Here is a 57,671-nt window from a genome sequence, read left to right on the forward strand (position 1 = left end):
CTAAGCTCTTCAGCGCCGATGGTACTGCACTCGAAGGGGTGTGGGAGAGTAGGACGCCGCCGGAATTATCTTGAGTAACAAGGGGTCCCACCCGTGGTGGGGCCCCTTGTTTCATTTCCGGACTGTTTTCTTCATTGCGTGTGCGGAATTCCGGCGGCGTCGGTTCGGTGGCCTGGTGCGTCCGGTGCCCTGCGGTGCGGGACAATGGGTGTCAGCCGCGGTGCCGGCCTGCCTGTTCGATCATCTCTAGGAGTCGATCCCATGTCCTATCCCTCTGAGGGGCGACCGCATCGCCGTTCCGGTGGTTCGCAGAGCTCGGGGGGCGCCGGTAGGCGCGGACCTGGTGGCGGCGGGCGCGCTTCCGGCGGTGGTTCCGGGGGCGGCTCCGGCAGCGGTGAGCGTCGGCCGTATCCGGCCCGCGACAACCAGCGCGACCAGCGCGGGGACAGGTCGGAGCGTCCTCCGTTCAACCGGGACCGCGGCGACGAGCGCGGCGGCCGTGAGGAGCGCCGCCCGTCGTACGGCAATTCCGATCGTCCGCGGCAGGGCGGTGGCGGCGAGCGTCGGCCGTTCCAGCGGGATGACCGGCGGCCGTCCTATGGCGACCGCGACCGGCAGGGCGGTGGCGGTGAGCGTCGTCCGTTCAACCGGGACCGGGATCGGGATGACCGGCGTCCGGCGTATGGGGATCGGGAGCGCCAGGGTGACCGTCGGCCGTCGTACGGTTCGCGGGACGAGCGCGGGGGTGAGCGCCGCCCGTTCAACCGGGACCGGGACGACCGCCGCCAAGGACCCCCCGGAGACCGGGACCGCGATCGCTCCCGTCAAAGCGGTGGCGAGCGTCGGCCCTTTGACCGTGACCGGGGCCGCGATGAGCGTCGCCCGTCTCATGGAGCCCGGGACGACCGGGGCGGAGCAGGGCGTTCGTCGCAGCAGCGCGACCGTGACGACCGGCGGCCTTCATACGGGGACCGCGAGCGTCGCCCGTTCCAGCGGGATGACCGGGGCGGTCGGGACGAGCGCCGGCCCGCGCAGGGCGGCGGTGAGCGTCGTCCGTTCAACCGGGACCGGGATCGGGATGACCGGCGTCCGGCATACGGGGATCGGGAGCGGCAGGGTGGCGGTGACCGTCGGCCGTCGTACGGTTCGCGGGACGAGCGCGGGGGTGAGCGCCGCCCGTTCAACCGGGACCGGGATCGGGATGACCGGCGTCCGGCGTACGGGGATCGGGAGCGGCAGGGTGGCGGTGACCGTCGGCCGTCGTACGGTTCGCGGGACGAGCGCGGGGGTGAGCGCCGCCCGTTCAACCGGGACCGGGACGACCGCCGCCAAGGACCCCCCGGAGACCGGGAGCAAACGCGCGAGCGGCGTCCGTACACCGGCAGGGACCGTGACGAGCGCGGCGGCGGTCGCGATGAGCGGCGTCCGGCGTACGGCGAGCGCGGACCACGGCGTGAGACGGGCGACCGCCCGGCGCACGCGCGATTCGACCGCGACCGCGATCGTGATCGGCCCGCTTACGGACGCGGCCGTGACGGCGACCGAGGAGACCGCGGCGAGCGGCGTGCGGCGCCTCGCGGCCGGGACGACCGTCGTCCGGCGTACGGCGATCGGGACCGGGCCCGGGGAGAACGCGGCGACCGCGGAGATCGGGGAGAACGCGGAGACCGGGGCAACCGGCGTCCGTTCTCGCACGACGAGCGGGAGCGGCGGAATCCTCCGGCCGACCGCCTGCCGATCCCGGAGGACGTGACCGGCGAGGAGCTGGACGCCGGTGCGCGCCGCGAGCTGATGAGTCTGCCGAAGACGCTCGCGGACGAGGTTGCCAAGAACCTGGTGATGACCGGGCGCCTGATCGACGAGGACCCCGAACTGGCGTACCGGTACTCGCGGGTGGCGCTGCGGCTGGCCTCGCGGGTTGCGGCGGTGCGCGAGGCGGCGGGCATCGCGGCGTACATGACGAGTCGCTACACCGAGGCGCTTTCGGAACTGCGTGCGGCGCGGCGGATGACCGGTTCCGCGGAGCACTGGGCGGTCATGGCCGACTGCGAGCGCGGGCTGGGCCGTCCGGAGCGCGCGCTGCAGATGGCCGGCGCGCCCGAGGTGAAGGAGCTGGACAAGGCCGCGCAGATCGAGCTGCGTATCGTCGCGGCCGGTGCGCGCCGCGACATGGGGCAGTTGGACGCCGCCGTGGTCACCCTCCAGGTACCCGAGTTGAACGCACAGGGCGGCAAGGAGTGGACGGCGCGGCTGCGCTACGCGTACGCCGACGCGCTGTTCGCGGTCGGGCGTGAGGACGAGGCGCGCGATTGGTTCGCCCGGGCCGCCGATGCGGACGCGGACGGTTCGACGGGTGCCGCCGAGCGGTTGGCGGAGCTGGACGGCCTGGAGTTCGTCGACGCGTACGACCCCGAGTTGGACGACGAGGAGGAGCCGGCCGAGGCCGTGCGTCGTCGGTCCGGCCGAGACGAGACGGCGGACGAGGCAGCTTCGGTCGTGATCGAGGCGGAGGACGACGAGGGCGACGACGATGCGAGTGCGTCGTTCGAGGCCGCGGCGGACGCCGGCGAGGCCGATATCGACGTGTTCGCCGACGACGACCTCGACGATGACGACGATCTGCCGCCGAGCATCACCATTCGGGACGGCGACTGAGTCTCGGCTGCCGGGGCCGTCCGAAGCACACCGATCAGGTCAGCTTCAGGGGACGAAGGGCGCCATCCGATGGCGCTTTTCGTCCCCTCGCCTTTTTGTTGTGACTGAATGTGTCCGAAATGCGACGTAAAATGATCTTGATAACAAGCCTGGGCTGGCACGCTGTCATTCCAGGGCGAGGCTGCGCAACACCAGTCCGGTCGCCGGCTTGGGGCCGAAAGACGTCGATTTGCGGGGCATGCGCACCGACTGCCGAGCCAATTCGCGGACGGTGCTCTCGTTCGTCGGTCGCATCAGGATCGCGCTGCCCCCGCTGGTTTGGGCCTCGTGGATGGCCGCCACGGCATCGTGGTGGTACGTGATGTGCTCGGGGTCGTCCGGCACCCCCCAGACAAGGTCCAGCAGAGCCGTGTGCAGGATCGTCGCGTCGAGTTCCCGCCACATCTGTGGGCGGTCGCGCGGCACCGCGGTGGCGAGGAGCTCGGGATCCGGGTCGGTGAGCAGATGGAACGCGCCGTCGCCGGCGAGGAGGAAGGCCGGGCCCTCGGCGCGCTCCAGGGTCCACAGCACGGACGGCCACGGGTCCTCGACGCGGCGGGCCAGGAAGGCGCCCGAGCCGGCGGGGCCGTGGCTGACCAGGCCCGCGAGGATCGCCGGAACGGACATGCCGGGCAGCACGCGGTGGATCGCACCGACCTGGAGCGGATAGCGCGCGGAGTCGACGAGAAGCACGAGGCCGCGGTCCCACGCTCCGGCTCCGTGTCCTGCCTGGTGCGCGTCGTCACGGAGGCGGTGGTACCCCGCCCATCGGTGATGTCCGTCCGCGATCAGTGCCTGACGGGTCGCCAGGTCCCCCGTGATGCGCTGGAGTTCCTCGGGGTCGGTGATGGCCCACAGGCGGTGTTCGGTGTTGTCCGGCGTGGAGGTCTCCAGCAGCGGTGGGCCGGAGAGAACAGCGCGATCGACGGCGTCGGAGGCCGGGCCGTTGCCGTTGTAGGCGAGCAGGATGGGCTCCGGGTTGGCCTGTGTTGCCCGCATCAGTTCCGTGCGGTCGGTCACCGGCCCCGGCATGACGTCCTCGTGCGGCAGCACGGCCGGGTTGCCGGTTGCCGGGCCGAGTGCGAGGGCGCCGATGAGGCCGCGCTGGTGGGCGGTGGTGGTGATCTGGTCGTACACGTACAGCGCGGGTGTCGGGTCGGGGCGCAGGACGCCGTCGGCGAGCCAGGCGCGCAGGGTCGCGCCGGCGTGCGCGTGGGGGCCGCCGAGTTCCGAGCGGGGGGTGCGGGGGAGTACGACGCGGACGATGTTGTGCGGTTCGGAGTCCTCGAACAGCCCGATGGCTTCCGGCTCGATCACGTCGTACGGGGGCGACATCACCAGGGCCAGATCGCCGACTTTCGCCGGGTCGTAGCGCAGGCCCCTGAATGGCGCGAGATCGAGCCCGTTCGTGTCGGCATGGTCCATGACGGGCATGCTACGTCCATGATCGCGTGGTAGCTGCGGGTTCGGTCACCGCGACGCCGCCACGGGATCGCCGCGGCGGCGTCGGTGCGACGGACGGGAGCGGACTATGGCGGGTGGGCCGCACGGCCGGGATGACGGCGGGGCAGGAGAGTCGGCCGGGGGGTCGGCCGGGGGGTCGGGGCCGGAGGCGAACGGCGGCGGGGGGTCGGGCTCCGGGTCGCCGAACGGTGACGTGTACGACTGGTATCGGCGGGGCCTGCGATTGCTGGATTCCGGGCATCCGGCCGCCGCTGCGCAGTTGCTGGCGCGGGCGTCCGGTGTGGCGCCGCAGGCGCGGAGCGTACGGGAGGCGCTGGCCCGGGCGCTCTTCGACGCCGGGCGGCACGGGGAGGCGCTGGAGGAGTTCCGGGTGGTGGCGGAGTCCGATCCGGCGGATGACTACGCGCAGTTCGGCTGGGGGCTCTCCGCTGCGCGGGTGGGTGACTTCGAGACCGCGGTCGAGCATTTGGCGTTGGCGGTGGCGATGAGTCCGGGGACGAAGCACTACCGCACCGCGTTGACCCAGGCGCGGGCGACGTTGCGCGCTCGGGCCGGGGGCGCCGGGAGATGACAGGGCCGCCGGGGCCGGTTGCCGGGCATGCGGCCAGGTTGGCATGATCGTCGCGCCCTGGAGCGCGGCTCAAGGGCGGGACGGACGTGAAAGGGCGACACGCGTGACCGGTGGCGACGGCGGCTCAGGGACGGACGCGCGCGTGCCGCGGGGGGACGACGTGGGCGGGCTGTCGGAGCCGGTCGTCCCGGCCGAGGCGTACGACGTCGCCCTCCTCGACCTGGACGGCGTCGTCTACACCGGGCAGCGTGCGGTGCCCCATGCGCCCGAGGCGCTGGAGCGGGCTCGCGCGGCCGGGATGACGCTCGCGTTCGTGACCAACAACGCCTCGCGCACGCCCGAGGCGGTCGCCGCGCATCTGACCGAGATCGGAGTGCCGGCGGGGCCGACCGATGTGGTGACGTCGGCACAGGCCGCCGCGCGCCTGGTCGCCGAGCGTTTTCCGGCGGGTTCGCCGGTGCTGGCGGTGGGCGGCGAGGGCTTGGTCGAGGCGCTGCGTGAGCGCGGTCTCGTGCCGGTGGTGTCGGCGGCGGACGAACCGGTGGCGGTGGTCCAGGGGTTCGCGCCGGGGGTGGGCTGGGCGTTGTTGGCCGAGGCGTCGTACGCGGTCGGTGCGGGGGCACCGTGGATCGCGTCGAATCTGGACCTGACGATTCCGACCGAGCGCGGGATCGCGCCGGGCAACGGCGCGCTGGTCGGGGTGGTCCGTGCGGCGACGGGTGCGGAGCCGGTCGTCGCGGGCAAGCCGGAACTGCCGTTGCACCGCGAGTCGATGCTGCGGACGGGCGCGAAGCGGCCGTTGGTGGTGGGTGATCGGCTGGACACCGACATCGAGGGAGCGGTCGCGGGCGGTGTGGACAGCCTGCTGGTGATGACCGGTGTGACCGATGTGCGGGCGCTGCTGGCCGCGCCGGCGCAGAGCCGGCCGACGTACGTGGCCGCTGATCTGCGGGCGCTGCTCGGCCCGTTGCCGCGTGCGGTGCCCGGCGCCGGGGGCGGGTGGGTGTGCGGTGGTTGGTGCGCGCGGGTCGACGGCGACGGGCCGGAGCTGTCGGGCGGCGGTGACGCGTACGACGGTCTTCGCGCGGTGTGTGCGGCCGTGTGGGACGCCGGGGGCGCGGCGGCGGTCGATGTGGACCGCGCGGTGAAGACCGTTGCCGGGCTGGGTGTTTCCGTGGGCGGGTGACCCGCCTAGACCAGCTTTCTCAGGGTCAGCAGGTCTTTGAACGACGCTTCGAGTTTCACGCGGCCGCGGGCCCACGAGGAGGCGAAGTTGAGGTCGCCGTCGACGAGGGCGACCAGGTCGTCGCTGGTGGCCTGGAGGCGGATCTGGGCCTTCACGGGCGCGGGTTCGGTGGTGATGTCGTGCAGGGTGCCGTCGCGGAGTTGCCCGGAGAAGGTGATGTCGAGGTCGGGCAGTCGGCAGCTCAGGCTGCGGTCGAGGCGTGTGGCGCGGCCGAGTTCGCCTTCGGCGGCGCCGAGTTTGGCGGACAGCCGTTCCAGTGCGCTGCGGCATTCCTCGACGGTTGCCATAGGGAGATGGTCCTTTCCGGCCTTTCCGGTCCTGGCTCGCTGCCCGACGGTACCCCACGTCCCCGATCCGCCCGTTGCGCGAGGACGAGGGCACGCCGACGCGATAGCGTCGAGTTCGTGGCAATTGCGGCCCGCGCGGACGGTGTGCGGGCCGGCACACAACAGGCCCGCGGAACCCCAGGAGGCGCCGGACCATGCGTGACGCACTGCGGAGTTACTTGCAGATCGCGACTGGCTTGACCGAGATGACCGTCCATCGGGTGACCGAGACGGCGCGGCAACTGGTCGAGAAGAGCGGCGTGGACCTCGACCATGTGCCCGCGCAGGTGGCGCAGCAGGCGCAGGCTGTGCCGCAGTATGTGCAGCAGGTCGCCGATGAGCTGTTCGCCACCGGCAAGGCGAACCGCGATCTGCTGGTGGGGGTGGTGCGCAGTGAGGTCGACAAGGCGATGGGCCGGTTGCGCCCGTGGCTGGACGACGTCAAGGCCGTCGAGGACGACTTGGAGCGTGTCGAGCGGCGTGTGACGGATTTGGAGCACCGGCTCGCTGTCGCGTCGGTCGCCTCGAAGCCGTCGCGTGGGCGTCGGGCGCCGGCGGGGCCGCCCATGGACGAGGAGCCGGTGCCGGTGCGCGGCGCGGGCACGGTCGCCGAGCCTGTCGCGAAGGCCGCGGTGGAGGCGGAGGCGGATACGCCGGTGGCCAAGCGTGCGATCACCCCGGCGCGCGCGGCGAAGAAGGCGGCGGCGAAGAAGGCCCCGGCGAAGAAGACGGCCGCGAAGAAGACGGCCGCGTCCAAGACGGCGGAGAAGAAGACGACGCCGGGGAGCGGGGCGACGAAGCGGACGCCCGCGGGCGAGTCGGTGGCGAAGAAGTCCGCGAGGAAGGCCGGCGAGGGCCCGGACACCCCGCCGTCCGGCCCGTCGCCCGCCGAGCCGGGGGAGTGAACGTGGACGTGCCGCACGGCGTTGTGGAGGAGCCTGTCTCGGTCGGGGGCCCGGCGGAGGCCGGTCCGGCGTCCGGCGTCGGTGTGGAGGCCGGACCCGGGGTCGCTCCTCTCGGTCTCGCGCCGCCGGAGCCGTCCGGTGACCCGGAGGTCGACCGGGCGGTGGCGCGCCTGACGCAGGTGGATGTGCTGCCGACCGATCGGCACGGCGAGGTGTACGAGGACGTCCACCGGGAGCTGCGCGAGGTTCTGGCGGGCTTGGACCGCTGAGGACCGCGTGTCGGATCGGGGCACGGACGGTTCGCCCCTGCGGGCAGTTGTGGGCGACGCTTGGTCGTGCCGGTGCTCGTGGGCCGAGCCGTCCCGCCGCCGGGTGCGGTGTGGGTGCTTGGCCCGGGAGGGCTTCCCCCGCTGACCGTCGGTCTCGCGGGGGTGCTTGACTACACCGGTTTCCGGCACCGTCACAACACACCAGGCAAGGGGCGACCGTGGCACGACGCAGGCTCGATGCGGAGCTGGTGCGCAGAGGATTGGCGCGCTCTCGCGAGCATGCGGGGGAGTTGATCGCGGCGGGGCGGGTGTCGGTCGGCGGGGCGACGGCGACGAAGGCGGCCACGCAGGTCGAGACGAGTGCGGCGGTGGTGGTCGCCCGCAACGGCGCGGAGCCCGATTTCGTGTCGCGCGGTGGCCACAAGCTTGCCGGGGCGCTGGCGGCGTTCGTGCCGCGGGGGCTGGTCGTCGAGGGTCGCCGGTGCGTCGACGCGGGCGCGTCGACGGGCGGGTTCACCGACGTCCTGCTGCGGGCGGGGGCCGGGCATGTGGTCGCGGTCGATGTCGGCTACGGGCAGTTGGCGTGGTCGTTGCGCAGCGACGAGCGGGTGACGGTACGTGATCGCACGAACGTACGAGAGCTGTCGCTGGATCAGGTCGGTGGTGAGCCCGCCGGGCTGGTGGTGGGCGACCTGTCGTTCATTTCGCTGGGCCTGGTGCTGCCCGCGCTGGCGAGGTGTTCGGCCTCGGACGCGGATCTCGTGCTGATGGTCAAGCCGCAGTTCGAGGTGGGCCGGGAACGGCTGGGCTCGGGCGGTGTCGTGCGGGAGCCGGGGTTGCGTGCGGAGGCGGTGCGTACGGTCGCCGGGCAGGCCGCGGCGCTGGGCTTCGGGGTACTGGGGGTGGTGGCGAGTCCGCTGCCGGGTCCGTCGGGCAACGTGGAGTACTTCCTGTGGCTGCGCCGGGGGGCGCCGGAGCTGGATCCGGCGGAGGTGGATCGCGCGGTCGCCGAGGGCCCGCGGTGATCCGGCTCGTCCGGTCGGGGCGTGATGACGGGGGTACGCGGTACCGTCGGCCGATGCGGATGTTCAGGGCAACCGCTCCCACGGCGTGCCTGGCGGCGGTCGCGGGGGCACCTTCGGTCGGACGGGCGGGCGATGGCATGACAAGGCGCGGGACGTGACCCGGCGTACGGTCCTGGTGCTCACGCACACAGGGCGTCCCGCCGCGCTGCGCAGTGCGCGCCTGGTCGTGGACGGCCTGGTGGCGGCGGGGATCGTGGTCCGGGTGCTGGAGTCGGAGGCCGAGGAGCTGACGCTGCCGGGAGTCGAGGTGGTGTCGGCCGAGCCGGACGCCGCGAAGGGCTGCGAGCTGGCGATCGTGCTGGGCGGCGACGGGACCCTGCTGCGCGGGGCCGAGCTGGTTCGCGACGCGCGGGTGCCGATGCTCGGGGTGAACCTGGGCCGGGTGGGTTTCCTGGCCGAGGCCGAGCGCGAGGATCTCGGCGAGGTGGTCGAGCGCGTGGTGCGTTTCGACTACGAGGTCGAGGAGCGGATGACGCTCGATGTGGTGGTGCGGACCAACGGCGACGTGGTGCACACCAACTGGGCGTTGAACGAGGCGGCGATCGAGAAGGCGTCGCGGGAGCGGATGCTGGAGTTGGTGACCGAGGTCGACGGGCGTCCGCTGTCGCGGTGGGGTGGCGACGGGGTGGTGTACGCGACGCCGACGGGGTCGACGGCGTACGCGTTCTCCGCGGGCGGCCCGGTGGTGTGGCCGGAGGTCGAGGCGTTGTTGATGGTGCCGATCAGCGCGCACGCGTTGTTCGCCAAGCCGCTGGTGGTGTCGCCGCGGTCGGTGCTGGCGGTCGAGGTGCAGCCGGAGACGCCGAAGGGCGTGCTGTGGTGCGACGGTCGGCGTACGGCGGATCTGCCGCCGGGGGCGCGGGTGGAGGTGCGGCGCGGAGCCGTGCCGATCCGGTTGGCGCGGTTGCACGAGGCCCCGTTCACGAACCGGCTTGTGGCGAAGTTCGCGTTGCCGGTGCGGGGGTGGCGGGGTGGGCCGCACGACGCACACGATGCCCAGGATGTCCGGGATGCCGCCGATGCGGCTGAGGCGTCCGACGGTTCCGCTGTTTCCCGGCATGGTGGCGTGCCGGGCCCGAAGAACCCGTAGGGTCGTCGCCGTGCTGGAAGAGATGCGCATACAAGGCCTGGGCGTGATCGAGGACGCCGTGGTCGAGCTGGCGTCCGGTTTCACGGTGGTCACCGGTGAGACGGGCGCGGGCAAGACGATGGTGGTGACGGGCCTGGGGTTGTTGTTCGGAGGCCGCGCGGACGCCGGTCTGGTGCGGACGGGCCGGGGCCGTGCGGTGGTCGAGGGCCGTGTGCGGCTGTCGGCGGACGCCCCGGCCGCGGTGCGGGCGGCGGAGGCGGGCGCCGAGTTGGACGAGGACGCCCTGTTGCTGAGCCGCACGGTCTCGGCCGAGGGCCGCAGCCGCGCGCACGTGGGCGGCCGGTCGGCGCCGGTCGGCCTGCTGTCGGACCTGGCGGACGAGCTGATCGCGGTGCACGGGCAGACGGACCAGCAGCGGTTGCTGCGTCCGGCGCGGCAGCGCGCGTCATTGGACCGGTACGCGGGGGAGTCGGTGGCGAAGCCGCTGGCCTCGTACGCGCGGGTCTACAAGCGGCTGCGCGCGGTCACCGCGGAGTTGGAGACGATCACCACGCGGGCGCGGGAGCGCGCGCAGGAGGCCGATCTCCTGCGGTTCGGCCTCGGGGAGATCGAGCAGTTGGCGCCGCAGGCCGGTGAGGATGCCGAGCTGGCCGCGGAGACCGAGCGCCTCGGGCACGCCGACGCGCTGCGTTCGGCGGCGACAACCGCGCACCAGGCGCTGCTCGGTGACCCGGAGTCGGGGGTCGAGGGCGCCGACGCGGTGACGTTGATCGGCGAGGCGCGCCGGGCGGTCGAGGCTGTGGCGTCGCACGACCCGGCGCTGGCCGCGCTGGCCGAGCGGCTGAACGAGCTTGGCTATCTCGCCTCCGATGTGGCGACGGAGCTGGCGTCGTACGCGGCGGGCGTCGACGCGGACCCGGTGCGGCTCGCGGTCGCCGAGGAGCGCCGGGCGGCGCTGACGGCGCTGACGCGCAAGTACGGCGCGGACATCGGCGAGGTGTTGGCGTGGGCGCAGCGGTCGGCGGCGCGGCTGGCGGAGCTGGACGGCGACGACGACCGGGTCGGTGAACTGACCGAGGAGCGCGACGCGTTGCGCAGCGAGCTCGCGGAGCTGGCCGCCGAGGTGTCGGCGGCGCGCGCGGCGGCGGCGGACCGGTTCGCGGAGGCGGTCACGGTCGAGCTGGGCGCGCTGGCGATGCCGCATGCCCGGGTGACGGTCGCGATCACCGGGGTCGAGGATCCGGACGGGCTGGAGGTCGGCGGCCGGGTTCTCGCGTACGGCCCGTCCGGCGTCGACGAGGTGGAGCTGCTGCTCGCGCCGCATCCCGGAGCGCCGCCGAGGCAGCTGGGCAAGGGCGCGTCGGGTGGTGAGCTGAGCCGGGTGATGCTCGCGGTCGAGGTGGTCTTCGCGGGCGCGGACCCGGTGCCGACGTTCGTGTTCGACGAGGTCGACGCGGGTGTGGGCGGCAAGGCGGCGGTCGAGGTGGGTCGGCGCCTGGCGATGCTCGCGCGGTCGGCGCAGGTGATCGTGGTGACGCACCTGCCGCAGGTGGCGGCGTTCGCGGACCGGCATCTGGTGGTGGAGAAGTCGAACGACGGGACGGTGACGCGGTCCGGCGTGGTCGCTCTCGACGACGCGGCGCGCGTGCGGGAGTTGTCGCGGATGCTGGCCGGTCTGGAGGACTCCGAGCTGGGCCGGGCGCACGCGGAGGAGCTGCTGGAGGCGGCGGCGAAAGTCAAGCGCGCCTGACGCCGCGGCCGGTCGGTTCCCGGAACCGGATCACAAGGCCGTAACGGCTTGGGCACGGCCGTGCACCGGGCGGCGTACGGCGTGTGAAGGCCGCCATAGGGGCGGGCGGTACCCGCCTGACCAGGGCTGTTCGCATGGCAGGATGACCGCGATGAGGATTCCCGTGCTCCGCCGACGCCGTGTGCCCGAGTTCGAGGGCATCGCCGGCGTCGTCCGGCTGGACCGGCGTACGAAGAACCTCACCAAGCGGCTGCGCCCCGGTGACATCGCGGTCATCGACCACGTCGACCTCGACCGCGTCGCCGCCGAGGCGCTGGTCGCCTGCCGGCCGGCCGCGGTCGTCAACGCGTCGGCGTCGATCAGCGGCCGCTACCCCAACCTCGGGCCGGAGATCATCGTCGCGGCCGGCGTCCCGCTGCTGGACGCCGTCGGGCAGGGCGTCATAGGCCGGCTGCCCGAGGGCGAGTGGGTGCACATCGAGGACGACATCCTCTACCGCGGCGAACGGCCGATCGCGGTCGGCACGATGCTCGACAAGGAGTCGGTGCGCGCCGCGATGGAGGAGGCCCGTGCGGGGCTGTCCGAGCAGATCGAGGCGTTCGCGCAGAACACCCTCGAATACATCCGCGAGGAACGCGACCTCCTCCTCGACGGGGTCGGGGTGCCGACGATCAGGACCAACCTGGACGGCCGGCAGGTTCTCATCGTCGTGCGCGGCTACCACTACCGCGAGGACATCGCCGCGCTGCGGCCCTACATCCGCGAGTACCGCCCGGTGATGATCGGCGTCGACGGCGGCGCGGACGCGCTGCTGGAGGCCGGCTACCGGCCGCACATCATCATCGGCGACCTGGACTCGGTGTCGGACGAGGCGCTGCGCTCGGGCGCGGAGATCGTCGTCCACGCGTACCGCGACGGCCGCGCGCCGGGAATGCAGCGGCTGGACGAACTCGGGCTGACCGGCGTGCCGTTCCCGGCCACCGGTACCAGCGAGGACATCGCGATGCTGCTCGCCGACGACAAGGGCGCCAACCTGATCGTCGCGGTCGGCACGCACGCCACGCTGGTCGAGTTCCTCGACAAGGGCCGCGCGGGGATGGCGAGCACCTTCCTGACCCGCCTGCGTGTCGGCGGCAAGCTCGTGGACGCCAAGGGTGTCAGCCGCCTGTACCGCAGCCGTATCTCCACGACCTCGCTGCTGGTGATGTGCCTGGCCGCACTGATCACCATCGCGGTGACGATCCGGGTGAGTCCCATCGGCCAGGCGTACTACCACGTGTTCCAGGCGCAGTGGAACTCGTTCGTCTTCTGGCTGCAAGGAATCTTCGGTTGATCGACTTCCGCTACCACGTCGTGTCCATCATCGCGGTGTTCCTCGCGTTGTCGGTCGGCCTCGTGCTGGGCAGCTCCTTCCTCGCCGACATCGTCAAGGAGGACCTGGACGGCCGCATCCAGGAGCAGACCCGGGCCGCCGAGGCGGCGCGGCGCGACCTGCGGGCCGAGGAAGGCGAGAACCGGGCGCTCAACAACTTCATCAACGGCAGCAAGCCGGAACTGGTCGCGGGCAAGCTCACGGGCAAGTCCGTCGTGCTCGTCACGCTGCCGGACGCCAACTCCGCCGTCACCGACGCGACCGTCAAGACGCTGGAGGAATCCGGGGCGACGATCACCGGGACCGTCGCGGTCAAGGAGGCGTGGACCGACCCGGCCAAGGAGCCCGCGCTGATCTTCGCCGCCGGCGGCACCTCGGCCGGGCAGTCCGGGTACGACCGGGCCGCGGCCGCGCTGGCCGCCGCGATCGTGCACAAGAGCAGCACCAAACCGACCACGCCGCCCACATCGACCGGCACACCGGCGACGCCGGGGGCGGCCACCGGCGCACCGCAGGCCACGCCGCTGCCGGGCCAGGTCACGCCCGAGACCAGCCCGCCCGCGAACCCGGCGACGACGGCGCCCGTCGACCCCGCGGCCAACCCGCCCGCCACCCCGCCGGTCACCGGCACCTCCCCGACCGGGACTCCCAGCCCTTCCACGAGCGGCAAGGGCGGCGAAGGCTCCACCGGCGGCACGTCCACCGAGACCGCGGCGGCTCTGCTCGACCGCTTCGAGGACGCCGGGTTCGTCGACATCGAAGGCAACCCGGAGAAGGGCGCGACCCTCGCGGTCGTCGTCGCGCCGTCCGGCCCTGTCGAGGGCGCCGACCCGGCGCGGCCGAACAACATCTATCTGGGGCTGTCGCGCGCCATCGACAGCACCGGCGACGGTACGGTCGTGGCCGGGGACACGGCCTCCGTACAAGGCGGCGGCACCGTCGCGGCGCTGCGCGGCGACGAACGCACCGCCAAGGCCGTGTCGTCCGTGGACGCGGCCGAGACGACCCAGGGCCAGGTCTCGGTGGGCTGGGCGCTGGTCGTCGAGTCCGTCGAAGGCAAGTCGGGGCAGTACGGTGCGACCGGACAGAACGGCTGGCTGCCCCAATTGCCGGCGGACAAGACGGAGCACACGGAGACGGAGAAAACGTCGTGAGTTCGGTTCGACGCTCGCTGCGCACGGCCGCGGTCGCGGGCACCGCGGCACGGTTCGCGTACACCATGCTGCGCCGCTTCACGCCCGGCCAGGCCGCGGCGTGGGAGCGCCGCAACCACCGCGGCGAGGCGGTCACGCTCGTCGAGGGCCCGGCCGCGGCAGTCGGCTCCGCGCTCGCCGCCGCCACCGCGCCCGGTGTCCCGGCCGCGCACCGTGCCGCGGCCGCGCTGGCGACGCTGGGCGCGGCGGGGTTCGGCACGTACGACGACATGCTCGGGGCGACTGACAAACGCGGCTTCAAGGGCCATGTCGGCGCGCTCGCGCACGGCGAGGTGACCAGCGGCATGGTCAAGGTCCTCGGCATCGGCGCGAGCGGGCTCGCCGCGGGCGCGCTCATGCGGGACAAGCCCGTCGACAAGTTGCTGGCCGGCGTCGTGATCGCGGGCAGCGCCAATGTGGTCAACCTGTTCGACCTGCGCCCGGGCCGCGCCGCCAAGGTCGCGGTCCTCGCCGGGGCACCGTCGGTGCTGCGCGGCTCGCGCCTGGCGGCGGCCCCGGTCGGCGCCGCCGCGGCGCTGATGCCGGAGGACCTGGGCGAGAAGGCGATGCTCGGCGACGCCGGGGCGAACGCGCTCGGTGCCGCGCTCGGCGTGGCGGCGGTCGCGGGGGCGTCCCGGCGCGGGCTGGTGGTTCGGGCCGCGGTGCTGGCCGCGCTCACCCTTGCGAGTGAAAAGGTGAGCTTCACCAAGGTCATCGCCGAGACCCCGGCGCTGCACAAGATCGACATGCTCGGCCGCCGCCCGGTCGTGCCGCAGCGCCCGGCTCCCGAGGCGGAGAGCACATCCGGGCAGCCGGTGGCGTCGTAGGCCGATGCCCCATGGCGTGACGCGAGAAGTCCGATGATCGACCCGGCCCTGTGGACGCCGGCCGCCGCAGCGATCCGCTCATCCGGTAAACCCCCGCAGTGGGGGCTGCGGGGCCGGTCGGAAGATCGCACCAACGTTCTCGTCGTTCGGGGCGCCGCGTGACCGTCGGCACCCCCCCGACCCCGCCCGCGTCGCCGCGGCGTCGACGCCTCACGCGCGGGCTCGCCGGCGCGGCCCTCGTCATCGCCGTCCTCACAGTCCTCGCACGCGTGGCCGGGTTCGGCCGGCAGATCGTCTTCAACGCGGCCGTCGGCCAGAACAACGTCGGCGACGCCTACACCACCGCCAACTACGTCCCCAACATCGTCTTCGACATCGTCGCCGGCGGGGCGCTCGCGAGCCTGGTCGTGCCGCTGCTCGCCGGCCCGCTCGCGCGCGGTTCGACCGACGAGGTCCGCCGCACGGCGTCCGCGCTGCTCACCTGGACCGTGGCGGTCCTGGTGCCGGTCACCGTCGCGGGCGTGCTGCTCGCGGACCCGCTGATGGACGCGCTGCTGCGCGACAAGACCGATGTGCCCGGCATGTCCGGGCTCGCCGCCGCATTCCTGACCGCGTTCCTGCCGCAAATCCCGCTGTACGGCCTCGCGGTCGTGTCCGCCGGCATCCTCCAGGCCCACCGCCGGTTCACCGCAGCGGCGGTCGCGCCGCTGGTCTCCAGCCTCGTCGTCGCCGGCGCCTACCTTCTCTTCGCCGCCGGCTACGACGGCAGCGGAGACGACCCGGACGCGGTCCCGCGAGGCGGCGAACTCGTGCTCGGACTCGGCACCACCGCGGGCGTGCTGGCACTCGCCCTGTGCACCCTTGTCCCCCTGCGCGGCACCGGCATCCGGCTGCGTCCCACCTTCCGCTTTCCCGACGGTGTCGCCCGACGTGCCCGGATGCTCGCCCTCGCGGGAGTCGCCACGCTCGTCGCGCAGCAACTGGCCACGGTCACCGTCCTGATCCTGGTCAACGCGCACGGCCCGGCGGGCGGCGCGGTGACGTACCAGAACGCGTGGATGGTGTACGTCCTGCCGTACGCGGTGCTCGCCGTGCCGATCGCCACCAGTGCCTTCCCGCGCCTGAGCGCAGCCGCGCACGAGGGCGACCACCCCGGGTTCGCCGCCACCGCGGCGGCCACCACGCGCGCGGTGCTGCTGGTGTCGTTCGCGGGAGCGGCGGTGCTGGCGGCCACGGCGTATCCGGTCGGTGCGTTCTTCGCGAACCTCGCGGGCGGCGACGGCGGAGTCGACCCGGCCGTCCTTGCCCGCGCGCTCGTCGCCTTCGCACCCGGCCTGGCGGGATATGGCCTGATCGCGCACCTGGGCCGGGCGTTGTACGCGCGCGGCCACGGGCGCGCGTCGGCGGGTGCGGTGGTCCTGGGCTGGGCCGCGGTCATCGCCACCGACCTGGCCCTGGTGCCCGCGGTCGACCCCGAGTGGAGCGTCGCCGCGCTGGGGCTGGGCAACACCGTCGGCATGACCGTGGCCGGAGCCCTTCTGGTGGCCGCCACCGTGCGGGCGTCGGGCCGCGAGGCCCTGCGCGGCGCCGGGCGCGTGAGCCTGGCCGGGGCGGCCGCAGCGGGTGCGGGGGGAGCGGCCGGGGCCGGGCTCGCCCACGTGTGGGGAACGGGCGGCACGGTCCACTCGTTGCTCGCGGGAACGACAGCCGCGATCATCGGCGCGGCGGTGTTCGCGGGTGTGGCCTACGCGCTCGCCGGCCCGGAGGTGCGGGTGCTGCTCGCGCGGCGGCGCTGAACCCGGCACGGGACGCCGGCCGACGCGCGGACCAGGCTCGGAGAGGGCATGACGGGACGGCACGAGAACCGGGCGCCGAAGCCGGCGCGGAATCACACATGCCGCGCCCGGCTGACCCCCGGGAGCGGGCGGCGTGCCCGCACGCGCGGCAGGGCCCGCGAGCGAGTCGGAGGTCGACGTGGGGCCTGCTGCGGGAGGCATCGGATCACCGGAACCTTCGGCAGCGATCAGTGCCGGGGCGACGTCTTTCGATCGGCAACGCGAGACTTCGGTGAAAAGGGACCAGAGGCGGTCCCGAGAGAACGCGGGGCCCCTGCGCCCGTGCGAACATGTGCAGGCGTCGGGTCGTGAAGGAGAGTCGTGGCTGACGGGACGTCACAAGAGCGCGCCGGAAAGCCCGCGCGGCTGCGCGCGGTGCTGGTGCTGGGCACGGCCACCGGCGGAGTCGGGGTGCATGTCCGTTCCCTGGCACGGGGATTGGTGGCACGCGGGGTGGCTGTGACGGTCGCCGGACCGTCCGCGGCCGAGGAGCATTTCGAGTTCGCCCGGACCGGCGCGCGGTTCGTGCCCGTCGAGGTCTCCGCCGGGTCGCGCCCCACCGGCCGCGCCGCCCTTCGGGCACTGCGCGAAGCCTGCGCGGACGCGCACGTGGTGCACGCGCACGGCCTGCGGGCCGGGCTCGCCGCGGCCTCGGTGATCGGGCGCCGCCCCGGCCGCACACCACTGGTCCTCACCCTGCACAACGCGGTGCTCGCGACCGGGCCGAAAGCAGTGCTCGCACGCATGATGGAGGCTCGCGCGGTGCGCGCCGCCGACGTCGTGCTCGGCGCCTCCTCCGACCTCGTCGACCGGGCCCGCGGACTCGGAGCCGCCGACGCCCGGCTCGGCCCGGTCGGCGCGCCCGCGCCCGCCGCGCGCCGTGACCGGTCCGCCGTGCGCGCGGAACTGACCGTCGGGGCAAGGCCCGTCGTGCTGGCGGTCGGCCGCCTCGCGCCGCAGAAGGCGTACCCGGTCCTGCTGGACGCCGCCGCGAAGTGGAAGGCACTCGCGGAGGCGCCGATCGTGCTCATCGCCGGCGACGGGCCTTTGCGTGACGAGTTGCAGGCCCGCATCGACGCCGAGGATCTGCCGGTGCGGTTGCTGGGCCACCGCGGCGATGTCGCCGATTTGTTCGCCGCCGCCGACATCGCCGTGCTCCCCAGCCACTGGGAGGCGCGGTGCCTGGTGGCGCAGGAGGCGCTGTCGATGGGCGTGCCGCTGGTGTCCACCGCGGTCGGCGGCATTCCCGAACTGGTCGGGGACGCGGCGGAGTTGGTGCCGTACGGCGACGCCGACGCGTTGGCGGAAGCCGTCGCGGCGCTGCTCGCCGACCCCGGTCGCCGCGCCGCACTCGCCGAGGCCGGCCGCGCCCAGGCCCTGACCTGGCCGGACGAGAACGACACCGTTGCCCAGGTGCTCAGCGTCTACGAGGAACTCGGCCCGCGTTAGTCGCTGCGCTCGGGGGCGGACCTCACCGGGCCCGTGGTGTTCTCACGGCCCGGTGCGGGGGCCCGAGTCGCACACCCCGCGGTGACGAAATCGGCCCCGCCCGCACGTCGATGCGTGCCGGCGGGGCCGTCCTCGGTCTTTTTCGCTCAGCCGCCGGACTCCGCCGCGTGTGCGCGTTCCGCGGTGCCCGGTTCCGCGGCACCGCCCGCTTCGGCGGCCTCCGCGGCCTCGGTCGCGGTCTCCCGGCGTTCGGCCTTGACGGCCGCCTCACGCTGCTGCTGATGCCACAGCGCGGTCAGACGCAGTGCCGTGTCGATCAGCGGGACGTGGCTGAACGCCTGCGGGAAGTTGCCGACCTGGCGCTGCAGGCGCGGGTCCCATTCCTCGGCGAGCAGTCCGAGGTCGTTGCGCAGTGCGAGCAGGCGTTCGAACAGCTCCCGGGCCTCGTCGAGGCGCCCTATCATCGCCAGGTCGTCGGCCAGCCAGAACGAGCAGGCCAGGAAGGCCCCCTCGTCGCCGGGCAGGCCGTCGAGGCCGATCCCGTCGCCGTGTGTCGGGTAGCGCCGGACGAAGCCGTCCTCGGTCAGCTCGTGCTGGATCGCCTCGATGGTGCCGACGACGCGCTTGTCGTCGGCCGGGAGGAAGCCGACCTGCGGGATGAGCAGCAGCGCCGCGTCCAGCTCGCGGGACCCGTAGTACTGCGTGAAGGTGTTGCGTTCGGCGTCGTAGCCGTATTCGCACACCTCGCGGTGGATCTCGTCGCGCACGGTGCGCAGTTGGTCGAGGGTGCGCTCGTCGGCTCCGGCACCGTCGAGGGTGTCGGTCTCCATCATCTTGATGGTGCGGTCGACCGCGACCCAGGCCATGACCTTGGAGTGCACGAAGTGGCGGCGGGGGCCGCGGACTTCCCAGATGCCCTCGTCGGGGTTGCGCCAGTGGTCGCCGACGAAGTCCATGAGGCGGAGCTGGAGTTGGTGGGCGTTGTCGTGGCCCTCCATGCCGGCCATGCGGCCGTGGTGCAGTGCGTCGACGACCTCGCCGTACACGTCGAGCTGGAACTGCTCGGCGGCGGCGTTGCCGATCCGCACCGGACCTGAATTCTCGTAGCCGGGAAGCCAGTTGGCCTCGTACTCGGTGAGCCGGCGCTCGCCGCCGACGCCGTACATGATCTGCAGGTTCTCCGGGTCGCCGGCGACCGCGCGCAGCAGCCACTCGCGCCACGCCTTCGCTTCCTCCAGGAAGCCGGTGCGGACCAGCGCGGACAGCGTCATCGCGGCGTCGCGCAGCCAGGTGTAGCGGTAGTCCCAGTTGCGGACGCCGCCGACGTCCTCGGGCAGCGACGTGGTCGGCGCGGCGACGATGCCGCCGGTGGGGGCGTACGTGAGCGCCTTCAGGGTGATCAGCGAGCGCACCACCGCGTCGCGCCAGGGGCCCTGGTAGGTGCAGCGGTCGACCCAGTCGCTCCAGAACCGCTCGGTGTCTTCGAGTGTCGCCTCGGCGTCCGTCGTCAGCGGCGCCTCGACGTGGCTCGGCCACCAGTTGAGGATGAAGGCGTGGCGCTCGCCCGGTCCCACGGTGACGTCGGCGTACGTCGTCATGCCGCGCCCGTACGCCTCGGCCTCGCTCTGCAACCAGACCGCGTCGGGGCCGGCGACCGCGACGGTGCGGCCGTCGGTGTGGCGGCGCACCCACGGCACAACCTTGCCGTAGTGGAACCGCATGCGGATCTCGGAGCGGACCGGGACGTGGCCCGATATCCCCTCGACGATGCGCACGATGGTGGGTGCGCCGATGAGCGCGTCGGACGGCGGCATGAAGTCGATGACCCGGACCGAGCCGCGGGGGGTCTCCCACTCGGACTCCAGGATCAGCGAGTCGCCCCGGTAGCGACGGCGCGTGGCGTGGCCGCCGGAGAGCGGGGCGATCTTCCAGTAGCCGTTCTCCTCGGTGCCCAGCAGGCCCGCGAAGACCGCGGGCGAATCAAAGCGGGGGAGGCACAACCAGTCCACGGAGCCGTCGCGGGCCACCAGGGCCGCGGTCTGCATGTCCCCGATGAGGGCGTAGTCCTCGATGCGATTGCTCACGCGGAATCCGTCCTGCCTTATACGGCCGTCGCGCTGTTCTTCAGGCGGGTGATGGGAGAGTGTGTGGGATGTCGCCTGGGCGTGCCGCCTGCTCCGGGCGCACGCTGCGGACCCTTGATCAGAGTAGTCCACTCACGTCGGTGATGAGACCCGTTCAGTGACTCTGCGTTGCCCTCGTCGGGGAGTTCATGGGTAACTGCCCGGTTTTTCTAGGGTTTGCGGAGGCTTCGGTCACGCTCTGAATAGGGTGGATCGTGCTACGTGGTGGGGGCCTCGCGCGGGGGGACGATGTCGGGTAGCGCTGTTAGTCTGGTCGCCCGTGGACTTCTAGGGACCACATTCCCTCTCGCGTTTACACGACCCCCCACGGGAGCCCCTCCTTGGCAGTGCCCCAGACGCCCGGCAGTGCGACGCGCGGCGCGCGTCCGTCGACCCGCACCCGGCCGACCAAGCATCTCTTCGTCACCGGGGGCGTCGCCTCCTCGCTCGGCAAGGGGCTCACCGCATCCAGCCTCGGCGCTCTGCTCAAGGCGCGCGGGCTGCGGGTGACGATGCAGAAGCTCGACCCGTACCTCAACGTGGACCCGGGCACGATGAACCCGTTCCAGCACGGCGAGGTCTTCGTCACCAACGACGGCGCCGAGACCGACCTCGACATCGGCCACTACGAGCGCTTCCTCGACGAGGACCTGCACGGCTCGGCCAACGTCACCACCGGCCAGGTCTACTCGTCGGTGATCGCCAAGGAGCGCCGGGGCGAGTACCTCGGCGACACCGTGCAGGTCATCCCGCACATCACCAACGAGATCAAGTCGCGCATCCGGCAGATGGCCGAGCACGACGTCGACGTGGTGATCACCGAGGTCGGCGGCACGGTCGGCGACATCGAGTCGCTGCCGTTCCTGGAGTCGGTCCGCCAGATCCGCCACGAGGTCGGCCGCGACAACGTGTTCTTCCTGCACGTCTCGCTGCTGCCGTACATCGGGCCGTCCGGCGAGCTCAAGACCAAGCCCACACAGCACTCGGTGGCGGCGCTGCGCTCGATCGGCATCCAGCCCGACGCGATCGTGCTCCGTGCGGACCGGGCGGTGCCGACCGACATCAAGCGCAAGATCTCGCTGATGTGCGACGTCGACGAGGAGGCCGTGGTCGCGGCGATCGACGCCCCGTCGATCTACGACATCCCCAAGGTGCTGCACGCCGAGGGGCTTGACGCGTACGTCGTGCGCCGGCTCGGCCTCAACTTCCGCGACGTCGACTGGTCGACGTGGGACGACCTGCTGCGGCGCGTGCACCAGCCGGAGCGCGAGGTCACCGTCGCGCTGGTCGGCAAGTACATCGACCTGCCCGACGCGTACCTGTCGGTCACCGAGGCGATCCGCGCGGGCGGCTTCGCCAACAACGTGCGCGCCACGGTCAAGTGGGTCACCTCCGACAACACCGCCACTCCCGAGGGCGCCGCGCGTGAGCTCGCCGACGTCGACGCGGTGCTGGTGCCGGGCGGCTTCGGCGACCGCGGCGTGGAGGGCAAGGTCCAGGCGATCCGGTACGCCCGCGAGAACCGCATCCCGACGCTGGGCATCTGCCTGGGCCTCCAGTGCATGGTCATCGAGTCGGCGCGCACGCTGGCCGGTCTGGAGCGGGCCAACTCCCTGGAGTTCGACCCGTCCACTCCGCACCCGGTGGTCTCCACGATGGCCGACCAGCTCGACATCGTCGCCGGTCAGGGCGACCTGGGCGGCACGATGCGGCTCGGCGAGTACGAGGCGCGGTTCGTCGGGGGCTCGATCGCCGCCGAGGTCTACGGCAGCGACCACAGCTTCGAGCGGCACCGCCACCGCTACGAGGTCAACAACAGCTACCGCGAGCAGCTTGAGGCGACCGGCTTGGTCTTCTCCGGCCTCTCCCCGGACGGCCGTCTCGTCGAGTACGTCGAACTGCCGCGCGACGTCCACCCGTATTTCGTCGCGACCCAGGCGCACCCCGAGCTGAAGTCGCGCCCGACCCGGCCGCACCCGCTTTTCGCGGGCCTGGTCGCCGCCGCCGTACGCCGGGTCACCGGCGAGGACCGCGCGACCGTGGAGGCCGCTCCCTAGGGGGTCCTCGAATCCTCGTCGGATCCGGCCGCGTCGCACCGGCCCTGGACGGCCCTCCTTCGTGCCGCGCGTCGCAAGGCGCAGGCCCGCAGCTCGGGCTGGGTTCGGCTTGGGTTCGGCTTGGGCCGCCGGGGCGGCAAGGGTGTGTGCTTCGAGGTGCGGTGCCGGGCTTGGGAGGTTGCCGGGCCCGGCGTGCGGCCCCGGCGGCGATTCGAGACACGCCCCAGGCCGAGTGGCCGACGGCGCGGTCGACGTGCTCGGCGGCCCCGGGGAACGCGGGAGAGCCGTGCCTTCCGCGCCGGTCCCGGCGAGGTCCGCCGCGAGGCGCCGAGGCACGGCGAGCGCAGGCGTGCCTGAGCGCTGCGCGGGCGTCCGGACACCCCCGGGCCGACCGCGCGGCGCGGCGCTCGACTACGTTGTGTGCCTTGACCATTCCCACTTGTGTGCAAAGGGTCTTCCCAACCGTGCCGCACAGGTTTTCTGTTTGGTCGCGGAGAGGGTGCGCGGGCATGATCCGTTGACGCTTCGTACCGGCCCCCGGCCGCGCTGTCGAGTAAGGAGCCGAAAGTCGGCATGGTCGGCCAAGGCCGTCGCCTCGCGGGCGTGGCTTCATGATCGCGTCGGTCGGCTCCGCCGCAGGGCCGTTGCCGGGCGGGCCGGTCAGGACATACCGGGGGCGATCACCGGTCCACCCCGGCGGCGGCCCGGCGCAGCGCTTGGGCCCTGCTCCGCAGGAGCCCGTTCCGCCCCGCCGCCAAGGCGGGGGAAGGAAACCACGGAGGAATCAGATGAACGCCGACGCACGACCGCACGACGCCGCGCCGCAGCCGCCCTCCACCCCTGCCGGGTCCCGGTTCACCGACACGGCCGAGGAATGGCCGGTCGTCGAGGAAGGGACCCCGTACGAGGGCCGGATCTTCGGGCTGCGCAGCGACGTGGTGGCCATGCCCGACGGGACGGACGCGCGCCGGGACTATCTCGTCCACCCGGGGGCGGTCGGCGTGTTGGCGCTCGACGACGATGACCGTGTGCTGGTGCTGCGGCAGTACCGGCACCCGGTGCGGCACAAGCTGTGGGAGGTTCCGGCGGGCCTCCTGGACGTCCCCGGCGAGCACCCGCAGTTGGCGGCGCAGCGTGAGCTGTACGAAGAGGCCCACCACAAGGCCGACGACTGGCGCGTCCTCGTCGACTTCTACAACTCGCCCGGTTCGTCCGACGAGGCGATCCGCGTCTTCCTGGCCCGCGGCCTGAGCGAGGTCGACGGCGAACGCTACGCCGCGCACGCCGAGGAGTCCGAACTTGAGGTCGCGTGGGCACCGCTGGACGAGGTCGTCCGCCTTGTCCTGGCCGGCGCCCTGCACAACCCCACCCTGATCGCCGGCGCCCTCGCGGTCGTCGCAGCGCGGGCGGGCGACGGGCTCGACCGCCTCCGCCCGGTCGACGCGCCTTGGCCGGCTCGGCCGTTCTGAGGAGCCCCGCCGCGCGGGTCGGACGACGTGCCGGCACGTCCCGTCGTGACGATCAGGCTCAGGGCCCGACGGGTGGATCCCTTCAGGCCGCGCGGCGCGGGGAGGCCGGGGGCGGCCGGTGACGCACGCTCGCGGCGTTGCGCACCGCTGCGGCCTCGGGCCCGGCGGCCGTCCCCCTGACAAGCTCGGGCCGAGCCGCAGGCCCACGCCTGCGGTCGCACGCCGTCGGCCTTCACGTTGCCAAGCGTCGAGTGGGTTGGGGGGCGGTCAGCCGCTCTTATGGGCCTTCGGCGCCCCCACGCGCCGGCGGCCGGGTGCTGCGCTGGAGTGGGCGGACGACATGTCCGGCCCGCCCATAGAGACGTCTGCCGAGCGTCGGCCTTGGTCAAGCCGGGCCCGTCGACCGGGCTGGGTGGTCCGAACGCCGGCTCGGGTCCCGTCACGGCGGACCCGGCGTGCGGCCTGGTCCGGCGGGACGGGCACGCTCTACGGCACGCCCTTCTGTTCCGGCCAGACCGCGCGGAGCGCGAGCTTCGCCGAGGCCTGGAGTTCGGCGGCGTCGGCGCCGTCCCGACTGCGCTGTGACATGCCCTGGATGACGAGGGCGAACCAGCCGGCGAGCGTGGCCGGATCCGCGTCGGGCGGCAGTTCGCCGTCCTCGACCGCGCGGGCCAGGCGGGCTTCGAAGACCCCGAGATTGCGGTTCCGCAGGTCACGCAGGTAGTTCTCGACCTCCGCGTTCTGAGGGGTGACATTGGTCGCCGCGCAAATGGTGAGGCAGCCGCGCGGGTGCGAGGGGTCGGTGTAGATCTCGGCCGCCTCTCGCAGGATTCGGGCGAAGGCGCCGCGGGCGGTGGGTTCTTCCGCGAGCGCGCGTGCCATGAACGCGCCGTAGGGCGACTGCCCGTAGGCCTGGACGGCTTCCTCGAAGAGCTTCCGCTTGTCGCCGAACGCCGCGTACAAGCTGGGCGGCTTGATGCCCATCGCCCGAGTCAGGTCGCCGATGGACGTCGCCTCGTAGCCGTTCTCCCAGAACATCCGGGTGGCTGTTGCCAGCGCCTCGTCGCGGTCGAACGCGCGCGGCCGACCGGTGGGCCTGGGCTTGCCGTCCGAGGTCCGCGGGGACTGCCTTGAGGCCTCCGTGCGCTGCTCCTTCGCCATCCCCCAAGTCTATAACGGTCACTACAAAAGGATGCTACCGTTCTTTTGTAGTCATCGCTAAACAAGCAAAGGGGATTCTCCATGTCTGCGTCCATTGCGGGCCCGCTCACCGCCCGGCTCTCCGGCAAGGTCGCGCTCGTCACCGGCGGCAGCCGCGGCATCGGCCGGGCCGTCGCGGAGCGTCTGGGCCGCGACGGCGCCATCGTGGCCGTCAACTACGCGCGCAACGCGGCTGCCGCGCAAGAGGTGGTCGAGGCAATACGCTCCGGTGGCGGCACGGCCTTCCCCGTCCACGCCGAGCTGGGCCCGGCGAAGGACGGCGGCGCCGGGGAGCTTTGGGCCGCGTTCGACGCCGGCCTCGCCGCACACGCGCCGCAGGCCGGGCCGGGCCTCGACATCCTCGTCAACAACGCGGCGGTGGCGACGAGTTCGTCGTTGTACGACCTGACCCCCGACGAGTTCGACACCGTCTTCGGCGTCAACGTCAAGGCGCCGTTCTTCATCGTCAAGGAAGGGCTCACCCGGCTCCGGGACGGCGGTCGGATCGTCAACATCTCCAGCGGCGTCGTCCGCATCGCGCTCCCCGAGATCATGACCTACTCCGCGACGAAGGGCGCCCTCGACGTCTTCACCCGTCACCTCGCCAAGGAACTCGGTCCGCGCGGCATCACCGTCAACTCGGTGGTGCCGGGCATCGTCGACACCGACACCAACGCGTCGTGGCTGCACACGGACCCGGAGAAGCGGGCGTGGGCATCGGCGTTCTCCGCTTTCGACCGGGTCGGTGAACCGGCCGAGATCGCCGACGTGGTCGCGTTCGCCGCTTCGGACGACGCGCGCTGGGTGACGGGCGCGGTGTTGGACGCGACGGGAGGCTCGGGGCTCTGAGCCCGCGACGGTGGCCGCCGGTCCGCGCGGCGCCGGGTGCCTCGCGGGCGCATGATGCGGGCTTTGCGTGGTGCGCCCGGACGGCGTGCAGGCCGGCGGCACCGGTCCTTGTGCCGGCCATGACGAAGACACCGAGCCGAGAAGAGGCGGAGCGGAGGCGGATTCACCGGTCGGCGGCTGTCCCGGGCTGCGTTTGTGTGACGGCGACTGGTCCCGGCGCCGCGCGGCTTCACGTGACCGGCCGGAACGAAGCCGAAGCAACTACCGGAGGTCCGCCCCCGCAGGACGGGGTCGCCCCACGCCCCCGCCCTCGCGGCCACCGGCCGTGCCCCGCAGCCGCCCCTCGACGGCGCATCATCCGTCGCTGCCGTGTTCGCTGCTCGATCGCGCTGAACAAACCGTCCGGGGTGGTGTCGACGATGCACGACCCGGAGGGCCGTCCCACGCTGGCCGAGTACGTGACCGAGGCGGGCTGGGTGTTGGGTGCTGTGTCGGGTTTGAGGGGAGGTGCGGCGGCGGATGATGCGTCCCTGCCGTGTTCGCTGCTTCGGGGGTGCGGGCTGGGTGTTGGGCGCGGCGGTGGATGATTCGCCGCTGCCGCGCTGTTGTGCGTCCGCGGGCGTATTTCGTCCGCGGTTCGCTACCCTGCGCAGCAGGACTGTCGGGGGGCTGGAACAGGGGGTCGTCGGCGGTGTTCACGGGTGGCGAGTCGGCGGCCCAGACCGAGGCCGTCGGGACTGCCGTACCCGCGCCGAGGGCGGGCGACGAGGCTTTCTTTCCGACACTGCGCCTCGGGCCCGCGCAACTGCCGCCCATGCCGACCGAATTCGTCGGCCGCACCGACGAACTGCGCACGCTGTACGGGTGGGTCACCGGTCCCGGAGCCGCCGTACCCGTGCAGGGGGTTGCCGCGCGGGCCTCGCTGCTGCCGCCCGACCGGGTCGTCTCGATCTCCGGGCCGCCCGGCATCGGCCGCAGCAGTCTCGCGGTGCTGCTCGCCCACCGACTCGCCCCGCATTTCCCCGACGGTGTGCTGTACGCGCGGCTCACCGGCGCGCGCGGCGAGACCATCCCGCCCGCGGAGGTGCTGGAGAGCTTCCTCCACGCCTTGGGCGACCGCGAGCCGCCGGGCGGCACCGACGACCGGTCGGGGCGCTTGAGGGAGCTGCTGGTCGACCGTCGCATACTCGTCCTGCTCGAAGACCTCACCAGCACCGCCCAGTTGCGGCCCCTGCTGCCCGAAAGCCCGACCGCTCTCGTCGTCGCGACCTCGGTCGGGCCGCTTACCGGCCTCGGCCGCGCCGCGGTCGTCCGCGCGTGTGCGCTGGACGTCCTCGACCACGGGGCCGCGGCCCAACTGCTCGGCGACCTCGCCGGACACACGCGCATAGCGTGCGACCCGCGCGCCGCCGACGAGTTGCTGTCGCTGTGCGACTACCACCCGGCGGCGCTCAAGCTCGCCGGCGCGTGGCTGCGTGCCCGGCAGCGGTACGCGCTCGCCGACGTCGGGCGGCGGCTGCGCGCCGAGCGGTTGCGGCTGCACGGTTCGTGCGACGACACGGAACTCGCGCTGCGCGCCTGCTTCACTCTCGTACACCGCGAACTCGTTCCCTCCGCCGCGCGGTTGCTGCGGCTGCTCGCGCTCGTACCGGGCCGCGAGTTCGGGTCGGACGCGGCGGCGGCGCTGGCCGACTGCGGACCCGACGCCGCCGCGCGGTCGCTCGCGGAGCTGTGCGAACTGCACCTTCTGGAGCCGGGGCTGGTTCCCGGCCGCTACCGCTTCCACGAACTGCTGCGCGGCTACGTGCAGGAATGCCTCGACGCCGAGGAGCGCCCCGGGGAGCGCCGTACCGCCCGCGTGCGGCTGCTGGACCGCTATGTGCGCCTGGCGCGCGCCGCCGAGCAGACCATCGCCGGGCGCGGTGCCGACGTCCCGGCCGACGTGCGCTTCGAGTCGGCCGCGCACGCCCGCGCGTGGCTGCGTGAGGAGCGCCCCGAGCTTCTGGCCGCCGCCCGGGTCGCCGCAGCGGCCGGCCTCGACGGGCCCACCAGGCGCCTGGTCGCGGTTCTGACGCGGTTGCTCGACCGGCGTGCGCACTGGCGCGACGTCCGCGAGCTGCACGAGCTTGCGCTTGCGGCGGCCAGGCGGCACGGATCGGGCCGCCAGGAGGCGGTCGCGCTGCTCAACCTCGGCAACCTGCACGTGGCCCGCGCCGAACTCGAACAGGCGCTGTCCTGCTACCGCGCCGCACTCGAGGTGTCGCGGTCGCTCGCCGACCCGGCCGGCGAGGGCCGCGCGATGGTCAACCTGGGCAACGCGTACGCGGACCTGGGCGATCTCCAGCGAGCCGCCGACTGGTACGACCGCGCGCTGCTGCTGCGCCGCACGATCGGGGACGAGGACGGCCAGGCGCGTGTGCTCTCGCGTCTGGGACGCCTGCACGCCCGCATGGGCCGCTTCGAGCAGGCGCTGCGCGACCACCGCGCGGCACTCGGGGTGCGCCGCCGCCTCGACGAACCCGCCGAGATCGGCCGCGTGCTCGCCGACATCGGCGCGTGCCTCGGCGACGCGGGCCGCACCCGGGAGGCGCTGACCGTCTACCGCGACGCGGTGGAGTCGTTCCGGGCGGCCGGCGACGAGCGGCTGGAGGCGCTGACGCTGTTGCGCACCGCCGACCTGGCGGAGGACTCCGGCGATCCGCGCGAGGCCCACGCACGGCGGCGTCAGGCGTTGGCGCTGCTGTCCGACATTCCGCAGGCCGAAGCCGTGCGGCGTCTGCTCGACGACGACGGCCCCGGCCCGCCGGTCGCCGCGCCACCCGCGCGGGCGGACTGACCGGCGCCACGGACGGGTAGCCGCCGCGCACCCACGAGATCCCGCACGGTCTGGTTGCCTGCGAAACATAAATTTGGTGTGCCGATTGATGGCACATTGCAAGGTTGTCAGTGTGTTCTAGCCGCATTAACCTAGGTGGGCCTCGGCGGACGGCGCTCCTCGCCGGTGCTTGTTCCAGGTCGGCGGACGGTGTCGCCGGCCCTGCACGGAAGGACGTGGACAGCCGTGAAGGTCGGTATCCCCAGCGAGGTCAAGAACCACGAGTACCGCGTGGCGATCACCCCGGCCGGCGTGCACGAGCTCGTGCGCCACGGGCACGAGGTGTTCGTGCAGCAGGACGCCGGGTTGGGCTCGTCCATCCCCGACGCGGAGTACGCGGCGGCGGGTGCGACCATCCTGGCGACCGCCGACGCGGTGTGGGAGACCGGCGACCTGATCCTCAAGGTCAAGGAGCCCGTCGCCGAGGAGTACGGCCGACTCCGCGCGGGCCAGACCCTGTTCACCTACCTGCACCTCGCGGCGTCGCGTGCGTGCACGGACGCGCTGCTCGCCGCGGGCACCACCGCGATCGCGTACGAGACCGTCCAACTGCCCGGCGGGCAACTCCCGCTGCTGGCGCCGATGTCCGAGGTCGCGGGTCGCCTCGCCCCGCAGGTCGGGGCGTACCACCTGATGCGGCAGGGCGGCGGACGCGGCACGCTCATGGGCGGTGTCTCGGGCGTGTACGCGGCCAAGGTCGTCGTGATCGGCGCGGGGGTGTCGGGGCACAACGCGGCGGCGATCGCACTGGGCATGCAGGCCGAAGTGCTGCTGCTCGACCGCAACATCGAGACCCTGCGGCAGGCCGACCGGATCTACCAGGGCCATCTTCAGACCGTGACCTCCAACGCCTACGAAATCGAACGCGCGGTGCTCGACGCCGATTTGGTGATCGGCGCGGTGCTGGTGCCGGGCGCGAGGGCACCCAAGCTGGTGACGAACGACCTGGTGTCGCGGATGAAGCCGGGGTCGGTCCTCGTCGACATCGCGATCGACCAGGGCGGCTGCTTCGAGGATTCGCGGCCGACCACGCACGCCGACCCGGTCTACGGCGTCCACGACTCGGTCTTCTACTGCGTCGCCAACATGCCCGGCGCGGTGCCGCACACCTCGACATACGCGCTGACCAACGCGACGCTGCCGTACTTCGTCGACCTTGCGAACAAGGGGTGGCGCAAGGCCTGCCGCGACGATGCGGCGCTCGCGCTCGGACTCAGCACACACGACGGCGCGCTGGCCAACGCGGCGGTGGCCGAGGCGCACGGCCTCGAACACGTCGAAACCGCCCGGTTGTTGGGCTGAGCGCCGCGCACCGGTCCGGTATCGCAGCGGCAGTCCGGCCGGGTCGCGACCGCGTCTCGGTGCAATCCGGGGCGAATTCACGCCGTTTTGGCGACCCCCGCCCGGCCTTCCCCGGACCGGCCGCGATACCGCCCGGCCTGCGCAGGGGCGCCGCTCCCGGGCGGGCGGCATTCCGTTTCGCGGTGGCGCGATCTGCCTGACGGCAGACCGGATATCGATGTTGTCGCCTTGTCTGCACATACGGTGTTGCGCACGGGCAGTGGCCACAAACCACATGTCGCACGGCCCGGTTCGCATGTCGCGGTGGCGGTCGGCGGATGCCGGAGACCGGTCACGATCACCACGGTCGGAACCGGTCGCGGACGTCGGGTGTTGCGGCGTACGCGCGGGCGACGCGGTTGCCGCAGCCGAGCGTGTCGCAGGACCGCACGGGGTCACGGCGCGGTGTCCGACACACCTGCCGGACGGCCGCGCACCCGCCCGCGGGTTGTCCAACTTGTCCAAGAACCATAGTGAAATGCCTCGTTGACGACCACTCAGGTTTGTTCCGTGGTCGCGGCTGACCGAGTCGGCCCGACCTGCGCAGCTTCCCACCCTCGGGCTCTTGACTGAACCGGTGCGATGTTGCATGGGTCGGGCGGTTCGCCTTGCTGCGACCATGCGACACGCCATAGAGTCGCGATCCGTCAGTAAGGATCGTCACGCTGACGAAGCAAGAAATGGCCTGGTCGGCAAGGAGGTAAGACGACTTGTGAATGAGTCGACATTTGCTCCCGGGGGTGCCCAGCCAGCGTCGGCCCAGGCCCCCCGTGGGTCGGTTCAGGGTTCAGGCCCTGCCGCGGAGCAGCAGGGGACGCGCGACGCCGCGCTCCCGTCGACGGCCGACCAGGCGGGTGCCCACGGCAGTGCGGGCGGCGAACAGGTCCCGGCCGGGGCCGAAGCCGACGAGTACGCGTACGACATGTACTACTACGACGACGAACTCCGGTACGCCGAAGAGTTGCGCGGGGGGCCGTTCGACCCCGACGCCGACTACGAGCCGGATCCCGAGTACGCCGCCACGCTCGCCCCCGACGCCGCGACACAGCGCCGCGAACGCGTCGGCCCGACAGGTCGGCCGCTGCCGTACTTCCCCGTCCCGGGGCCGGTCTCCGAGCACGGCCCCGCGAAGATCATCGCGATGTGCAACCAGAAGGGCGGCGTCGGCAAGACCACGTCGACCATCAATCTGGGTGCCGCGCTCGCGGAGTACGGACGACGCGTGCTGCTCGTGGACTTCGACCCGCAGGGCGCGCTCTCGGTCGGCCTCGGCGTCAACCCGATGGAGCTGGAACTCACCGTCTACAACCTGCTGATGGAATCCCACCTCAGCGCCGACGACGTCCTGCTCAAGACCATCATCCCGGGCATGGACCTGTTGCCCAGCAACATCGACCTGTCCGCGGCCGAGGTCCAACTGGTCACCGAGGTCGCCCGCGAGACCACGCTCGCGCGCGCGATCCGGCCGCTGGTGCAGGACTACGACTACATCATCATCGACTGCCAGCCGTCGCTCGGTCTGCTCACGGTCAACGCGCTCACCGCCGCGGACAGCGTCATCGTGCCGCTGGAATGCGAGTTCTTCGCGTTGCGCGGTGTCGCGCTGCTCACCGAGACCATCGAGAAGGTGCACGAGCGCCTCAACCCGAACCTCGTGCTCGACGGCATCCTGGCCACCATGTACGACGTGCGCACGGTGCACGGCCGCGAGGTGCTGGCCCGTGTCGTCGAGGCGTTCGGCGAACAGGTCTTCCACACGGTGATCGGCCGTACCGTCCGGTTCCCGGAGACCACGGTGGCCGGCGAACCGATCACCACGTACGCGTCGAACTCCGTGGGAGCCGCCGCGTATCGCCAGCTTGCGAGGGAGGTGCTGGCCCGGTGCCGCGCCGAGTGAGTCTGCCGGGCGCCGACGAGTTGTTCCGTACCACCGGGGGAGCCACACTGACGTCCCGTCAGGCGGCCGACGCGGCGGGGACGGCCGACACGGCGGCCCTCGGAACCGGATCGGGAGCCTCCGCCGCCGCGGCGGGCACCGCGGCCGGCGGCAGTCCCGAGGCCAACGGCCGAGGAACGGTGCCCGCGCCGTCCGCCGGGCAGGACGGCGAGTCCGTGCCGTCCGGGACGCAGAACGCCCCGTCCCACGAACAGGAACCGGCCGCTCCGGCCGCCCCGGAACCGCGGGCCGTACAGGGGGCCGTACCGGCTCCCGCCCGCGAGCCGGGCAGCGCCCCGCCGCCCGCCGCGGCGCCCGCACAACGCGGCTCGGCTCCGCGGCGAGGCCGGGCCCCGCGGCGCCCCAGCGGCCGCGAGCGCCACGACGAGAAGATCACCGTGTACGTGTCGGCCGAGGAGCTGATGGACCTCGAACACGCACGGCTCACACTGCGCGGCGACTTCGGGCTCGCCGTGGACCGGGGCCGGATAGTGCGTGAAGCCATCGCCGTCGTGCTGGCCGACCTGGAAGCGCGCGGCGAAGCGAGCATTTTGGTGCGCCGCCTGCGCGGCGGGGCCGGGCCGGGCGGCCACTGATCCGACATCATCCGGGCCGTGCCATGGGCGGCACATGCGGGTTGCCATCGCCACATCGGTGACCGGGGACGGGATCGCGGCCGAGTCGGACGACTCGGCGGCGGATCCGCCCCCGGTCACCGGCGTTTTGGGCAAAAAGTGAAAAACTGGCGCGGACGGCGGGGCGACCTGCCGCTTTCGTCCCCCGCCCAGCACCATGGAACGCGATGTCCACTCCGAACCCCCGCCCGCGCCCCCGCCGAAACCTCGGCCGAGGCGGCGCGTTCGCCGTCCCGGCGCAGACGGGGGAACCGGAAGCCGAACAGCGCCCGGAAACGCCGGCGGCGGCGGGCCCACCAACGGCTTCGGCGCCGGCCCCGGCAGCGGAGGAAGCGCCGACGACCGGCGGTGAAGACGAACCCGAGTCCATTGGTGGCGCTTCGCCCGCGAACGACCGGGCCGCGAGGGGCACCTCACGCGGCACGACCGCCGCCGCCGCGACCGACGGACCCGACGGACCCGACGGACCCGACGAAGGCGACGCCGCAGTCAGCCTGCTCACCGGTGCCGCCGCGTCCCCCGGCCCCGCCGAGCCGGTCACGGGAAGCGCCCGCCACGACGGATTCGCCGTGCGCCTCGACAACTTCGAGGGGCCGTTCGACCTCCTCCTCAGCCTGATCGCCAAGCACAAGCTCGACGTGACCGAAGTGTCGTTGTCCAAGGTCACCGACGAGTTCATCGCGTACATCCGGGCCCAGGGCCCCGACTGGGACCTGGGTGTGGCCACGGAGTTCCTGGTCGTCGCCGCGACGCTGCTCGATCTCAAGGCCGCTCGGCTGCTGCCCGTCGCCGAGATAGAGGACGAGGAGGACCTCGCGCTGCTGGAGGCCCGCGACCTGCTGTTCGCGCGTTTGCTGCAGTACCGCGCGTACAAGGAGATCGCGGCGATCTTCGACGAGTGCTGGGCGGTGGAAGGCCGCCGCTACCCGCGCGACGTGCCGCTGGAGGAGCGGTACACCGGCATGCTGCCCGAGCTGGTCCTCGATGTGGATCCGGAGAAGTTCGCGCGCCTCGCGGCCCGGGCGATGACGCCCAAGAGCCCCAAGGTGGTCTCGATCGAGCACATCCACGTCCCCAGGGTCAGCGTCCGCGAGCAGTCCGCGATCGTCGTCGAACGCCTGCGCGCACACGGGGCGTTGACGTTCCGGGCGCTGATCGCCGACTGCCCCGACAACCTGCACGTCATCGCGCGTTTCCTGTGTTTGCTCGAACTCTTCCGCGAGGCCGCTGTCGGGTTCGACCAGGTCGAGGCGCTCGGCGAACTGCACGTGCGGTGGACCGGCGGCGAGGAGGACGCGCCCGAAGTTGGCGCCGAGTTCGACGAACAGGACGGGACGGACGGGCGTACGGACACGACCGGTGCCGACGACGTGGAGGAGTCGCAGGAATGACCGACGACGGGTTCTGGGTCGAGCCGCCGGACGAGGCCGCTCCGGAGACGGGCGGCGCCGAGTCGTCGGCGACGGAGACCGCCGCGCTTCCGACGCAGCGCGAGCACGGGCCGGCCGGCGCCCCCGCCGAGACTGCACCCGAGACTGCACCCGACACCGAACCCGAGGCCGCAGCCGGAACCACGGACGACGGCCCCGGTCTCAACCCGGGCCTCCTCAAGCCGAGGCTCGAAGCCGTCCTGATGGTCGTCGAGAACCCGGTTCCCGACGTCGTGCTCGCGCAGGTTCTCGAAGAGCCCACGGAGGCCGTCGTCACCGCGCTGCGCGAGTTGTCCGCCGAGTACACCGCGCACGGCCGCGGCTTCGACCTGCGCCAGGTCGCCGGGGGCTGGCGCTTCTACACGCGGCCGGAACACGCCGAGGCCGTCGAGAAGTTCGTTCTCGACGGCCAGCGGTCCAAGCTCACCCAGGCGGCGCTGGAGACGCTCGCGGTGGTTGCGTACCGGCAGCCGGTCAGCCGCAGCCGTATCTCGGCGGTACGCGGCGTCAACTGCGACGGCGTGATGCGCACGCTGCTGGCCCGCGGCCTGGTCGAGGAATACGGCGTCGAACCGGAGTCGGGCGCTTTCCTCTACCGCACCACCGACTTCTTCCTGGAGCGCATGGGCCTCGTCAGCCTCGACGAACTGCCCGAACTCGCACCCTTCCTGCCCGAGGTCGACGCGCTCGAAGCGGAGACCGAAGGCGGGCTCGACGGCTTCCCTCAGACCTCGCGGCGGGGGCCGGTGGCAGTCGAGGGGGCGGAAACCGGGGATACTGGTCGGGAAGACCCCGCGGCGACGGCCGCCGAGGACAACCGCGACGCCCGCAACGGGGTCGACGGCGCTCCCGCAGACCCCGTCCCCGCGGCCGACGACCCCACCGACACCACCGGTCCCCACGCCGGGCCGCCCGCAGCAACACCGGGCGAGGCCGACGAGGCCGGTCAGACGACTACGGACGATTGATGGCTGGCACAGGCAGGCAGGGCTCCGGCCGAGGGAACTACCGCGGCGCGGGCAACAACCGCGACGAGCGGTCGGGCGCGTCGCGAGGCGGCGGCGCCGGGCGGGGCACGGGCGGCCGTGGCGGTGCCGGCGGGCGCGGCGGAGCGTACGGCCCCCAGCGGTCCGGGACCGGGCGGCCGGACCGGCGTCCGACGACCGTGCGCGAGGGGGAGCGCACCGCGCGCGAGGAGCAGGAGGGCGTGCGGCTCCAGAAGGTCATGGCACAGGCCGGCATCGGCAGCCGCCGGGCCTGTGAGGAGCTCATCGAGCTGGGCCGCGTCGAGGTCGACGGCCGTGTCGTCCGCGAGCAGGGCCTGCGGGTCGACCCGGCGAAGGTCGAGATCAAGGTCGACGGCCTGCGCATCCCGACGAGCAGCGGCGAGGTCTACATCGCGCTGAACAAACCGTCCGGGGTGGTGTCGACGATGCACGACCCGGAGGGACGTCCCACGCTTGCCGAGTACGTGACCGACCACGAGCAGCGGCTCTTCCACGTCGGGCGGCTCGACACCGAGACCGAGGGCCTGATCCTCCTCACCAACCACGGCGAGCTGTCGAACCGGCTCACGCACCCGCGCTACGAGGTCCGCAAGACGTACCTCGCCCAGATCCAGGGCCCCATCCCGCGCGACCTCGGCAAGCGCCTCAAGGAGGGCGTCGAACTCGACGACGGGCTGGCCCGCGCGGACAGCTTCCGGATCATCGACCAGCTCGGCAAGACGTACATGGTCGAGGTGGTCCTCCACGAGGGCCGCAAGCACATCGTGCGGCGCATGCTCGCCGAACTCGGCTTCCCCGTCGAGCGGTTGGTCCGCACGAAGTTCGGCCCGATCCAGCTCGGCGACCAGCGGCCGGGCCGCACACGGCGGCTGTCGAACGAGGAGATCGGCCTGCTGTTCCGCGAGGTCGGGCTGTAGAGCCGACGCCCTTCGCTCCGAGCGGGGGTGACGCGGTGGTGACTCTCCGGCGTGGTGCCTCGTCACGGCGAAGACGCCCGTGCCGAGACCGCCGGTGGGATCGAAGCCGACCGGGTCGGTGACGGGTCGGTGACGGATCCGTGACGCCGAGGATCCGAAACCCTGCGGTGAGCGGCCGTCGGCGGAACAATCCGTGGTGGTTCGTACCTGCGGAATTCCCGAGGCGGGCGTTTTCGGTGCTGTCCGCGTCGCGCAGTCGCGTTGTGTCGTCGAGGCGGCTGCGGTGCCGGGCTCCCGGCTGCTAGAACGTTGCCAGGGTGCTGCTCCGCGTCGGGGCCGAACCCGGGGCGAGCGGTGCTGGGGGTGGCGTGGCGGAGAATGCGGGTGGGGCGGTTCTCGACAGGATCGTCTATCGGTGGCAGGAGCGGGATCTGCTGGGCGTGCGGGGGCTCGGGCCCCTGGCGACGTCGCTGCCCGGGGATCGGTTGTCCGCGTGGGCGGGGGAGTTGCGGCCGTACGTCGGGATGGCCGTCGACGTGGAGAGCGGGCCGTACACGAGTGTGTGCTGGGCCCGGACCAGCCTCGGACCGGCGCTGATCCACCGGGAGTTCGCGTTGTACGGGCGCGACAACAGGCCCGGGAACGTCGCGCACGCGCTGCTGGACCCCGACCGTGTGCTCGGCCCGCACGTCGTACTCGCGCTCGGGGTGCTCGACTGGGCCGCCGATGGCGCGGCGGCCGACGAACTCACGCCGGGGGAGCCGCTGTTCGGCCTGAGCGCCGAGCGGTTGATCGCGCTCGCGCAGGGCCGGGCGGCGACTCTCCGGGCCGCCGCGCGCGACCACGGTCCCGTACTGACGCGCGTCGCGGAGACGCTTTTGGCCCGGCCCCGGCTCGGGGTCACCCTGCTGCGCCGCGACACGGGCCCGGACCCGGTACCGCTGCTGTGGGGCGTATTCGACCTGATCAGCCATCTCGTACAGGGGAGTTGGAGTTTCTCGACGTACGAGACCGGCGACGACGCGACCCGTCCGCGCTTCGTCGTGGTGCCGCGCTGGCCCGCCGGGGACTCCCCGACGCGGGCGCGGATCAAGCCGGGCGACGGTCCCGGCGGCGATGTTTACGCCGAAGCCGCGCGTCTTTTGGTCGCGTGCTACACCACCCGGCCATGGGCGGAGACGCGGAACCTGCTGCGTGCGCTGCGGTCCTCCGCAGAGCTGGGGCCGGAGGCGAAGGCGCACGCGATCGTCGACGTGATGCGCGGCGGGCGAATACCCGCCCAGGTCTCGCTGACGAAGCCGGGCCCGGACAACCGTCCGTATCCCCCCAAGCCGCTCACCGCGCCTCCCGGCTGGGCCGGGCCGAGGGACGAGACGGAGCGGCGCGGCGACCCCGCAGGGGCGGTCGCGGCGGGCGACTCCCCGGGCTGGGGCGCCGCGGTCGCGGCGAACGGCGCGGGATCCCGTGGGCGGCCGGAAGACGCCGTCGCGGCGCACGAGCGCGTGGGGACGAAGACGCCGTCGCCCGCGAGCACATTCGACGGGCGGCCACCCCGGGCCTCCGGCGGTTCGTCCGGGACACCGGGGCCGGAGGATCGGGCGCGGCGTGTGTCCCCCGCCGCGGAGGGGGCGCCGGACGCGCCGCCGAAGGCGCGGCCCGCCGCTTCGCGCGAGGCGGTGGCGCCGCCGGTGGTCGAGCGTCCGTACGGACCCACCCCGCCGCAGCCCGACACCCGCTATCTGCCCGTCGCCTTCCCGATGCCGGAGGAACCCCGGCCGTCGGACGGCGGACGGGCGGACGCACCGCGCGACGCGGCTCCTCGGCAGACGCCCCGACCCCCCGAGGCGCCGGCAGCGCCGCCGCGGCCGACCGGCATGCCCGGGCCCGAAGGCGTCGTCCGGGCTTCGGATGCCGGGCCCGCGCCGCGCCACCGCTCGCCGTCGGCCGGGGCCGCGGCCCTCGCCGCCGCCGCGGCCGCGCTCGACACGCCCGTGGAGACCGCCGACGCCACCCGCGCCGGCGCACCGGACTGGTCCGCGAACACCGGCGGCGGTGCATCCGCCGGACCGGGCCGCCACGCGAAACGGGCCGATCCCGCACCGGCCGCCGCGCCTTTGGGACCGCCCGAACGCGCACCTCGCGGATGGGAGCGGGAGGGCTGGATCGAGGACGGAGCCTCCGACGCCGCCCTGCACGCGCTCGTCGGGGCGGCACGCCTGCTCGCACGCGAACCCGCGGGCAGGGACGGTGAGTTCCATGCTCTACTCGACCAAGTCGACCTCGTCACCGCCGCCGTGGGCCTGGGACGCGCCGAAGAGCCTTTGCTGCCCGCGCTCGTCGAACGCGTCGGCGCCCTGGTCACCGCGACCGACCGGCTGCCCACACCGCGCGAACAGACCGCGCTCGAACGCGTCCTCGCGGGTCTCGACGGGCCGATGCGCGAGCTGGACCGCTGCGGCCTGCCGCGCCATCGGATCGCCGCGGTGACGGGACAGTTCGCGGCGTACGTGCTCGACGGATGCCAAACTGGTTCCATGGCAGCGGAGTTGGCCGTCGTCGTCCGCAATCTCGACACGGTCTCCGGAACGTACCGTCCCTACCAGCAGCATCTGATCCGCGCCGTGGTCGCACACGGATCAGGGGCACACTTCTATGCGGAGATCGGGCGGCTCTGGGCCGCCAGCCGATCACTTCTCCCCGATCCGGCGGACCCCTTGGAGGGGTAGTCCATGGAGGGCACCACCCGCGCGGCGACAGGCCGTCAGGGACTGCACCAGATCGTGTACCGGTGGCAGCACCAAGACCTGTTCGGACACAAGGGCCTCGGCCCGGCGGCGACTTCGCTGTCGATCGCGGAACTCGCCCGGATCACGCCGGATCTCGCGGAGGCGGTGACCGCGGAGTTCGGCGGCGACGGAGCACCGTCCGCGAGTACGTCGTTGCTGCACGTCGACTCCTTCGCCGCCGCGGTGCACCGCGCCCCGACGGAGTTCGAGTGCGGCAGGCTCGCCAATCACGCCCACGTGCTGCTCGGCTCCCGCGCGGAACTGACCCCGCACGTCGTGCTCGCCCTCGACGGCTGGGAGTGGCGGCACGGACAGCCGCAACTCGGCGAGATACCCGTCGGCCGCAGGCTCGACCGCGTGCCCCGCGCGATCCTCGACGACGCGCTCACGGCCCGCGCGTTCGCGCTGCGGGACGCGGCGCGTCGGCAGGCGGACGCCCTCACCTTTCTGCTCGCGGCCGTACTGCGCCGCCCGACCGCAAGTTTCTCCGTGCGGCTTGCCGACTGCGGCGGCGATGCGGTCGCGCTGCTGTGGGGGCTGTTCGACCTCGTCACGGTGCCGCTGCCGGGGCCGCTGACCTTCTCGACCTATGAGACCGACGACGAGACGCACCGTCCGCGCTTCGTCGTCGTCCCCCGCTGGCCGTCGCAACTGCCGAGCGGGCGGCACCGCGTCGACCCGGACACCGAGGCCCGCACCGACGTGTTCCGCGACGCCGCGGAACGCATGGTCGCGCGGTACGTCGCCGACGACTGGGACACGATGTACCCGCTCTTGCGGGGGCTCCAGGAACTGCGACGCATACCGCCCTACGACCGGGCCGTCGAGATACGCGAACGGTTCGGCGCGGCCGAGGTGTTCGTGGTCGGAGCGCAGCCGCGTCTGGAGACGCCGGAGGTCGTGCCGGGGGAGTCGGACGAGGCGCTGACCCGGGCGTCCGCCCCGTACGATTCGCGGTTCGCCGCCGAGCGGGAGGCGGACGCCGCCGCGTCGCGCGCGGACGCCCGGGTCGACCCGGAGGAACCGCAGGTACCGAACGGCCCGGATGCCGGGCCCGGCGCAGGCGAAGCACCGGGGGAGCCGGCAGGTTCGGCGCTCGGGACGCCCGCGCGGACGGACTCCCCCTCGCCACCCGAAGCCGGTGCCGGTGCCGGTGCCGGGCTTGCCGCGGGTGCCGCGCAGCCCTTGCCGCGACGGACACCCGGCCGGGGCCCGCGTCCGGGCCCGCGCATACCGAAGCGGGTGTCGGCGGAGGCAGCCGGTTCCGCAGGCGCGGCATCGCCCGCTCCGCCCGCCACGGGTTCCGCGCCGACACCGCCGTCGGAACCTCCCGCGCAAGGCGCCGGGCGCATACCGCCCCCGGCGAGCGGATCCCGACCCGAGCCGGCCCCGGACCGCGCAGACGCCGTCCGGTCCGCCGCCGAACAGCCCGTGTCCCGCGCGCCGTCGCAGCCTTCCGGGCAGGAGATCGGACGCGCACCCTCGGCCGGCACACCTCGGCCCGTGCCGATCCCGGCCCGTGCCGATGCCGACCCGGCGACCGTCGAGCCGCCCGCGCCGCTCCCACCCGCGGCCTTGGACGAGCGACCGGCCCCGGCCCTCACCGAACCCGAGGCGTTCCCCCGCAGCGCCGCCGCACTGCCGGAACGGCCCGAGGAGCCGCCGCCCAGTGCCGGACCGGCGGACCGGGAAGCGTGGAAGCAGCGCGGGGTGTACGACGAGGACATCGACGCCCTCGAATTCGCCACCGACCAGATCGCCACCGGAGGCGCGGACCGCGCGGTGGCGTTCGTCGAAGACGTCGTGGCACTCGCCGTCGCCTTGGAGCTCGCCGATGTACGGCTGCTCCCGTACATCGCCGAACACCTGCCCCGCCGCCTCGACGACGCTCCGAAATGGTCGCACCGCGAGCGCGAGGCCGTGCGCCACATGCTGCTCCACCCCGTGCGGTACGGCGACCGGCTCCTCGGGGCCGACGTCGCGCCGCCCGTGCTGCGGCGCCTGTTCGAGCGGCTGGTCCGGGTCGTGCTGTCGCTGGAGAAGGACCCGGCGGGGCTGCTGCGGATCCTGGCCCGGGAGCTCATGAGCGAGCGACGCAAGCTGCCGCCGTACCCCGTGCTGGACGACGTCCTGCGCCGCTCGTCGTGGGAACCCGCGTACCACCGGGAGCTCGGCCGCCGCTGGGCGGAGCTCAACCCGCCGTGGACCGGAGGTCCCTGACGCGGTACCCCGGCTACGCTGGGCGGAGCGCCGGATAGCCTGGGCACACACCGGGCGCCCGGTCCCTCCCCCACCTGCAACGGAGTCTCGCCATGCGCACCGCCGCCGTCGTCGGCACCGGACTGATCGGGACCTCCGTGGCCCTGGCGCTCGCTGCCCGGGGGACGACCGTCTATCTGCGGGACACCGACGCGACCGCGGTCCGCACCGCCGCGGCGCTGGGCGCGGGGCTGGCCGAGACGCCGCCCGAGCCTGTCGACCTCGCCGTGCTCGCGGTGCCGCCCGCGCGCATCGGCGCCACGCTCAGGGAATGCCAGCGCAGCGACCTGGCGCACAGCTACACCGACGTCGCCAGCGTCAAGGAGCAGCCGCTGCGCGACATCCAGGCGCTCGGCTGCGATGTCTCCCGCTACATCGGCGGCCACCCGCTCGCCGGCCGCGAGCGCTCCGGCCCGCTGGCCGCGCGCGCGGATCTCTTCGACGGACGTCCCTGGGTGCTGACGCCGGCGACGAACACCGACACCGAGACGCTCAACCGCGCGCTGGAGATGGTCGCGCTGTGCCGTGCCGTGCCGGTCGTCATGGAGCCGCGCGCGCACGATCACGCGGTCGCGCTGGTGTCCCACGCACCGCACCTCGTGTCCGCGCTGATGGCAGCCCGCCTCGAAGAGGCCGCCGACACCGCGACCCGGCTGGCCGGCCAGGGGGTGCGCGACGTCACGCGCATCGCGGGCTCCGACCCCGGGCTTTGGGTGGAGATCCTGGGCGCGAACGCGACGGCCGTGGCCGACGTGCTGTCCGGATTCGCCGACGACCTGAGCGAAACCGTGGCCGCGCTGCGGGCGTTGGCCGCCGAGGACGACGCGAAGCGACGGACGGGGACCGACGGGATCACCGGAATCCTGCGCCGGGGCAACGCCGGGCAGGCGCGGATCCCCGGCAAGCACGGCGCTCCCGCCGCGCGCTACGAGCCGGTGCCGGTCGTGGTCGGAGACCAACCGGGCGAGCTGGCACGCCTGTTCGGGGACGTCGGCGCGTCCGGGGTCAACATCGAGGACATCACCATCGACCACTCGCCCGGCCGCGCGACGGGCCTCATCGAGCTGATGGTCGACCCGGCGGCCGCCGACGGGCTGGTGCTCGACCTGCGGCGCAAGGGGTGGAACGTCCAACGGTGATGTGGGTAGTGCGAGTTCGCTCCTCGACTGCCGCGGTCTTTCGCTCGCCTGTTCGCCTCTCCGGCACTTCGCCAGTGTTGCGCCACCTTGAGAGACCGTCCCTCGGCCGCCGCCCTTCTGGCACTCTGGACCCGTGACGCTGTCCACCACCGACTCGCTCGCGGTGTACCTCGCCTCGCTCTCCGCGCCCGATCTCGCGCGCATCGTCACCACCACGCCCACCGTCCCGGACGAGCCCCGGCCCACCACCCTGCGCCACGTGGCGGTGTGCCTCGCCGACTGCGAAACCGCGCTGCTGGGCTGCTCGTTCCTCAGCCGCGGCGAATTCCAACTGCTGGAGGCGCTGTGGGCGGTGGCCGAGGAGGGGCCGCCGGGCGGCGCGGCCCGGCTCGGCCGTGAGGCCGGACCGCGACTCGACGACGACCCCGTGGTCGTGGTCGACCCCGGCACGCTCACCGGGCTGGTCGAACAACCCCGCGACATGGGGCCGTTGCTCGACGCCTTGGCCGGACGGGTGCTCGCCTGGCCCGAGGACGGCCGGATCCGCCTGCACCCGGGCGCCGCGTCGGTGTTTCCCCTGCCGCTGGGGCTCGGTGCCCCGGCGCACGGCCTGCTGCTGGCCCGGCGACACGAGGAACTACAGGTGATCGTCCGGGAGTTGGGTGGCATACCAGCCGGACGCAAGGACGACAACGCGGTCCTCGCGGCGCGGCTCCTCACAAACCCCGAGGTCGTACGCCGTGTCGCGGCGCGGCTCGACGCCCCCGCACGGGCGCTCCTCGACGAACTCACCCACACCGGAGTCCGCCGCGTCCCGGCCGCCGGTCGGGGCTGTTTCGGCGCGCGCGCGAACGGGCCGGCCGACACGGACGCGCACGTCAGGCTCCGCCGCCGCGGCCTGCTGCTGCCGGTCGGCGACGGCTGGGAGATGATGCCGCGCGAAGTCGCGCTGGCACTGCGCGGCGACGACTACCGCGTGCCGTTCGAAGCGCGGCCGCCGCGCGTGGCCACAGTGCCGGTCGACCGTGCCGCCGTGGCCTGCGAGTCGGCGGCGTCGGCGGCGCGCGCCCTCGACCTGGTGTCCCGGCTGCTGCACGCGTGCGCCGTTCGGCCCTTGCCCGTGACGCCCGGCACGGGAAACAGCGAGGTACACCGCCTCGCCCGCGAACTCGGATGCGACGACGAAGCGGTGCGGCTGTGGCTGCACATCGCCGAAGCGGCCGGGCTGCTGCTGGTCGACGCCGAGTGCGGCCGGGTACTGCCCACGCGCGTGTACGACGCGTGGCTCGACGGCGAGCCCGCCGCGCGGCTGCTGGCCCTCGTGCACGGCTGGCTCGCGATGCCCGAGACCCCCACCCTCGACGCCGCCGGGACCACGGTGACGCCCGGGACGCCGCGGCCCGCGCCGCTGTCCGGGACCCCGGTGCACGGCGGTCTCGCCCTGGTCGCGCGCGGCGCGCTGCTGCGCACGCTCGGTGCCGAGGCCGGGGGCCGCGCGGTCGCCGATGTCGCGTCGCTCGCCCGCTGTGTCGCGTGGATCTGCCCGACGCCCTTTCGACAAGGGCTCGCGGAACTGGTCGAGGAGGTCGAGGTCGAGGCCGCCGCGACGAGCGCCGCGCCCGGCACGACCCGCCGGCTCGACCGTACGGAGGGCACGGCCCACGCACACGACGCCGGTTCTCCGCCGACCGGGCCGTGCCGGTGCGCGGAATGCCGCGGTGCCGCCGACGAGATCGTGCACGCGTACCAGGGCCGCTTCGACGCCCTCGCGTTCGTCGAGGCCACCCTGCACGAGGCGGCGGCCCTCGGATTGGTCGCGCACGGTGCGCTCACCGCGCTCGGCGTCGGGGTCGCCGGGCGGAACGACGCCGAGCACCTGCTCGCGGCGGCCGAGGAGTTGCTGCCGCCGGCGGCCCACCGCGCCCGACTGCGTGCGGACCTGACGGCCGTCGTCCCCGGTACGCCGACCGTCGGTCTCGCCCGGCTGCTCGGCGGCTGTGCGGATGCCGAAGGTACCGACCGCGTATGGCGGTTCACCGAGGATTCCGTACGCCGCCACCTGGACGCGGGCGGTACCGCCGACGCCCTGCTCACCGATCTCGCCGATGTGGCGACCGGCGAACTCCCTCAGCCCCTGGAGGAGTTGATCCGCGCCGTCGGACGACGCCACGGGCTGGTCCGGGCCGCGTCCGCCGCGAGCGTGGTCTACGCCGAGGACGCCGAGCTGATCACCGAACTCCTGTACCGCCGGGAGCTGTCGGGGCTGCGCTGGCGACGCGTCGCGCCGACGGTGCTGCTGTCGGCCGAACCACTGGACCGGGTCGTCGACCGCCTGCGCGGAGCCGGGTACGCCCCCGCGGCCGAGACCGAGACGGGCAGCGCCGTCGTGGAACGGCCCGCCGAATTTCGTGCCGGCCCGCCGGAACGGCCCGCCGAATTTCGTGCCGGCCCGCCGGAACGGCCCGACGCGTGGACCGCGCTGCCGGCGCTCGACGACGCGTCGCAGGACTGGCACGCGTGGGCCGTCGGCCTCCTCACCCGCGCGACCCGGCCGCCTCCGCCGCTCACCGCGAAGGCGGCCCGCCTGCACGAGGCGGCGCCGCTCCTCGGCCCCGAGGACTGCCTGGTCCTCGCCGACGCGCTCGACCGGGGAAGCGCCGTGCGGGTCGCGGCGACGGCGTACAACGGCGAGCCGCTGGTCAGCACGGTCGCGCACCTGGCGATGGCCGGCGACAGCCTGTACATGCGCCCGCCCAACGGACGGCCCGCGCTGCTGCCGTTCCGCCTCGAAACGCTGTGGCTCGTGCTGCCCGCAACCGAGTGAACATCCCTGGTACGCGACGTGGTTGCGGCACCGGCATCCGAGGGCCCGGTCAGGCCGGCCGGATGTTCTGGTTGAGGTGGAAGACGTTGTCCGGGTCGTACTCCGCCTTCACCGCGGCCAGGCGCCCGTAGTTGCCGGGGCCGAACGAGTCGACCACGCGGGCGTGTCCCTCGTCGCCGATGAAGTTGAGGTACACCGTCTCCGTCGCCCAGGGCCGCACGTCGGCGCAGACGTCGTGCGCCCACTGCGCGCCGCGCGCGTCGTCGGCGGGGTCCTCCCACACGCCGAACGGGTGGACGGCGTACGGCATGTTGCGCCACGGCACCGGGAACTCCTGCGGGCCGCCCGCGAGCATGCCGCCCTGCGGGAAGACGACGTGCAGCGACGGGGACGGCACGATCATCTCGGGGGCGCGGGCGCAGAACGCGTCGACCGCCTCGTCGGGGAACGACTGCAAGTACTCCGCGGACCAGTAGTTCCGCATCCCGGGCGGGTCGTCGAGCATGCGCTGGAATTCGGCGTACGGCATGTCCGTGATCAGCGCCCCTTCCGGGGCGAGGCCCAGCAGCGGCGTCACCGCCTCCTGGCACACGGCCTCCGGACCGGCGCATGTCACCAGCGCCGCGCAGGTCAGGCGGCCGACAAGGTGCGCGGGCACGAACTCCTCGGGCGGCCCGGTGAGGAAGAGGAACGCGCCGCCGAACTCGTCGGGCGCCCCGGCGAAGAAGTCCCGGTAGGTGCGCAGCACATCGGGCCCGTATTCGGGCGACCACAACAGCAGTGCCATGCTGAAATCCGGCAGCTTGTGCAAGGCGAACGTGAAGGACGTGACGACGCCGAAATTGCCGCCGCCGCCGTGCAGCGCCCAGAACAACTCGGGGTGGTCGTCGGCGTCCGTACGCACGATCCGCCCCTCGGCGGTCACCAGGTCGGCGGCCAGCAGGTTGTCGCACGCCAGGCCGAACTTCCTTTCCAGCCACCCCGATCCGCCGCCGAGGGTGAAGCCGCCGACACCGGTCGTCGACGCACGTCCTCCGGTGGTGGCCAGTGCGTGGGGCTGGGCGGCGTTGTCGAGATCGGCCATGGTCGCGCCCCCGCCGACCCGGATCGTGAGCGCGTCGGCGTCGACGACGGCCTCGTTCATGCGGCGCAGGTCGATCACCAGCCCGCCTTCCGTGAGGGACTTGCCGGCGACGCCGTGCCCGCCGCCGCGCACCGAGACCTCCATCCCCGTCTCGCGTGCCATGGCCAGCGCGCGGGCGACGTCGTCGCGGCTCGTGCACTGGGCGATGACCCCGGGACGTTTGTCGACGGCGGCGTTGAAGATGCGGCGGGCCTTGTCGTAGTCGGCGGCGCCGGGCAGCAGGACGCTGCCGCCGAAGCCGCCGCGCAGGCTCTCGATTCTGGCGGTGTCCGGGCCGAGGGTGGTCATGGTGTGCCCTGCCTTCGCGTGCTCCCCGAGCCTCCCCGAGCGGTACGCGGCACCGCGTCGGTCGGGCGGGACTGCGCGGACATGCCGCTTCATCCACGGTAAATCTCAGGCGAAAGGGGCGAAACATTACTTGTCTCAAGAAGGGGCGCACCAGACCGCCGCCGGGGCCGGTGTCAACCGGGGCCGACGGTCCGGCGTCCCCGGCGCCCGGCGAGGCACCGCCGGTGAATCGGGGATGATCGAGGCGCGCCGTTCCCGGTACCCTCGGGGGAACAACCTCCTGGAATCGAAGGGTCTCCCTGGCCGTGGATACACGCACGCCGCTCGCGACGATCGTGGTCGCGGTCGACGGTCCGTCCGGTTCCGGAAAGTCGAGCGTGTCACGCGCCGTCGCCCAGCGTCTCGGGCTGCGCTACCTCGACACCGGTGCGATGTACCGCGCGATGACCTGGTGGATGCTGCACAACGGCATCGACGTGCACGACGCCGCCGCCGTCGCGGCGGCGGCCGACAAGCCCGAGCTGGTGTCCGGCACCGACCCGGCCGCGCCGACCATCACCGCCGACGCCGCCGACGTCGCCGTGCCGATCCGGGGCCCGGAGGTCACCGCGGCGGTCAGCGCCGTCAGCGCGGTCCCGGAGGTCCGCACCCGACTGGTCGCCATGCAGCGCGCCGTCATAGGCTCCGGCGGCATCGTCGTCGAGGGTCGCGACATCGGGACCGTCGTCGCACCCGACGCCGCGGTCAAGGTGTACCTGACCGCCAGCGAGGCCGCCCGCGCCGCCCGTCGCAACGCCGAGAGCAGCGACCCCGCGGTCACCGTGAGCGCGACGCAGGCCGACCTGGCCCGCCGCGACGCCCTCGACTCCGGCCGCGCCACCGCCCCGCTGGCCATGGCCGACGACGGCATCCTCGTCGACACCACCGAGATGGACCGCGACCAGGTCGTCGAGCACCTGCTCGCGCTCGTCGCCGCCCGCGCGGAGGGCGCCGCGCAGTGAGCCTCGCACCCGCGCGGCAGGCGGCGGACGCCGACCGCCGCCCCCGCTGGCCGGTCCCCACCGACATCACCAAGCCGCCGCTCTCGGCAGCCGCGCACCGCATCGGCATCCCGCTGCTGCGGTCCTTCTGGCGCATCCGGTCGCTCGGCACCCACCATGTGCCGCTCGGCGGGCCGGTCATCCTCGCCGGCAACCACACGAACTTCGCCGACGGCCCGCTGCTGTTCGCGTTCTGCCCGCGCCCGGTGCACTTCCTCGTCAAGCAGGAGATGTTCACCGGTGTCCTGGACCCGGTGCTGCGTGGCATCGGACACATCCCGGTCAACCGGGGCGCCGCCGACCGCGGCATGATCACGGACTCGCTGACCGTCCTGCGCGCCGGCAACGCGCTCGGCGTCTTCCCCGAGGGCACCCGCGGCGCGGGCGACTTCGGGGAGGTCCACAACGGCCTCGCGTACCTCGCCATGCGCTCCGGCGCGCCCATCGTCCCCGTGGCGTGCCTGGGCACCGGCGACCGGGGGTCGTCCGCCGGCGCCATGCCCGCCTTCCGCGCGAAGATCGACGTCGTCTACGGCAAGCCGTTCCTGGCCGCCCCCGACACGGGCAACCGCTCGCGCCGCGTCGTCACCGAAGCGTCGCAGCGCATCGTCGAACGCCTGACCGCCCACCTCCACGAGGCCGCGCGCCTGACCGGCCGGAGTCTCACCCGGGGCGAGGACCCCGCCGCGACCCCGGCCGCCGCCGACGCGCGCGCCTGACGCAAACACCCGAACGCAAGGACGCCACCCATGCAGCACGACGCCGGTTCCGGCGCATCCGCCGAAGAGTTCCCGGGGACCTTCGACCCCGAGGCGTGGGAGGCCGACTACGACCCGGACGAATGGGTCGACGCCGGCGGCGACCTCCTCGGCGGCGGGGAGGAGGAGGCCGAGGCACACGCCCACATGCCCGTCCTCGCCGTCGTCGGACGCCCCAACGTCGGCAAGTCCACACTGGTCAACCGCATCATCGGCCGCCGCCAGGCCGTCGTCGAGGACACCCCCGGGGTCACCCGCGACCGCGTCAAGTACGACGCCGACTGGAACGGTCGCCGCTTCACCGTCGTGGACACCGGCGGCTGGGAGAAGGACGTCCAGGGCATCGACCTTTCGGTGGCCCTCCAGGCGGAGTTCGCGATCGACAACGCCGACGCGATCTTGTTCGTGGTCGACGCCACCGTTGGTGCGACCGACACCGACGAAGCGGTCGTGAAGCTCCTGCGCCGTGCCGGGAAGCCCGTCGTCCTCGCCGCCAACAAGGTCGACAACATGGCTCTGGAGGCCGACGCCGCCGCGCTGTGGTCGCTCGGCCTCGGCCAGCCGTACCCTGTCTCGGCCGTGCACGGCCGGGGCAGCGGCGACCTGCTCGACGCGGTCCTCGAAGCGCTGCCGGAGGCGCCCGCTCAGCGCTTCGGCACCGCCCTCGGCGGACCGCGCCGCGTCGCGCTGCTCGGCCGCCCCAACGTGGGCAAGTCGTCGATGCTGAACCGGCTCGCCGGCGAGACGCGCGTGGTCGTCGACCCGATCGCCGGGACGACCCGCGACCCGGTCGACGAGATGATCGAGCTTGGCGGGAAGACCTGGAAGTTCGTCGACACCGCGGGCATCCGGCGGCGCGTGCACCTGACGCAGGGCGCGGACTTCTACGCGTCGTTGCGCACGACGGCCGCACTGGAGAAGGCCGAGGTCGCGGTGATCCTGATCGACGCGAGCGAGCGGCTGGCCGAGCAGGACACCCGCATCATCTCGCTCGCGGTCGACTCGGGCCGCGCGATCGTCATCGCGTACAACAAGTGGGACCTGCTGGACGAGGAACGCCGGTACTACCTCGAACGCGAGATCGAACAGGACCTCGTACAGGTGCAGTGGGCCCCGCGCGTCAACGTCTCCGCGAAGACCGGGCGCCACATGGAGAAGCTCGTCCCCGCGATCGAAACCGCGCTGGAGAGCTGGGAGAAGCGGATCCCGACCGGGCGCCTCAACGCGTTCCTCGGCCAGATCGTGGCCGCCCACCCGCACCCGGTGCGCGGCGGCAAGCAGCCCCGGATCCTCTTCGGCACCCAGGCGGGGACGAAGCCGCCGCGGTTCGTGCTGTTCACGTCGGGCTTCCTGGAGGCCGGCTACCGGCGGTTCGTCGAGCGCCGTCTCCGCGAGGAGTTCGGGTTCCCGGGCACGCCGATCGAGATCCGCATGAAGGTCAGGGAGAAGCGCTCGCGCAAGCCCGGCAGGTGACCCGGCCGGTACTCGGCACGCGGTTCGGCGACGGGCTCGGCGACGGGCTCAGAGCGACCGCGGGCGGCTCGGGGGCGCCGAGACCGGGGTGAGAGGCGGCAACCCGGACCGGCCGGGGCCGCCGGACCGGGCGGCGGAGCCCCCGCTGCCCGGAACGGTGGTCGGCGTGGACGGCTGCGCCGCCGACTGCCGGTCGCCGTAGTCGTCCGCGTCGGCGAAGGGCATGGAGAAGCCCGCGGGCCGGAAGGCCGGGATGGGCGCGGGACGCGGCACGTCGTAGCCGTCGAAACCGTCGAAGCCGTCGTAGCCCTCGAAGTCGTCGTAGCCGTCCGACCCGAACCCGGGGATCCCCGACGGCTCGCCGTAGCGGTCCCCGGGCACGGCCCGGAACATCCGCTGCCACTCCTCCATCAGCTTGTCGAAGATCGGCGTGGGCGAGCCGGCGGCCCCGGATCCGGACATGCTGCGGGTCGAGGAGCCGGTGTGCGGAGAATCGTCGAAGGTGAACACGTAAAGCCCAACGACGCAGCAGTCGTTGCGATGCGGGCAAAACGCCAGGAATCCATCAGCAGGCCTGGCGCTCCCGAGGGGACCTGGGATTTTCGTTCGCGGGGCGTCAGCCCTCCGGGGCCGGATGGACGGTGCCGACGACGTCGACCATCGCGCCGGTGACGGTCGCGAGGTCGGCACCACCCATGACGTAGGGCGGCATCGCGTACACCAGCTTCCCGAACGGCCGGATCCACACGCCGCGTTCGACGAACGCCGGCTGCACGGCCGCCATGTCGACCGGCTCGTGCAACTCGATCACGCCGATCCCGCCGAGCACGCGCACATCGGCCACCTGCGGCAACCCACGTGCCGGCTCCAGCCCCGCCCGCAGGCCGGACTCCAGGGCCGCGACGCGCTCGCGCCACGGACCCGAGACCAACAGGTCGATGCTCGCCACCGCGACCGCCGCCGCAAGGGGATTCGCCATGAACGTCGGCCCGTGCATGAACGCGCCGTGCGCGCGGCTGATGGTCTCGGCGATCTCGTCGGTGCACAGCGTCGCGGCCATCGTCAGGTAGCCGCCGGTCAGCGCCTTGCCCACGCACATGATGTCGGGCGAGATACCGGCGTGCTCACACGCGAACATCGCACCGGTACGCCCGAAGCCCGTCGCGATCTCGTCCGCGATCAGCAGCACCCCGGTCTCATCGCACAGCTCGCGTACCCGGCGCAGATACGCCGGCGAGTAGAAGCGCATGCCGCCCGCGCCCTGCACGATCGGCTCCAACACCACTGCTGCGACTTCGTCCTGATGTTTTGTCAGCAATTCGGCGAAGGCCGCGGTGTCGGCGTCGTCCGCCGGGCGCTCGAACCCCGCCGGCGGCATCGGGGCGAACAACTGCTCCGGCAGCGCCCCCGACCACAGACTGTGCATGCCGCCTTCCGGGTCGCACACCGCCATGGCCGCGAACGTGTCGCCGTGGTAGCCGCCGCGTACCGTCAGCATGCGCGTTCGGCCGTCGTGCCCTCGGGCCCGCTGGTACTGCAACGCCATCTTGAGGGCGACCTCGACCGCGACCGAACCCGAGTCGGCGGGGAACACCCGTTGCAGAGGCTCCGGCGTCAAATCGACCAGGCGCCGGGCCAGCTCCACCGCCGGCGGATGCGTCAGACCGCCGAACATGACATGCGCCATCGCGTCCAACTGCCGCCGCGCGGCGGCGTTCAGCGACGGGTGGTTGTAGCCGTGGATCGCCGACCACCACGACGCCATGCCGTCGACCAGCTCACGGCCGTCGGCGAGCCGCAGGCGCACGCCCGCCGCCGACACAACGGGAAACAGCGGCGCGTCGCCGAGCGCACCGGCGTACGGGTGCCAGATGTGGCGCCGGTCGTACGCCACCAGCTCGTCGCCGTCCAACCACCGGGCGCCGCCGGGGTCCGGACTGCCTGCAAGAACGCGATCATGCGGGTCAGCGGTGTTCATCGACGGGACGCTAGCAGGCACCCCGCGGACATCCCCGCCACCCCGGACCGCTGCCCGGTCGTGTCCCGGGGTGTGCCGCCACGGCCCCGTCCGCCGTGGCCACCCACCTGCCGTCAGGACCCGCCGGCCGTCACGATCCCGTCAGCGGCACCGAACCCGCCACCAGCAGTCCGCGCCGCCCCGCCTCGCGCAGCGCGGCCCCCAACTCGTCGTTGCCGGTGTGGATGCCGATCGTGCCGACCGGTGCCGCGTACAGCAGCACGACGCCGTTGCCGCGCGCCGCGCTCAGCCACGCCTCCGGCACCTCGGCCGGGACCTGCGCCTGCCACCACGCCTCCGTCCGGCCGCCCGCGCCCGGGAACAGCACCGACGTGAGGAACCCGCCTTCCAGCACCACCGACCAGCCGCTGAGCAGCGGCGGCAGCATCCGGTCCGGGTCCGCCACCACACTGAAGCCGCGCTCGCCCAGCAGCGTCAGGAACTCGTCCTGGGACCCCTGCGTGCCCGGCCGCGCGACCGCCGCACCCGGTTCGACGACGAGTGCGGCGTAGGTGATGCCGTCGCAAACCATCATGCTGCCGGTGATCGAGATCGGGACCGGGCCGCCGGGAACGACGGTCGGTGCCGGCACGTTCGACGGGTCGCCCTGCTGCGCGGCGATCAGCGGTTGGACCGCGGCGTCCGACACGGGGATGACCTGTGAGGGGATGCACCGCGCGTGCGCGAAGGCGAGCACGGCCGTCTCCTGCGCGAGGTAGAGCAGCGCGCTGGTCTCCTCGACGGTCGTGTCGCCGCCGCCCCGGCACGACGCACACGCGTAGGTCTGCGGCCCGGTCTCCCCGGAGACCAGGCGGATGGCCTCGTCGTCGCCGATCTCGGCGCGGACCTCGGGACTGACGTCCAGCAAGCGTGACACGGTATGACTCCTCGTCGTCGCGGTGTATCGCGCCGGGACGTTACCGGTGTGTCACGTTCGGTGACATGGAGAGAGGTGTGAAGTCACCCGTACGAGCGGTGGTCGCGCGGGCAACACCAGGCCTGTACGGGGGATTTCACGTGAAATCAGCGGGTTCGTTCGCGGGCTGCGATCAGCCGAAGAGCCATGGTGCGTCGGGCGCGACCGGGCAGTTTCCGGGTGCGGTCTGCGCTCCCGCGACGAAGGCCCGGAAGACGGTCTCGACCGGCACACCCGCGACCTCCGCCGGCGCGCCTTCCTGGCGCGACATGCGGTAGGCCGTGTAGCAGCCCGGCACGCCTGCGTCCTCCGCGCGTTCTGCGTTGACCGCCGCGACGACCGTCCCGACGGCCGTGTCGGCCTTGGCCGCGGCGTCCTTCGCGGGCACCGGCGAGCTCACCCGGTGCGTCAGCCGGTCGCGTTCGCCCGGGACCTCGGCGACCGGTGCCAGATAGCCCCCGACGGCGGTGAACGACAAGACCCGCCTGTTGTCGTAGAAGAGGTCGCACTTTTGGACGTAGCCGCCTGGGTTCGTCCCCGGGGCGAGGCCCTCGGCCGGGTACGCCGGGGTCACCGCGCTGCTCCAGCGCGCCCGTTGGGCGCCCTCGGCCGCCGGGCCGAGCAGGCGCGGGTCGACGGACCAGCACACGTTCGCGTCGGTGACGGGCGCGGGCGCGGGGGCGGGCAGCACGGGCGCGGGCCGGTCGGGCGGCGCGACCCCGCAGTCCGCGTGCTCGTTGACCCCGGCGGCCACGCGGGCCACCAGGCCGGCCAGTTGCTCCCTGTTGTCGGACTGGCCGCCGTCGAGGATGCGCACCCGTACGAGCAGTCCGACCGGGAGGGGGCTGCCGTTTATGATCAGGTTGCACTCGCGGGTGACCCAGGCGTCGTCGGGGCCGGTCATGCCGTTGAGGGTGACCCCGTTCGCGTTGCCGCCCAGCAGCGGCGCCGAAGCCGCCGTCGTCGACCCGGCCAACTGCACCAGGTCGCTGCCGGACATGTTCAGCGGGTGCGCGGACGCGGTGAACGACGTGTCCCCGGACGAGACTTCGCAGTGGAGCACCGGGTACTTCGGCTCCGGTTTCTGGTCCTCGCGCACTGTCACGACGCCCTTGGGCAGGAGGGCCTTGACCTGCTTCGTCGGCAGAAGGCCGTCGCACACCTTCGCGGGCAGCGGGTCCGCCTTCTTGTCGTTGCCCACACTGCATCCGGTCAGGACGACGGCGGCGGCCAGTCCGGCGGCGACGACGCGCGTACGCGAGGACGGCCTGGAGCGAAAAATGGACAGCGGAGACACACCTCGGGCCTGGGTGGACACAGACCCGAAGGATAGCGGCAGGCCTTCGGTCGTTCTCAGCCGCGCCGGGCTTTGATCAGCCAGCCGGTGAAGGCGCCCACCGCGAACGTGCCGATCAGGACGATCCACATCGGCGCCTCGACCGTCGGGATCCAGAACCTGATCTCCGCGGACGCGGTGTTCGCCAGCACGAACCAGATGCTGAGGATGACGACCACGATCGTCAGCCACGTGCGGTTGTCGAACTGTGCGAAGAAGTTTCCGCTTCGTCCGCCTTTGCCAGTACTTGACATGGTTTCAGGCTAGTCGGGGTCGGCGGATCCTGCCGGGAATGGCCGCGGGCGTGCCGGAATCCCAAGGGCAGGTAAAGTTGTGTTCCGCAACTAATGTCTGGTACAGTTAATGCCAGGACGCCGACTCCACAGGGTGTCCGCGACGAACCGCGAGCCACAACGACGCGCGGCACGACGTACCCACGACGTACAGAGAGAGCCTGAGGGGCAGCGCGATCCGCTGTGTTGGGCTCGAAGGGGAGTTCACACATGGCGAGCAACGCGACACCCGCGACCGCGGGGGCGCGCGCCGGTACACCCGGCGACGGCGCACCGATGACGCACCGTCAGATCATGGAGGCCCTGTCCGGGTTGCTGCTCGGCATGTTCGTGGCCGTGCTGTCCTCGACCGTGGTCAGCACCGCGCTGCCGCGCATCATCGGCGACCTGGGCGGCGGGCAGTCCGCATACACCTGGGTGGTGACCGCGACGCTGCTCGCGATGACCTGCACCACGCCGATCTGGGGCAAGCTGGCCGACCTCTTCAGCAAGAAGCTGCTCGTGCAGCTCTCGTTGGTCGTCTACGTCGGCGGATCCATGCTGGCCGGCCTCGCCACGAGCTCCGGCATGCTCATCGGCTTCCGCGTCCTCCAGGGCATCGGCGTCGGCGGTCTGATGGCGCTGTCGCAGGTCATCATGGCCGCGATGATCCCGCCCCGCGAGCGCGGCCGGTACAGCGGCTACCTGGGCGTGACATACGCGATCGCCACCGTCGGCGGCCCGCTCATCGGCGGCGTCATCGTCGACTCGGCGCTCGGCTGGCGCGGCTGCTTCTACGTCGGTGTGCCCTTCGCGGTCGTCGCCCTGGTGATCCTGCAAAAGACGCTGGACCTGCCCGTGGTCAAGCGGGCGGACGTCAAGATCGACTACCTGGGCGCGATGCTCATCAGCCTCGGCGTCGCCGTGCTCCTCATCTGGGTCACCCTGGCCGGCGAGCAGTACGCGTGGATGTCGTGGCAGACCGGCGCGATGGTCGCCGCCGCCGTGGCCCTGCTCGGCCTCGCGGTCGTCGTCGAGGGCCGCGCCGCCGAGCCGGTGATCCCGACGTGGCTGTTCCGCGACCGGACGATCCTGCTCGCCGTCATCGGCAGCGTCGGCGTCGGCCTCGCGATGATGGGTGCGACGGTCTTCCTCAGCCAGTACTTCCAGATCGCCCGCGGCATGACACCGACGGTCTCCGGGCTGCTGACCATGCCGATGATCTTCGGCCTGTCGCTCACCTCGGCCGTCGTCGGACGACGCATCACCACCACCGGCCGCTGGAAGCGCTACCTCGTCATGGGCGGATTCGCGCTCACCGCGGGCCTGGCCCTGATGAGCACCGCGCGCTACGACACCAACTTCGTGATCCTCGGCGTGTTCATGTTCGTCCTCGGCATGGGGATCGGTGCGCTCCAGCAGAACCTCGTGCTCGCCGTGCAGAACTCCGTACCGGTGCACCAGCTCGGTGTCGCCAGCTCGACCGTCGCGTTCTTCCGCAGCCTGGGCGGTGCGGTGGGCGTGTCGATCCTCGGCGCGGTCATGTCGCACCGGGTGTCGGGCTACCTGGCCGAGGGCGGCCTGAACTCGGGCAGCGGTGCGGGCGGCGGCATCCCGGATGTCCGCCACCTGCCGCCGGGCGTGCGCGATGTCGTCGAAAGCTCGTACGGGCACGCCGTCGGCGACATGTTCCTCGTCGCCGTGCCGTTCGGCCTGATGGCGCTCGTCGCGGTCCTGTTCATCCGCGAGAAGCCGTTGCAGACCGCGAAGCAGGTCGCCGCAGGTTCGCCGGCGCCCGCCGGGCAGTCGACCGACCCTGTGTCCGCCACCCGGGAGCCCAGCCGCGTCTGACCGGCTGACACCCCCCGAGCCGTGCCCCGCCATGCCTCCTCAGCACCCACAAAGGGCGGGGCACAAGAGAGGCCCCGCCCCGTCTTCCCCCCATGGGCCGGGGCCTTCTCCGTGCGGCAGGTCGTGGGCCGCGGTTTTTCTGCGTGTGACTGCCGGTCCGCGACCCGCTCCGCGGCTCAGTGCGGCGCGGCGTCCATGTCCGGCAGGGGATAGGGAAACTTCACCCCCACCGCGCCGTCGACGGTCAGGACCTGGCCGGAGACGTAGCGGGCGAGGTCGCTCGACAGGAACAGCAGCGGGCCGGCGATGTCGGCGGGCCGGGCGACATCACGCAGCGGTGCGTTGTCGGCGTTCGCCACACGGCCGGTCTCGCCGAGGTACGCCGAGACGCGCGGCGTCCACACGACACCCGGCGCGACGGCGTTGACGCGTACGCCCGACGGACCCAGCTCGACGGCGGCCGACCGCACGAGCGACATCAGGCCGGCCTTGGCCGCACCGTACGCCGCGTGCATCGGGGCGCCGGTCATCCCCGACACCGAGGCGACGAAAGTGATCGTGCCGCCGCCGTGCCGTGTCATGTGCGCGCCGCCGAACTGCACCGCGAGCAGCGCGTGGCGCAGCACGATGTCGTGGTGCCAGGACCAGTCCTCGTCGGTCACCGACAGCAGATCCTGGTACCGGCTCATGCCGATGATGTCGACGACGCCGTGCACGCGGCCCAGTCGCGCCTCCGCGTGCGTCCACAGCGCGGCGGCGTCGGCACGCGAGGTCGCGTCGCCGGACCACGCGTGGCCGCCGACCTCGTCGGCGATGTCGTCGGCCAGCCCCGCATCCTGGTCGACGGCGAGCACGTCGGCGCCCGCCTGCGCGAGGGCGTGGGCGGCCTGGCGTCCGATGCCCTGTCCGGCGCCCAGGACCACGACGCCTTTGCCGTCGAGGCGCAGGCGTGCGCTGTAGTCGGGAACGTCGCTGTCGTCGGTGCGCGTCATGCGCTCAGGACTACCTGACGGACCGTCAAGGAACAAGGCTCGGCCGTGCACCCGAAAGGATTGCTTGACTGATGCAATCACATCCCCGTCTTTTCCTTTGACCGTGGCAAGGATATTGTCGCGGGGCCGGGGCCGGTGAGGCGGTCCTTCCTGTTCGTGGAGTGGGGATAGGGGAGACGCGTGGCCATCGGATACACCCCCGAACACCGGGCGTTCGCGGAGTCGGTGGCCGGGTTCGTGCGGCGTCACGCCTCCGTCGAGGCGACCCGGCGGGAGTTGGACGCGCTGGGGGGTGGGGCGCTTCCCGCGTTCTGGGAGGCGCTGGTGGCCTCGGGGGTGCCGGCGGTGCACCTGCCCGAGGAGCACGGGGGAGCGGGGGCGGGGTTTCTCGGTCTCGCGGTCGCGTTGGAGGAGGCCGGGCGCGGGCTGCTGCCGGGACCGCTGCTGCCGACGGTGACGGTCAGTGCGGTGCTCGCGCGGTACGCGGGGGACGACGCGGCGAAGGCGCTGCTGCCCGCGTTCGCCGAAGGTGCGACCGGTGCGGTCGCGGTGGCCGCGGGGCTGTCGGCGCGGCGGACCCCGGTCGGATGGGAAGTCGCGGGAAGTGTCGAGCCGGTACCCGGCGCGCTCGGTGCGCGGTACCTGTTGTTGGGGGCGACCG

General features: G+C 72.9%; 44 protein-coding genes and 1 pseudogene (1 of these 45 running past the window's edge). 32 read left to right on the forward strand and 13 right to left on the reverse strand.

Annotated features, from left to right (window positions below; genetic code table 11):
* Nucleotides 1–246: 246 nt before the first annotated feature.
* Both ACRX5W_RS19180 and ACRX5W_RS19185 read right to left on the reverse strand, forming a co-directional pair.
* Entirely contained in the window at nt 247–891 is a 645-nt protein-coding gene (locus tag ACRX5W_RS19180) for a hypothetical protein (protein WP_436789432.1), read from the reverse strand.
* 69 nt (nt 892–960) lie between these two features.
* Nucleotides 961–1,695, reverse strand: a complete 735-nt coding sequence (locus ACRX5W_RS19185; protein ID WP_436789433.1) for a hypothetical protein — start codon at nt 1,693–1,695, stop codon at nt 961–963.
* Between the two features lie 96 nt (nt 1,696–1,791).
* Here ACRX5W_RS19185 and ACRX5W_RS19190 point away from each other — a divergent pair, with 96 nt between their 5' ends.
* Nucleotides 1,792–2,655, forward strand: coding sequence for a hypothetical protein (locus ACRX5W_RS19190; protein ID WP_436789616.1), 864 nt, complete (start codon nt 1,792–1,794; stop codon nt 2,653–2,655).
* 165 nt (nt 2,656–2,820) lie between these two features.
* On the opposite strand, the gene ACRX5W_RS19195 is transcribed toward ACRX5W_RS19190, so the two are convergent.
* Nucleotides 2,821–4,119: a DUF1015 family protein gene (locus tag ACRX5W_RS19195; protein WP_436789434.1), complete on the reverse strand. Its 1,299-nt coding sequence runs from the start codon at nt 4,117–4,119 to the stop codon at nt 2,821–2,823.
* A gap of 232 nt (nt 4,120–4,351) precedes the next feature.
* On the opposite strand from ACRX5W_RS19195, the gene ACRX5W_RS19200 reads away from it, so the two are divergent.
* Complete coding sequence (locus ACRX5W_RS19200) at nt 4,352–4,729, forward strand: tetratricopeptide repeat protein (RefSeq protein WP_436789435.1); 378 nt, start codon at nt 4,352–4,354, stop codon at nt 4,727–4,729.
* Between the two features lie 103 nt (nt 4,730–4,832).
* Complete coding sequence (locus ACRX5W_RS19205; RefSeq protein WP_436789436.1) at nt 4,833–5,915, forward strand: HAD-IIA family hydrolase; 1,083 nt, start codon at nt 4,833–4,835, stop codon at nt 5,913–5,915.
* 5 nt (nt 5,916–5,920) lie between these two features.
* Here ACRX5W_RS19205 and ACRX5W_RS19210 read toward each other — a convergent pair whose 3' ends face one another.
* Nucleotides 5,921–6,262, reverse strand: a complete 342-nt coding sequence (locus ACRX5W_RS19210) for a sterol-binding protein (protein WP_436789437.1) — start codon at nt 6,260–6,262, stop codon at nt 5,921–5,923.
* A gap of 194 nt (nt 6,263–6,456) precedes the next feature.
* Between ACRX5W_RS19210 and ACRX5W_RS19215 the strand changes: the two genes are divergently transcribed.
* From ACRX5W_RS19215 to ACRX5W_RS19260, 10 genes are all read left to right on the forward strand, one after another.
* Nucleotides 6,457–7,206 (forward strand): hypothetical protein, encoded by a 750-nt coding sequence (locus ACRX5W_RS19215; protein WP_436789438.1) that lies wholly within the window; start codon nt 6,457–6,459, stop codon nt 7,204–7,206.
* A 2-nt stretch (nt 7,207–7,208) separates the two neighbouring features.
* Complete coding sequence (locus tag ACRX5W_RS19220; protein WP_436789439.1) at nt 7,209–7,475, forward strand: hypothetical protein; 267 nt, start codon at nt 7,209–7,211, stop codon at nt 7,473–7,475.
* A gap of 218 nt (nt 7,476–7,693) precedes the next feature.
* Nucleotides 7,694–8,500, forward strand: coding sequence for a TlyA family RNA methyltransferase (locus ACRX5W_RS19225; protein WP_436789440.1), 807 nt, complete (start codon nt 7,694–7,696; stop codon nt 8,498–8,500).
* A 154-nt stretch (nt 8,501–8,654) separates the two neighbouring features.
* Entirely contained in the window at nt 8,655–9,650 is a 996-nt protein-coding gene (locus ACRX5W_RS19230) for an NAD kinase (protein ID WP_436789441.1), read from the forward strand.
* The gene (gene recN, locus ACRX5W_RS19235) at nt 9,619–11,400 is read left to right on the forward strand and encodes a DNA repair protein RecN (RefSeq protein WP_436789617.1); all 1,782 of its coding nucleotides are present in this window, start codon (nt 9,619–9,621) and stop codon (nt 11,398–11,400) included. Before ACRX5W_RS19230 ends, recN begins: the two co-directional genes overlap by 32 nt.
* Nucleotides 11,401–11,551: 151 nt before the next feature.
* Complete coding sequence (gene steA, locus ACRX5W_RS19240; RefSeq protein ID WP_436789442.1) at nt 11,552–12,733, forward strand: putative cytokinetic ring protein SteA; 1,182 nt, start codon at nt 11,552–11,554, stop codon at nt 12,731–12,733.
* On the forward strand, nt 12,730–13,926 hold the full coding sequence (locus ACRX5W_RS19245; RefSeq protein ID WP_436789443.1) for a copper transporter: 1,197 nt from the start codon (nt 12,730–12,732) through the stop codon (nt 13,924–13,926). Before steA ends, ACRX5W_RS19245 begins: the two co-directional genes overlap by 4 nt.
* Nucleotides 13,923–14,792, forward strand: coding sequence for a hypothetical protein (locus ACRX5W_RS19250; protein WP_436789444.1), 870 nt, complete (start codon nt 13,923–13,925; stop codon nt 14,790–14,792). The genes ACRX5W_RS19245 and ACRX5W_RS19250 overlap by 4 nt, the downstream gene beginning before the upstream one ends.
* 158 nt (nt 14,793–14,950) lie before the next feature.
* Complete coding sequence (murJ, locus tag ACRX5W_RS19255) at nt 14,951–16,588, forward strand: murein biosynthesis integral membrane protein MurJ (RefSeq protein ID WP_436789445.1); 1,638 nt, start codon at nt 14,951–14,953, stop codon at nt 16,586–16,588.
* Between the two features lie 360 nt (nt 16,589–16,948).
* Entirely contained in the window at nt 16,949–18,076 is a 1,128-nt protein-coding gene (locus ACRX5W_RS19260) for a glycosyltransferase family 4 protein (RefSeq protein WP_436789446.1), read from the forward strand.
* A 146-nt stretch (nt 18,077–18,222) separates the two neighbouring features.
* Here the strand turns inward: ACRX5W_RS19260 and ACRX5W_RS19265 are convergent, their stop codons facing one another.
* Entirely contained in the window at nt 18,223–20,160 is a 1,938-nt protein-coding gene (locus tag ACRX5W_RS19265) for a glycoside hydrolase family 15 protein (RefSeq protein ID WP_436789447.1), read from the reverse strand.
* A gap of 386 nt (nt 20,161–20,546) precedes the next feature.
* Between ACRX5W_RS19265 and ACRX5W_RS19270 the strand changes: the two genes are divergently transcribed.
* Both ACRX5W_RS19270 and ACRX5W_RS19275 read left to right on the forward strand, forming a co-directional pair.
* Nucleotides 20,547–22,256: a CTP synthase gene (locus ACRX5W_RS19270; protein ID WP_436789618.1), complete on the forward strand. Its 1,710-nt coding sequence runs from the start codon at nt 20,547–20,549 to the stop codon at nt 22,254–22,256.
* Between the two features lie 788 nt (nt 22,257–23,044).
* The gene (locus tag ACRX5W_RS19275) at nt 23,045–23,725 is read left to right on the forward strand and encodes an NUDIX domain-containing protein (RefSeq protein ID WP_436789448.1); all 681 of its coding nucleotides are present in this window, start codon (nt 23,045–23,047) and stop codon (nt 23,723–23,725) included.
* A gap of 486 nt (nt 23,726–24,211) precedes the next feature.
* Here the strand turns inward: ACRX5W_RS19275 and ACRX5W_RS19280 are convergent, their stop codons facing one another.
* Complete coding sequence (locus tag ACRX5W_RS19280; protein ID WP_436789449.1) at nt 24,212–24,886, reverse strand: TetR/AcrR family transcriptional regulator; 675 nt, start codon at nt 24,884–24,886, stop codon at nt 24,212–24,214.
* Between the two features lie 81 nt (nt 24,887–24,967).
* Here ACRX5W_RS19280 and ACRX5W_RS19285 point away from each other — a divergent pair, with 81 nt between their 5' ends.
* The 12 genes and pseudogenes from ACRX5W_RS19285 (at nt 24,968) to ACRX5W_RS19340 (ending at nt 44,923) form a co-directional block, all read left to right on the forward strand.
* Complete coding sequence (locus ACRX5W_RS19285) at nt 24,968–25,774, forward strand: SDR family oxidoreductase (RefSeq protein ID WP_436789450.1); 807 nt, start codon at nt 24,968–24,970, stop codon at nt 25,772–25,774.
* A gap of 691 nt (nt 25,775–26,465) precedes the next feature.
* On the forward strand, nt 26,466–28,610 hold the full coding sequence (locus tag ACRX5W_RS19290; protein WP_436789451.1) for an ATP-binding protein: 2,145 nt from the start codon (nt 26,466–26,468) through the stop codon (nt 28,608–28,610).
* A gap of 225 nt (nt 28,611–28,835) precedes the next feature.
* Entirely contained in the window at nt 28,836–29,951 is a 1,116-nt protein-coding gene (gene ald / locus ACRX5W_RS19295; RefSeq protein WP_436789452.1) for an alanine dehydrogenase, read from the forward strand.
* 961 nt (nt 29,952–30,912) lie between these two features.
* The gene (locus tag ACRX5W_RS19300; protein WP_231779721.1) at nt 30,913–31,887 is read left to right on the forward strand and encodes a ParA family protein; all 975 of its coding nucleotides are present in this window, start codon (nt 30,913–30,915) and stop codon (nt 31,885–31,887) included.
* The gene (locus ACRX5W_RS19305; RefSeq protein ID WP_436789619.1) at nt 31,884–32,522 is read left to right on the forward strand and encodes a hypothetical protein; all 639 of its coding nucleotides are present in this window, start codon (nt 31,884–31,886) and stop codon (nt 32,520–32,522) included. Before ACRX5W_RS19300 ends, ACRX5W_RS19305 begins: the two co-directional genes overlap by 4 nt.
* A 206-nt stretch (nt 32,523–32,728) precedes the next feature.
* Nucleotides 32,729–33,952: a segregation and condensation protein A gene (locus ACRX5W_RS19310; protein WP_436789453.1), complete on the forward strand. Its 1,224-nt coding sequence runs from the start codon at nt 32,729–32,731 to the stop codon at nt 33,950–33,952.
* Between the two features lie 242 nt (nt 33,953–34,194).
* Nucleotides 34,195–34,713: pseudogene (gene scpB / locus ACRX5W_RS19315) on the forward strand (SMC-Scp complex subunit ScpB); the annotation flags it as partial.
* 245 nt (nt 34,714–34,958) lie between these two features.
* On the forward strand, nt 34,959–35,915 hold the full coding sequence (locus tag ACRX5W_RS19320; RefSeq protein WP_436789454.1) for a pseudouridine synthase: 957 nt from the start codon (nt 34,959–34,961) through the stop codon (nt 35,913–35,915).
* Between the two features lie 368 nt (nt 35,916–36,283).
* Nucleotides 36,284–38,641: a hypothetical protein gene (locus tag ACRX5W_RS19325; RefSeq protein ID WP_436789455.1), complete on the forward strand. Its 2,358-nt coding sequence runs from the start codon at nt 36,284–36,286 to the stop codon at nt 38,639–38,641.
* A gap of 3 nt (nt 38,642–38,644) precedes the next feature.
* Nucleotides 38,645–40,921: a hypothetical protein gene (locus tag ACRX5W_RS19330; RefSeq protein ID WP_436789456.1), complete on the forward strand. Its 2,277-nt coding sequence runs from the start codon at nt 38,645–38,647 to the stop codon at nt 40,919–40,921.
* A 92-nt stretch (nt 40,922–41,013) separates the two neighbouring features.
* On the forward strand, nt 41,014–42,099 hold the full coding sequence (locus ACRX5W_RS19335; RefSeq protein WP_436789457.1) for a prephenate dehydrogenase: 1,086 nt from the start codon (nt 41,014–41,016) through the stop codon (nt 42,097–42,099).
* Nucleotides 42,100–42,232: 133 nt separating this feature from the next.
* Nucleotides 42,233–44,923 (forward strand): helicase-associated domain-containing protein, encoded by a 2,691-nt coding sequence (locus tag ACRX5W_RS19340; RefSeq protein WP_436789458.1) that lies wholly within the window; start codon nt 42,233–42,235, stop codon nt 44,921–44,923.
* Nucleotides 44,924–44,972: 49 nt separating this feature from the next.
* Here ACRX5W_RS19340 and ACRX5W_RS19345 read toward each other — a convergent pair whose 3' ends face one another.
* Nucleotides 44,973–46,355, reverse strand: coding sequence for an FAD-binding oxidoreductase (locus ACRX5W_RS19345; RefSeq protein WP_436789459.1), 1,383 nt, complete (start codon nt 46,353–46,355; stop codon nt 44,973–44,975).
* Between the two features lie 305 nt (nt 46,356–46,660).
* Between ACRX5W_RS19345 and cmk the strand changes: the two genes are divergently transcribed.
* The 3 genes from cmk to der all read left to right on the forward strand — a co-directional run bounded on the left by cmk (nt 46,661) and on the right by der (nt 49,626).
* Nucleotides 46,661–47,356 carry a (d)CMP kinase gene (gene cmk / locus ACRX5W_RS19350; RefSeq protein WP_436789460.1) on the forward strand — a complete coding sequence of 232 codons (696 nt, stop codon included), beginning with the start codon at nt 46,661–46,663 and terminating at the stop codon, nt 47,354–47,356.
* Nucleotides 47,357–47,421: 65 nt separating this feature from the next.
* Entirely contained in the window at nt 47,422–48,114 is a 693-nt protein-coding gene (locus ACRX5W_RS19355; protein ID WP_436789620.1) for a lysophospholipid acyltransferase family protein, read from the forward strand.
* Nucleotides 48,115–48,144: 30 nt separating this feature from the next.
* Nucleotides 48,145–49,626 (forward strand): ribosome biogenesis GTPase Der, encoded by a 1,482-nt coding sequence (der, locus tag ACRX5W_RS19360; RefSeq protein ID WP_436789461.1) that lies wholly within the window; start codon nt 48,145–48,147, stop codon nt 49,624–49,626.
* A 48-nt stretch (nt 49,627–49,674) separates the two neighbouring features.
* Here der and ACRX5W_RS19365 read toward each other — a convergent pair whose 3' ends face one another.
* The 5 genes from ACRX5W_RS19365 to ACRX5W_RS19385 form a co-directional block, all read right to left on the reverse strand.
* Nucleotides 49,675–50,088, reverse strand: coding sequence for a hypothetical protein (locus tag ACRX5W_RS19365; RefSeq protein WP_436789462.1), 414 nt, complete (start codon nt 50,086–50,088; stop codon nt 49,675–49,677).
* 154 nt (nt 50,089–50,242) lie between these two features.
* Nucleotides 50,243–51,604 (reverse strand): adenosylmethionine--8-amino-7-oxononanoate transaminase, encoded by a 1,362-nt coding sequence (gene bioA, locus ACRX5W_RS19370; RefSeq protein ID WP_436789463.1) that lies wholly within the window; start codon nt 51,602–51,604, stop codon nt 50,243–50,245.
* 130 nt (nt 51,605–51,734) lie between these two features.
* Entirely contained in the window at nt 51,735–52,520 is a 786-nt protein-coding gene (locus tag ACRX5W_RS19375) for a hypothetical protein (protein WP_436789464.1), read from the reverse strand.
* A 172-nt stretch (nt 52,521–52,692) separates the two neighbouring features.
* Nucleotides 52,693–53,877 (reverse strand): hypothetical protein, encoded by a 1,185-nt coding sequence (locus ACRX5W_RS19380; RefSeq protein ID WP_436789465.1) that lies wholly within the window; start codon nt 53,875–53,877, stop codon nt 52,693–52,695.
* A gap of 35 nt (nt 53,878–53,912) precedes the next feature.
* Nucleotides 53,913–54,149, reverse strand: a complete 237-nt coding sequence (locus ACRX5W_RS19385; RefSeq protein ID WP_436789466.1) for a lipopolysaccharide assembly protein LapA domain-containing protein — start codon at nt 54,147–54,149, stop codon at nt 53,913–53,915.
* Nucleotides 54,150–54,398: 249 nt separating this feature from the next.
* Between ACRX5W_RS19385 and ACRX5W_RS19390 the strand changes: the two genes are divergently transcribed.
* Nucleotides 54,399–56,018 carry an MDR family MFS transporter gene (locus tag ACRX5W_RS19390; protein WP_436789467.1) on the forward strand — a complete coding sequence of 540 codons (1,620 nt, stop codon included), beginning with the start codon at nt 54,399–54,401 and terminating at the stop codon, nt 56,016–56,018.
* Nucleotides 56,019–56,194: 176 nt separating this feature from the next.
* Here the strand turns inward: ACRX5W_RS19390 and ACRX5W_RS19395 are convergent, their stop codons facing one another.
* On the reverse strand, nt 56,195–57,010 hold the full coding sequence (locus tag ACRX5W_RS19395; RefSeq protein WP_436789468.1) for an SDR family NAD(P)-dependent oxidoreductase: 816 nt from the start codon (nt 57,008–57,010) through the stop codon (nt 56,195–56,197).
* Between the two features lie 180 nt (nt 57,011–57,190).
* Between ACRX5W_RS19395 and ACRX5W_RS19400 the strand changes: the two genes are divergently transcribed.
* Nucleotides 57,191–57,671, forward strand: the 5' end (the start) of a protein-coding gene (locus ACRX5W_RS19400) for an acyl-CoA dehydrogenase (RefSeq protein WP_436789469.1). 1,733 nt of this gene lie beyond the right edge of the window; the window shows 481 of its 2,214 coding nt (coding positions 1–481); its start codon is at nt 57,191–57,193; the stop codon falls past the right edge of the window.

Source organism: Yinghuangia sp. YIM S10712 (assembly GCF_051388935.1).
In the GTDB taxonomy this organism is placed as follows: Bacteria; Actinomycetota; Actinomycetes; order Streptomycetales; family Streptomycetaceae; genus Yinghuangia.

What these genes read in the sequence shown, in the direction of transcription:
- ACRX5W_RS19180 (WP_436789432.1), bottom strand. Translation starts at nt 891, where the DNA reads ATGAGACGGGCGACGCTCATCGCGGCCCCGGTCACGGTCAAAGGGCCG.
- ACRX5W_RS19190 (WP_436789616.1), top strand. Translation starts at nt 1,792, where the DNA reads ATGAGTCTGCCGAAGACGCTCGCGGACGAGGTTGCCAAGAACCTGGTG.
- ACRX5W_RS19195 (WP_436789434.1), bottom strand. Translation starts at nt 4,119, where the DNA reads ATGGACCATGCCGACACGAACGGGCTCGATCTCGCGCCATTCAGGGGC.
- ACRX5W_RS19210 (WP_436789437.1), bottom strand. Translation starts at nt 6,262, where the DNA reads ATGGCAACCGTCGAGGAATGCCGCAGCGCACTGGAACGGCTGTCCGCC.
- ACRX5W_RS19215 (WP_436789438.1), top strand. Translation starts at nt 6,457, where the DNA reads ATGCGTGACGCACTGCGGAGTTACTTGCAGATCGCGACTGGCTTGACC.
- recN (WP_436789617.1), top strand. Translation starts at nt 9,619, where the DNA reads ATGGTGGCGTGCCGGGCCCGAAGAACCCGTAGGGTCGTCGCCGTGCTG.
- steA (WP_436789442.1), top strand. Translation starts at nt 11,552, where the DNA reads ATGAGGATTCCCGTGCTCCGCCGACGCCGTGTGCCCGAGTTCGAGGGC.
- ACRX5W_RS19275 (WP_436789448.1), top strand. Translation starts at nt 23,045, where the DNA reads ATGAACGCCGACGCACGACCGCACGACGCCGCGCCGCAGCCGCCCTCC.
- ACRX5W_RS19280 (WP_436789449.1), bottom strand. Translation starts at nt 24,886, where the DNA reads ATGGCGAAGGAGCAGCGCACGGAGGCCTCAAGGCAGTCCCCGCGGACC.
- ACRX5W_RS19285 (WP_436789450.1), top strand. Translation starts at nt 24,968, where the DNA reads ATGTCTGCGTCCATTGCGGGCCCGCTCACCGCCCGGCTCTCCGGCAAG.
- ACRX5W_RS19300 (WP_231779721.1), top strand. Translation starts at nt 30,913, where the DNA reads ATGTACTACTACGACGACGAACTCCGGTACGCCGAAGAGTTGCGCGGG.
- ACRX5W_RS19310 (WP_436789453.1), top strand. Translation starts at nt 32,729, where the DNA reads ATGTCCACTCCGAACCCCCGCCCGCGCCCCCGCCGAAACCTCGGCCGA.
- ACRX5W_RS19320 (WP_436789454.1), top strand. Translation starts at nt 34,959, where the DNA reads ATGGCTGGCACAGGCAGGCAGGGCTCCGGCCGAGGGAACTACCGCGGC.
- ACRX5W_RS19330 (WP_436789456.1), top strand. Translation starts at nt 38,645, where the DNA reads ATGGAGGGCACCACCCGCGCGGCGACAGGCCGTCAGGGACTGCACCAG.
- ACRX5W_RS19335 (WP_436789457.1), top strand. Translation starts at nt 41,014, where the DNA reads ATGCGCACCGCCGCCGTCGTCGGCACCGGACTGATCGGGACCTCCGTG.
- ACRX5W_RS19345 (WP_436789459.1), bottom strand. Translation starts at nt 46,355, where the DNA reads ATGACCACCCTCGGCCCGGACACCGCCAGAATCGAGAGCCTGCGCGGC.
- der (WP_436789461.1), top strand. Translation starts at nt 48,145, where the DNA reads ATGCAGCACGACGCCGGTTCCGGCGCATCCGCCGAAGAGTTCCCGGGG.
- ACRX5W_RS19365 (WP_436789462.1), bottom strand. Translation starts at nt 50,088, where the DNA reads ATGTCCGGATCCGGGGCCGCCGGCTCGCCCACGCCGATCTTCGACAAG.
- bioA (WP_436789463.1), bottom strand. Translation starts at nt 51,604, where the DNA reads ATGAACACCGCTGACCCGCATGATCGCGTTCTTGCAGGCAGTCCGGAC.
- ACRX5W_RS19385 (WP_436789466.1), bottom strand. Translation starts at nt 54,149, where the DNA reads ATGTCAAGTACTGGCAAAGGCGGACGAAGCGGAAACTTCTTCGCACAG.
- ACRX5W_RS19390 (WP_436789467.1), top strand. Translation starts at nt 54,399, where the DNA reads ATGGCGAGCAACGCGACACCCGCGACCGCGGGGGCGCGCGCCGGTACA.
- ACRX5W_RS19395 (WP_436789468.1), bottom strand. Translation starts at nt 57,010, where the DNA reads ATGACGCGCACCGACGACAGCGACGTTCCCGACTACAGCGCACGCCTG.